This window comes from Streptomyces sp. BV286 (assembly GCF_019090165.1).
In the GTDB taxonomy this organism is placed as follows: Bacteria; Actinomycetota; Actinomycetes; order Streptomycetales; family Streptomycetaceae; genus Streptomyces.
Genome location: NZ_JAHRIB010000177.1, coordinates 115,344 through 173,014 on the forward strand (window position 1 = coordinate 115,344; position 57,671 = coordinate 173,014).

44 protein-coding genes, 1 tRNA gene and 1 pseudogene (1 of these 46 only partly in view) are annotated in these 57,671 nt (G+C 71.0%); 33 read left to right on the forward strand and 13 right to left on the reverse strand.

What is annotated here, in order from left to right:
* Positions 1–65: 65 nt before the first annotated feature.
* The 3 genes from KUF83_RS33395 to KUF83_RS33405 all read left to right on the forward strand — a co-directional run bounded on the left by KUF83_RS33395 (position 66) and on the right by KUF83_RS33405 (position 5,203).
* A complete protein-coding gene (locus KUF83_RS33395; protein ID WP_217458753.1) occupies positions 66–1,340 on the forward strand; it encodes an LLM class flavin-dependent oxidoreductase in 1,275 nt (424 codons plus the stop codon).
* A 19-nt stretch (positions 1,341–1,359) separates the two neighbouring features.
* On the forward strand, positions 1,360–2,736 hold the full coding sequence (locus tag KUF83_RS33400; RefSeq protein WP_217458754.1) for an NtaA/DmoA family FMN-dependent monooxygenase: 1,377 nt from the start codon (positions 1,360–1,362) through the stop codon (positions 2,734–2,736).
* 79 nt (positions 2,737–2,815) lie between these two features.
* Positions 2,816–5,203: a SpoIIE family protein phosphatase gene (locus tag KUF83_RS33405; RefSeq protein WP_217458755.1), complete on the forward strand. Its 2,388-nt coding sequence runs from the start codon at positions 2,816–2,818 to the stop codon at positions 5,201–5,203.
* A gap of 45 nt (positions 5,204–5,248) precedes the next feature.
* On the opposite strand, the pseudogene KUF83_RS33410 reads toward KUF83_RS33405, so the two are convergent.
* A pseudogene (locus KUF83_RS33410) lies at positions 5,249–6,283 on the reverse strand (RNA polymerase sigma factor); the annotation flags it as partial.
* A 446-nt stretch (positions 6,284–6,729) separates the two neighbouring features.
* On the opposite strand from KUF83_RS33410, the gene KUF83_RS33415 reads away from it, so the two are divergent.
* Together KUF83_RS33415 and KUF83_RS33420 are read left to right on the forward strand one after the other, a co-directional pair.
* A complete protein-coding gene (locus KUF83_RS33415) occupies positions 6,730–8,442 on the forward strand; it encodes a glycoside hydrolase family 43 protein (protein ID WP_217458757.1) in 1,713 nt (570 codons plus the stop codon).
* A gap of 441 nt (positions 8,443–8,883) precedes the next feature.
* Positions 8,884–10,131 carry an alginate lyase family protein gene (locus KUF83_RS33420; protein WP_217458758.1) on the forward strand — a complete coding sequence of 416 codons (1,248 nt, stop codon included), beginning with the start codon at positions 8,884–8,886 and terminating at the stop codon, positions 10,129–10,131.
* A gap of 82 nt (positions 10,132–10,213) precedes the next feature.
* On the opposite strand, the gene KUF83_RS33425 is transcribed toward KUF83_RS33420, so the two are convergent.
* Positions 10,214–11,269, reverse strand: a complete 1,056-nt coding sequence (locus KUF83_RS33425; RefSeq protein WP_217458759.1) for a LacI family DNA-binding transcriptional regulator — start codon at positions 11,267–11,269, stop codon at positions 10,214–10,216.
* A 241-nt stretch (positions 11,270–11,510) separates the two neighbouring features.
* Positions 11,511–13,280, reverse strand: coding sequence for a helix-turn-helix domain-containing protein (locus KUF83_RS33430; protein WP_308403245.1), 1,770 nt, complete (start codon positions 13,278–13,280; stop codon positions 11,511–11,513).
* A gap of 209 nt (positions 13,281–13,489) precedes the next feature.
* On the opposite strand from KUF83_RS33430, the gene KUF83_RS33435 reads away from it, so the two are divergent.
* The 7 genes from KUF83_RS33435 (at position 13,490) to KUF83_RS33465 (ending at position 21,894) form a co-directional block, all read left to right on the forward strand.
* Positions 13,490–15,253 (forward strand): FAD-dependent monooxygenase, encoded by a 1,764-nt coding sequence (locus tag KUF83_RS33435; protein WP_217458761.1) that lies wholly within the window; start codon positions 13,490–13,492, stop codon positions 15,251–15,253.
* A gap of 98 nt (positions 15,254–15,351) precedes the next feature.
* A complete protein-coding gene (locus KUF83_RS33440) occupies positions 15,352–16,227 on the forward strand; it encodes a dioxygenase (protein WP_217458762.1) in 876 nt (291 codons plus the stop codon).
* Positions 16,224–17,297, forward strand: a complete 1,074-nt coding sequence (locus KUF83_RS33445) for a maleylacetate reductase (RefSeq protein ID WP_217458763.1) — start codon at positions 16,224–16,226, stop codon at positions 17,295–17,297. The genes KUF83_RS33440 and KUF83_RS33445 overlap by 4 nt, the downstream gene beginning before the upstream one ends.
* A gap of 221 nt (positions 17,298–17,518) precedes the next feature.
* Complete coding sequence (locus tag KUF83_RS43105) at positions 17,519–17,830, forward strand: hypothetical protein (RefSeq protein ID WP_374106224.1); 312 nt, start codon at positions 17,519–17,521, stop codon at positions 17,828–17,830.
* Positions 17,827–19,083: a glucarate dehydratase family protein gene (locus KUF83_RS33455; RefSeq protein WP_217458764.1), complete on the forward strand. Its 1,257-nt coding sequence runs from the start codon at positions 17,827–17,829 to the stop codon at positions 19,081–19,083. The genes KUF83_RS43105 and KUF83_RS33455 overlap by 4 nt, the downstream gene beginning before the upstream one ends.
* A gap of 266 nt (positions 19,084–19,349) precedes the next feature.
* Entirely contained in the window at positions 19,350–20,822 is a 1,473-nt protein-coding gene (locus KUF83_RS33460; protein ID WP_217458765.1) for a glycoside hydrolase, read from the forward strand.
* Positions 20,823–20,976: 154 nt separating this feature from the next.
* Complete coding sequence (locus KUF83_RS33465; RefSeq protein ID WP_217458766.1) at positions 20,977–21,894, forward strand: YceI family protein; 918 nt, start codon at positions 20,977–20,979, stop codon at positions 21,892–21,894.
* 31 nt (positions 21,895–21,925) lie between these two features.
* On the opposite strand, the gene KUF83_RS33470 is transcribed toward KUF83_RS33465, so the two are convergent.
* From KUF83_RS33470 to KUF83_RS33480, 3 genes are read right to left on the reverse strand one after another with little or no spacing between them, the layout of a single operon-like run.
* Entirely contained in the window at positions 21,926–22,831 is a 906-nt protein-coding gene (locus KUF83_RS33470; RefSeq protein ID WP_217458767.1) for an amidohydrolase family protein, read from the reverse strand.
* Positions 22,828–24,378, reverse strand: coding sequence for a histidine ammonia-lyase (gene hutH / locus KUF83_RS33475; RefSeq protein WP_217458768.1), 1,551 nt, complete (start codon positions 24,376–24,378; stop codon positions 22,828–22,830). The genes KUF83_RS33470 and hutH overlap by 4 nt, the downstream gene beginning before the upstream one ends.
* Positions 24,375–24,560, reverse strand: a complete 186-nt coding sequence (locus tag KUF83_RS33480) for a hypothetical protein (RefSeq protein WP_217458769.1) — start codon at positions 24,558–24,560, stop codon at positions 24,375–24,377. Before KUF83_RS33480 ends, hutH begins: the two co-directional genes overlap by 4 nt.
* 119 nt (positions 24,561–24,679) lie before the next feature.
* Between KUF83_RS33480 and KUF83_RS33485 the strand changes: the two genes are divergently transcribed.
* The 4 genes from KUF83_RS33485 to KUF83_RS33500 all read left to right on the forward strand — a co-directional run bounded on the left by KUF83_RS33485 (position 24,680) and on the right by KUF83_RS33500 (position 28,293).
* Positions 24,680–25,933, forward strand: a complete 1,254-nt coding sequence (locus tag KUF83_RS33485; protein ID WP_217458770.1) for an ABC transporter ATP-binding protein — start codon at positions 24,680–24,682, stop codon at positions 25,931–25,933.
* Positions 25,930–26,595 (forward strand): ABC transporter permease, encoded by a 666-nt coding sequence (locus KUF83_RS33490; protein ID WP_217458771.1) that lies wholly within the window; start codon positions 25,930–25,932, stop codon positions 26,593–26,595. The genes KUF83_RS33485 and KUF83_RS33490 overlap by 4 nt, the downstream gene beginning before the upstream one ends.
* Positions 26,592–27,281: an ABC transporter permease gene (locus KUF83_RS33495; protein ID WP_217458772.1), complete on the forward strand. Its 690-nt coding sequence runs from the start codon at positions 26,592–26,594 to the stop codon at positions 27,279–27,281. The genes KUF83_RS33490 and KUF83_RS33495 overlap by 4 nt, the downstream gene beginning before the upstream one ends.
* Positions 27,282–27,360: 79 nt before the next feature.
* Entirely contained in the window at positions 27,361–28,293 is a 933-nt protein-coding gene (locus KUF83_RS33500) for an ABC transporter substrate-binding protein (protein ID WP_217458773.1), read from the forward strand.
* 82 nt (positions 28,294–28,375) lie between these two features.
* Here the strand turns inward: KUF83_RS33500 and KUF83_RS33505 are convergent, their stop codons facing one another.
* Complete coding sequence (locus tag KUF83_RS33505; RefSeq protein WP_217458774.1) at positions 28,376–28,810, reverse strand: excalibur calcium-binding domain-containing protein; 435 nt, start codon at positions 28,808–28,810, stop codon at positions 28,376–28,378.
* 262 nt (positions 28,811–29,072) lie between these two features.
* Here KUF83_RS33505 and KUF83_RS33510 point away from each other — a divergent pair.
* From KUF83_RS33510 to yjfF, 6 genes are all read left to right on the forward strand, one after another.
* Positions 29,073–29,146, forward strand: a tRNA-Pro gene (locus KUF83_RS33510).
* A 588-nt stretch (positions 29,147–29,734) separates the two neighbouring features.
* The gene (locus KUF83_RS33515) at positions 29,735–30,781 is read left to right on the forward strand and encodes a LacI family DNA-binding transcriptional regulator (protein ID WP_217458775.1); all 1,047 of its coding nucleotides are present in this window, start codon (positions 29,735–29,737) and stop codon (positions 30,779–30,781) included.
* Between the two features lie 148 nt (positions 30,782–30,929).
* Complete coding sequence (locus tag KUF83_RS33520; protein ID WP_217458776.1) at positions 30,930–31,940, forward strand: ABC transporter substrate-binding protein; 1,011 nt, start codon at positions 30,930–30,932, stop codon at positions 31,938–31,940.
* Between the two features lie 107 nt (positions 31,941–32,047).
* Entirely contained in the window at positions 32,048–33,586 is a 1,539-nt protein-coding gene (locus tag KUF83_RS33525) for a sugar ABC transporter ATP-binding protein (protein ID WP_217458777.1), read from the forward strand.
* Complete coding sequence (locus KUF83_RS33530; RefSeq protein WP_217458778.1) at positions 33,583–34,686, forward strand: ABC transporter permease; 1,104 nt, start codon at positions 33,583–33,585, stop codon at positions 34,684–34,686. Before KUF83_RS33525 ends, KUF83_RS33530 begins: the two co-directional genes overlap by 4 nt.
* The gene (gene yjfF / locus KUF83_RS33535; protein WP_217458779.1) at positions 34,686–35,723 is read left to right on the forward strand and encodes a galactofuranose ABC transporter, permease protein YjfF; all 1,038 of its coding nucleotides are present in this window, start codon (positions 34,686–34,688) and stop codon (positions 35,721–35,723) included. Before KUF83_RS33530 ends, yjfF begins: the two co-directional genes overlap by 1 nt.
* A 151-nt stretch (positions 35,724–35,874) precedes the next feature.
* On the opposite strand, the gene KUF83_RS33540 is transcribed toward yjfF, so the two are convergent.
* A complete protein-coding gene (locus KUF83_RS33540) occupies positions 35,875–36,459 on the reverse strand; it encodes a TetR/AcrR family transcriptional regulator (protein ID WP_217458780.1) in 585 nt (194 codons plus the stop codon).
* A 120-nt stretch (positions 36,460–36,579) separates the two neighbouring features.
* Between KUF83_RS33540 and KUF83_RS33545 the strand changes: the two genes are divergently transcribed.
* Positions 36,580–37,014, forward strand: a complete 435-nt coding sequence (locus KUF83_RS33545; protein ID WP_217458781.1) for a VOC family protein — start codon at positions 36,580–36,582, stop codon at positions 37,012–37,014.
* Positions 37,015–37,073: 59 nt separating this feature from the next.
* Here KUF83_RS33545 and KUF83_RS33550 read toward each other — a convergent pair whose 3' ends face one another.
* A complete protein-coding gene (locus KUF83_RS33550; RefSeq protein ID WP_217458782.1) occupies positions 37,074–42,269 on the reverse strand; it encodes a family 43 glycosylhydrolase in 5,196 nt (1,731 codons plus the stop codon).
* 377 nt (positions 42,270–42,646) lie between these two features.
* On the opposite strand from KUF83_RS33550, the gene KUF83_RS33555 reads away from it, so the two are divergent.
* Both KUF83_RS33555 and KUF83_RS33560 read left to right on the forward strand, forming a co-directional pair.
* Complete coding sequence (locus tag KUF83_RS33555; protein WP_217458783.1) at positions 42,647–44,131, forward strand: family 43 glycosylhydrolase; 1,485 nt, start codon at positions 42,647–42,649, stop codon at positions 44,129–44,131.
* 5 nt (positions 44,132–44,136) lie between these two features.
* A complete protein-coding gene (locus KUF83_RS33560) occupies positions 44,137–45,645 on the forward strand; it encodes a family 43 glycosylhydrolase (RefSeq protein WP_217458856.1) in 1,509 nt (502 codons plus the stop codon).
* Between the two features lie 85 nt (positions 45,646–45,730).
* On the opposite strand, the gene KUF83_RS33565 is transcribed toward KUF83_RS33560, so the two are convergent.
* Positions 45,731–47,167, reverse strand: coding sequence for a cell wall metabolism sensor histidine kinase WalK (locus tag KUF83_RS33565; RefSeq protein WP_217458784.1), 1,437 nt, complete (start codon positions 47,165–47,167; stop codon positions 45,731–45,733).
* On the reverse strand, positions 47,164–47,880 hold the full coding sequence (locus KUF83_RS33570; protein ID WP_217458785.1) for a response regulator transcription factor: 717 nt from the start codon (positions 47,878–47,880) through the stop codon (positions 47,164–47,166). Before KUF83_RS33570 ends, KUF83_RS33565 begins: the two co-directional genes overlap by 4 nt.
* Before the next feature lie 151 nt (positions 47,881–48,031).
* Here KUF83_RS33570 and KUF83_RS33575 point away from each other — a divergent pair, with 151 nt between their 5' ends.
* From KUF83_RS33575 to KUF83_RS33610, 8 genes are all read left to right on the forward strand, one after another.
* Positions 48,032–49,372 (forward strand): ferredoxin reductase family protein, encoded by a 1,341-nt coding sequence (locus KUF83_RS33575; protein ID WP_269251302.1) that lies wholly within the window; start codon positions 48,032–48,034, stop codon positions 49,370–49,372.
* A 10-nt stretch (positions 49,373–49,382) separates the two neighbouring features.
* On the forward strand, positions 49,383–50,090 hold the full coding sequence (locus KUF83_RS33580) for an FMN-binding protein (RefSeq protein ID WP_217458787.1): 708 nt from the start codon (positions 49,383–49,385) through the stop codon (positions 50,088–50,090).
* 53 nt (positions 50,091–50,143) lie between these two features.
* Positions 50,144–50,875 (forward strand): FAD:protein FMN transferase, encoded by a 732-nt coding sequence (locus KUF83_RS33585; protein ID WP_217458857.1) that lies wholly within the window; start codon positions 50,144–50,146, stop codon positions 50,873–50,875.
* A gap of 243 nt (positions 50,876–51,118) precedes the next feature.
* The gene (locus tag KUF83_RS33590) at positions 51,119–51,769 is read left to right on the forward strand and encodes a GntR family transcriptional regulator (RefSeq protein WP_217458788.1); all 651 of its coding nucleotides are present in this window, start codon (positions 51,119–51,121) and stop codon (positions 51,767–51,769) included.
* 63 nt (positions 51,770–51,832) lie between these two features.
* Positions 51,833–52,582, forward strand: a complete 750-nt coding sequence (locus KUF83_RS33595) for a PIG-L deacetylase family protein (protein ID WP_217458789.1) — start codon at positions 51,833–51,835, stop codon at positions 52,580–52,582.
* Positions 52,579–53,298 carry a 4-carboxy-4-hydroxy-2-oxoadipate aldolase/oxaloacetate decarboxylase gene (locus KUF83_RS33600; protein WP_217458790.1) on the forward strand — a complete coding sequence of 240 codons (720 nt, stop codon included), beginning with the start codon at positions 52,579–52,581 and terminating at the stop codon, positions 53,296–53,298. Before KUF83_RS33595 ends, KUF83_RS33600 begins: the two co-directional genes overlap by 4 nt.
* 23 nt (positions 53,299–53,321) lie before the next feature.
* Positions 53,322–54,404 carry a 4-oxalomesaconate tautomerase gene (locus tag KUF83_RS33605; protein ID WP_254644731.1) on the forward strand — a complete coding sequence of 361 codons (1,083 nt, stop codon included), beginning with the start codon at positions 53,322–53,324 and terminating at the stop codon, positions 54,402–54,404.
* A gap of 9 nt (positions 54,405–54,413) precedes the next feature.
* The gene (locus tag KUF83_RS33610) at positions 54,414–55,433 is read left to right on the forward strand and encodes a catechol 2,3-dioxygenase (protein WP_217458792.1); all 1,020 of its coding nucleotides are present in this window, start codon (positions 54,414–54,416) and stop codon (positions 55,431–55,433) included.
* A gap of 173 nt (positions 55,434–55,606) precedes the next feature.
* On the opposite strand, the gene KUF83_RS33615 is transcribed toward KUF83_RS33610, so the two are convergent.
* Positions 55,607–57,091 (reverse strand): FGGY-family carbohydrate kinase, encoded by a 1,485-nt coding sequence (locus tag KUF83_RS33615; RefSeq protein ID WP_217458793.1) that lies wholly within the window; start codon positions 57,089–57,091, stop codon positions 55,607–55,609.
* Positions 57,092–57,173: 82 nt separating this feature from the next.
* Positions 57,174–57,671, reverse strand: the end of a protein-coding gene (locus tag KUF83_RS33620; protein WP_217458794.1) for a mechanosensitive ion channel family protein. The gene runs 576 nt beyond the window's last position; the window shows 498 of its 1,074 coding nt (coding positions 577–1,074); its start codon lies beyond the right edge, outside the window; its stop codon occupies positions 57,174–57,176.

The following is a 57,671-nucleotide window of genomic DNA, read 5'->3' on the forward strand; positions in this document are numbered from 1 at the left end:
GCGCAGCCGCCCCCTCCCACGAGGGCCGGCTTTCTCGTACGGTCGATCAGGAAGGCACACCTCCCGTGTCCCCAGCACCTTCTGCCCCGCCCTCACCCCTGCCCGCGTCCACGCCCTCCTCGCTGCACCTCGCCGTGGCGCTCGACGGCGCCGGCTGGCATCCGGCCGCCTGGCGCGAACCGGTGGCCCGCCCCCGCGACCTGCTCACCGCCGGATACTGGGCGGACCTCGTCACCGAGGCCGAACGCGGCCTGCTCGACTTCGTGACCATCGAGGACGCCCTCGGCCTCCAGTCCTCGCACCCCACCGAACCCGACGAGCGGACCGACCAGGTCCGCGGCCGCCTCGACGCCGTCCTCATCGCGGCCCGCGTCGCCCCGCTGACCAGCCACATAGGTCTGCTGCCGACCGTGGTGGCCACCCACACGGAGCCCTTCCACATATCGAAGGCCATCGCCACCCTCGACCACGTGAGCACCGGCCGTGCGGGCGTACGCGTCCAGGTGTCGGCCCGCCGGAACGAGGCCGCGCACTTCGGGCGCCGCACGTTCCCCCGGTTCCGCGTCGAGGATCAGGACAGCCCCGCGCTGCGGGAACTGACCGCCGACCTGTTCGACGAGGCCGCCGACCACATCGAAGCGGTACGGCGGCTGTGGGACAGCTGGGAGGACGACGCGGAGATCCGGGACGCCGCCACGGGCCGGTTCATCGACCGGGACAAACTGCACTACATCGACTTCGAAGGCAGGCACTTCAGCGTCAAGGGGCCCTCGATCACACCCAGGCCGCCGCAGGGGCAGCCGCTCGTCGGCGCGCTCGCCCACGAGAGCGTCACCGGGGCGCCGTTCCGCCTGCTGGGCCGCTCCGCCGACCTCGGGTTCGTCACCCCGCACGACGCCGCACAGGCCCGGACGACCGTCGCCTCGGTGCGCGCCGAGCAGGACGCGGCAGGCCGGGCGGCGCAGCCCCTGCACCTCTTCGGTGACCTGGTCGTCTTCGTGGACGACGAGCCCGGCGAGGCGGCGGCCCGCAGGGAGCGGCTCGACAGCACCGCCGGACACCCGTACACGAGCGACGCCAGGATCTTCACCGGCACGCCCGCCCAACTGGCCGATCTGCTGCAGGAGTTGCATCAGGCGGGGCTCACCGGCTTCCGCCTGCGCCCCGCCGTCGCCGGCCACGACCTGCCGGCGATCACCCGGAGCCTGGTTCCCGAACTCCAGCGCCGGGGCGCCTTCCGGCACGCGTACGAGGCCGACACCCTGCGGGGACTGCTCGGGCTCGCCCGCCCGGCCAACCGCTACGCCGCGGCTGCCGCGGACGCCGTCACCACCGCCTGAGCCGGAAGGACCCACGACCATGAGCAGGCCCCGCAAGCAGATCCACCTCGCGGCCCACTTCCCCGGCGTCAACAACACCACCGTGTGGAGCGACCCCGCGGCCGGCAGCCACATCGAGTTCAGCTCCTTCACGCACTTCGCGCGCACCGCCGAACGCGCCAAATTCGACTTCCTGTTCCTCGCCGAAGGCCTGCGCCTGCGCGAACAGGGCGGCAGGATCTACGACCTGGACGTCGTCGGACGCCCCGACACCTTCACCGTCCTCGCCGCGCTCGCCGCCGTCACCGAACGCCTCGGACTGACCGGCACCATCAACTCCACCTTCAACGAGCCCTACGAGGTGGCACGTCAGTTCGCGAGCCTCGACCACCTCTCGGACGGACGCGCCGCCTGGAACGTCGTCACCTCCTGGGACGCCTTCACCGGTGAGAACTTCCGCCGCGGCGGCTTCCTCCCGCAGGAGGAGCGCTACTCCAGGGCCGAGGAGTTCCTGGCCACCGCGAACGAACTCTTCGACTCCTGGCCGGCGGACGAGATCGTCGCCGACCGGGCCACCGGCAGGTTCCTGCGCGACGCCGAGGCCGGAGCCTTCGTCCACCGGGGGCGGCACTTCGACATCGAGGGACGGTTCAACGTCCCGGGCTCCCCGCAGGGCCGCCCGGTGATCTTCCAGGCCGGCGACTCGGAAGAGGGCCGGGAGTTCGCCGCCGCGAGCGCCGACGCGATTTTCAGCCGCTACGCCACCCTGGAGGAGGGCCGGGCGTTCTACGCGGACGTCAAGGGCCGCCTGGCCCGCCACGGCCGCAGGCGCGACCAGCTGCTGATCCTGCCTGCCGCGACCTTCGTCCTGGGCGACACGGACGCCGAGGCGGCGGAACTGGCCCGCGAGGTGCGCCGCCGGCAGGTCAGCGGGGCGACCGCGCTCAAGCACCTGGAGTTCGTCTGGAACCGCGACCTGTCCGCGTACGACCCGGACGGCCCGCTGCCCGACATCGACCCCGACCCCGGCGAGCACACCCTCGCACGCGGCCGGGCCCAGGTCCGCATGTACCGCGACCCGGTGGCCACCGCCCGCGAATGGCGTGAGCGCGCGGCGGCCAACAACTGGTCCATCCGCGACCTGGTCATCGAGACGGGCAGCCGGCAGAACTTCGTCGGTTCCCCGGACACGGTCGCGACGGCCATCGACGACCTCGTCCAGGCCGACGCCGCCGACGGGTTCATCCTCGTCCCGCACCTCACCCCCGGCGGCCTCGACGTCTTCGCCGACACCGTGGTCCCGCTCCTCCAGGAACGCGGGGTGTTCCGCACCGAGTACGAGGGCACGACCCTGCGCGACCACCTCGGCCTGGCGCTGCCCGACGCCGGGGCCCGGGACGAGCGAGCTGCGTCGTAGGGCTCCCGGGGCGTCCGCCCACAGCGGCGCCCCGGCACCCGGCTTGATGTGCATGCCGAATGGGACCATTCTTGTACACATGGTGACATTGCCGCGCGACGGAAAGCGGGCGGCCACGGCCGGTGACGCCATGGCGGTGGTCGACGTGCGCGGCACGGTCACGGGCTGGAGCGACGGGGCGCGGCTGCTCACGGGCTACGCCGCCGCGGAGGTCACCGGACGGCCGGCGGCCGAGCTGGTGGACGGCGAGCCCCGGCCGGTCTGGCTGGCCCTGCGCAGGAGCGGCAGCGCCGTCGTGCCCGTACGGCGCTGGGACGGACGACGGGCGGAGCTGGCCCTGCGGATGTGCCCGCTGCGGGGCGCCAAGGGAGAACCGCGGGGGTACGTGATCACCGCGGCGCCCGACGAGCGGGGCCGCGACCTGGGGGAGCAGGCTTTCCGGCAGGCGTCGATGTCCATGTCCGTCTTCGACACCGAGCAGCGCTATCTGCGGATGAACGACACGGCGTGCCGGGTCATGGGCGCCCAGGAGGCGGAGTTCCTGCACCGGTTCTTCCCCGACACGGTGGAGGACGCCGAACACAGCCGTGGCTTCCTGCGGCATCTGCGCAAGGTCGTCGAGACGGGCGGACCGGTCCACTACGAGAGCTGGACCCGCGCGCCCTCGGGGCTGCGCATGCACGCGTGGAACATCGAGATGTGGCCGGTCAACGACCCCTCCGGGGAACTCGTCGCCGTCGCGCTGGCCGCGTTCGACAGCAGTGAGCAGCACTGGGCACGGCAGCGGCTCGCCATCCTGAACGACGCCGCCGCCCGCATCGGTACGAAACTCGACGTCATCCACACCGCACGGGAGCTGGCCGAGCTGGCGGTCCCCCGGATGGCCGACTTCGTCAGCGTCGACCTCCTCGACTCCGTGCTCCAGGGCGAGGAACCCGCGATCGGCCCCGTGGGCGACGAGGTGGAGCTGCGCCGCGTCGCCCACCACTCCCACAGCGCGGGGGCCCCGGAGGCCTCGATCGACCTGGGCGCGGCGGACGTCTACCCGGCCTTCTCCCCGACGGCCCGCGCGCTCGCCACCGGCGGTGCCGTGGTCACCCGGACCGGCGAGAAGGACGTCGACGAGTGGCTCGCGCTCGACACCGCCCGGACCGTGAAACTGCGGGAGGTGGCCGCCAACGAGTTCTCCCTGATGGCCGTCCCGCTGGTGGCACGCGGTACGACGCTCGGGGTGGCGGTCTTCGTACGGCTGCTCACCGCCCAGAGCCCCGATCCCTTCGACAGCGACGACGTGACACTCGCGCAGGAGCTGACCAGCCGCGCGGCCGTCTGCGTCGACAACGCGCGCCGGTACACCCGGGAGCGCACCACGGCTCTCGCGCTCCAGCGCAGTCTGCTGCCCCAGGCGATGGCGGGGCAGGCGGCGGTCGAGTTCGCCTCCCGCTATCTGCCGGCGCTGTCGCAGGCCGGAGTGGGCGGCGACTGGTTCGACGTGATCCCGCTGTCCGGGACCCGGGTGGCCCTGGTCGTCGGGGACGTCGTCGGACACGGCATCCACGCCTCCGTCACCATGGGCCGGCTCCGCACGGCCGTCTGGACCCTCGCCGACGTCGATCTGCCCCCGGACGAGCTGCTCACGCACCTGGACGACCTGGTCGGGCACCTGGCGGCCGACGAGAGCTCGATGGACGGGGAGATCGGCGCCACCTGCCTGTACGCGGTGTACGACCCGGTGTCCCGCCACTGCACGATCGCCGCGGCCGGGCATCCGCCGCCCGTCGTGCTGCTCCCGGACGGAACGGTGGAGGTCGTCGAGGTCGCGGCGGGACCGATGCTCGGGGTCGGAGGGCTGCCGTTCGAGGCGACCGAACTGGACCTGCCCGAGGGCGCGGTGCTCGCCCTCTACACGGACGGCCTGGTCGAGGCCCGCGACCTCGACGTGGACGCGGGCACCGCGGCGCTGTGCACGGCCCTGGCCGCCCCGGCCCGCGATCTCGAGGACGCGTGCGACAACGTCCTCAAGGCCCTGCTCCCGGAGCGCCCCGCAGACGACGTGGCCCTGCTCCTGGCCCGCACCCGCGCGCTGGACGCCGGGCAGGTGGCCGTCTGGGACCTGGAGGCCGATCCCGCTGTGGTCGCGACCGCCCGGCAGTACGCCACGGAGCAGCTGACCCGCTGGGGTCTCGACGAGGCCGCGTTCGTCACGGAACTCGTGGTGAGCGAGCTGGTCACGAACGCCATCCGGTACGGCGGTTCGCCCATCCAGCTGAGGCTCATCCGTGACCGCGCCCTGATCTGCGAGGTCTCCGACGCCAGCAGCACCTCGCCGCACCTGCGCCGGGCCCGCACGTTCGACGAGGGCGGCCGGGGCCTGCTGCTCGTCGCCCAGCTCACCGACCGCTGGGGTACGCGCCCCAGCGGCGCCGGGAAGACCATCTGGGCCGAGCAGGCGCTACCGGTGCAGTGAGCCGGCGGGCCGCGCGCACCGGGGCTTCGCCGCTCCGGCCACGGCTCAGCCGAGGCCCACGTAGTCCTGCAGCGCCTGGGAGCGGGAGGGGTGGCGCAGCTTCGACATCGTCTTGGACTCGATCTGGCGGATGCGCTCACGGGTGACCCCGTACACCTGGCCGATCTCCTCCAGGGTCTTGGCCTGGCCGTCCCGGAGCCCGTAGCGCAGGGTGATGATGCCCGCCTCGCGCGGGGTCATGTGGGACAGGACGGCCTGGATGGTGTCCCTGAGGAGATGGAACGTGACCGTGTCGAAGGGGGAGACGCTCTCGCTGTCCTCGATCACGTCACCCAGTTCGGTACCGCCGTCCTCACCCAGAGGCAAATGCAGCGAGACCGGTTCCTTGATGTATCCGTCGAGTTCGACGATCTTCGAGACGGGGAGATCAAGTTTCTCGGCGATGAGCTCCACCGTGGGTTCGACACCCAGTTCCTGGAGCAATTCCCGGCGAAGTCTGGCCACTTTGTTGATCGCTTCCACGGCGTGGACCGGAATGCGGATCGTGCGGCTCTGGTCGGCCAGGGCGCGGGTTATCGCCTGCCGGATCCACCAGGTGGCGTAGGTCGAGAACTTGAATCCCTTGACATAGTCGAACTTCTCGACGGCGCGGATGAGGCCCGTGTTGCCCTCCTGGACCAGGTCCAGGAAAGTGAGTCCGCGCCGTGCGTAGCGCTTGGCTATGGACACGACCAGCCGGAGGTTCGCCTCTATGAGGTGGGACTTCGCGCGGCGGCCGTCCTCGGCGAGGGCTGCCAGCTCCTGCCGGAACAGCGCGTCCAGGTGCGGTTCCTCCTCGAGGCGCCGCTCGGCGAACAGGCCGGCCTCGATCCGTTTGGCGAGGTCCACCTCCTGTTCGGCGCTGAGCAGGCGGACCCGGCCGATGACCTTCAGATAGTCCCGCACCTGGTCGACCGAGGCGCCGTCGGACCTGAGGACCGGTTCCGGGCCGTCGGACTCGTCGTCCGTGGGCAGCGGAAGCACCTGCTCCTGGGGCTCTGTCTCCATCGCGCTCAGCATCTCTTCCCGGGCCTCTGTCCCCGCGCACACGCAAGCAATGTCAACCAGGACCAGTCGGCCCTCGGAAACCCCGAATTCTCGTATTCCTCTTTCCGTCTCATAAAGGTACACCCGCCCGGGCCGCCGGTGGCGGGGCTGAATTGCCGCAAAATACGGGTGAGATGTATCACGTGTTCTGCGTGGTTGATTTTCTCGACCACTCGTGAACCCACCTTTCGGTGGTCGAGCGGTACCGGCCCCGCGACGGGGAGGCGTGCTCCACGACCGGGCATGATCACAGCGGCCTCCCGAGGGCGTTCCGGAGGCCTCCGCCCCACCCGGACAGAGCGAAAGTTTCGAGTAGCGGTGACCGTGCGACAGAAGCGTTGACCCCATGACAACCGGTTCCTACATTGAGCGCGCCTCGACACACGGGCCACGGAACACGCAGTCCGACGCGCCGCATGCGGGAACAGAGGGGTGAAGGCATGGAACACCACGTCGGCCGAGGGGTCCGGGTGGCGGCAGGCCTCGCGGCCCCCGCCCGCACGGCATCCGCCCGCACGGCATCCGTCCGCGGCGGATCCCGCACGACCGCGGGCCGCATCCGCAATCCCGTGCTGCCGGGATTCCACCCGGATCCGAGCATCGTGCGCGTCGGCGCGGAGTACTTCCTCGCCACCTCGACCTTCGAATGGTTCCCGGGCGTACCCGTGCACCGCTCGACCGACCTCGTCCACTGGGAGCCGGCCGGTCACATCCTGGACCGGCCCGAACTGCTCGACCTGCGCGGAGTCGCCGACTCGGCGGGCGTGTGGGCGCCCTCCCTCTCGTACCACGACGGGCTGTTCTGGCTCGTCCACAGCATCGTGCGGACCGTCGGGCACCCGTACAAGGACGTCGACAACTTCCTGGTCACGGCCCCGTCGATCGAGGGTCCGTGGTCGGAGCCGGTGTTCCTGAACTCCTCGGGCTTCGACCCGTCGTTCTTCCACGACGAGGACGGCCGCAGCTGGCTGCTGAACATGCAGTGGGACCCCCGCGAGGGGCATCCGTCCTTCGCCGGGATCCTGCTCCAGGAGTACGACGCCCGCGAACAGGCCCTGATCGGGCAGCCGCGCACCATCCTCACGCACGAGGAACTGATCGAGGGACCCAACGTCTACCGGCGCGACGGCTGGTACTACCTGATGCTCGCCGAGGGCGGCACCGGCTGGAACCACGGCATCCTCATGGCCCGCTCCCGGGACCTGGCGGGCCCCTACGAACTCGACCCGCGGGGCTCGCTGCTGACCACCCGCGACGACCCCGACTGGCCGTTGCAGAAGGCGGGCCACGGTGAGCTGGTCGAGACACCGGAGGGGGAGTGGTACCTCGCCCATCTGGCCTCCAGGCCCGTGCGGACGCCCGACGGGCCGCGCTGTGTCCTCGGCCGGGAGACCTGCCTGCAGCAGGTGACCTGGACCGGCGACGGCTGGCTGCGGCTGACGGACGGGGGACGGCTGCCGGGCCTGGAGGTCCCGGCGCCCAGGGGATCAGCGCCGGGGGAGGTGGCCGCCCCCGTCGTCCGCGACGACTTCGACTCGCCCTCCCTGCACGGGTACTGGAGCACGCTCCGGACGCCCCCGGCCTCCGACTGGCTGTCCCTCGGGGAGCGGCCGGGGCATCTGCGGCTGCGCGGCCGGCAGAGTCCGCACTCACGGTTCGACCAGAGCCTGGTCGCGAGACGGCTCACCTCCGTGCGGTGCGAGGTGACGACGCTCGTCGACTTCCACCCGGCGCACTACACCCAACTCGCGGGCCTCATCTGCTGGTACGACACCTCGACGCACTACTACCTCCGCCTCACGCACGCGGAAGGCAGGGGGCGCGTGCTGGGGGTCGTCCTCACCGACGACGGCGTCTACGGGGAACTGCCGGACAGCGAACTCGCCACGGACGGCTGGGAGTCGGTCCACCTGCGGGCCCGCTTCGACGGTGCGCTACTGCGCTTCTCCGCGTCGCCCGACGGCACGCACTGGCATCCCGTCGGCCCGGTCCTGGACGCGACCAGACTCTCCGACGACTACGGGGACCGGCTGCGGTTCACCGGCGCGTTCGTCGGAGTCTGCGCGCAGGACCTCGGCGGGACCCGGACCCCGGCCGACTTCGACTGGTTCGAGATGCGGGAGCTGGACGACCCGGAGCGGTCGGGCCCGTAGCGGTCCTCTGCCGTCCCATGGCGTGTCATCCGGTCCCGGACCGTGCGTGTCACCGCCGCGACCGGGGCACTTGCCGGCGGATCGCCTCCGGCACCGAAACCGTGACCTCCCCGAACCGAGCAGTACGGGCGGGCCGCACGTACTACTACTCGGTCTCCGCCACCCATCCGCAGGAGGCAAGCGGCAGCAGCTCGGGGCGGGTGGCGGAGACCGTCGGCCCCCGGCCGCGGCCAGGCGCTCCCGCTCTTCGACCGGCCGCCCCAGGGCGCCGGAACCCCCTCGCACGTGGGCCTGTCGGTCTGCTTCCGCAGCCGTCCGGTCCGCCGCACCTCCGCGTTCGACGAGGTGAGCATCACCCCCACATGAGTGGTCCCGGGTGATCGGGTGCGTTCCCGCACCGCCCGGCACCGCTGATCCTTCACAGGATTGGAGATGCACGCAATGAGCCGCACATTCCCCCACCAGCACTCTCCTGGCGCACAGGTGAGCCGCCGCGGTCTCCTCCGGACCGCCGGTGGACTCACGGCCGCCCTCGCCACCGGCGCCGGCGCCACGGCACTCGGCGGCAGCACGGCCGTGGCCGCCCCCGCGCCCTTCACCCACCCGGGCATGCTGCACGCCTACGGCGAACTCAACCGCGCCAAGGTGCGGGTCGCCGCGGGCGACGAGCCGTGGCTGTCCGGCTGGAACCGGCTGACCGCCAACTCCCACGCCGCCAGTACCTGGACACCGCGTCCGCAGGCCACGGTCGTCCGCGGCGGCAGCGGCGAGAACTACGGCATCCTCTACAACGACATCCACGCCGCCTACCAGAACGCCCTCCGCTGGAAGATCGCCGGCACCACCGCCCACGGCGACACGGCACGCGACATCCTCAACGCCTGGTCGGCCACGCTCACCACGGTCACCGGGAACGCCGACCGCTTCCTGGCCGCCGGGATCTACGGCTACCAGTTCGCGAACGCCGCCGAACTCATGCGCGGCTACACCGGGTTCGACCTCGGCCGGTTCAAGGCGATGATGCTCGACGTCTTCTACCCGCTCAACCACCAGTTCCTGACCCGGCACAACGACGCCTGCATCACCAACTACTGGGCCAACTGGGACCTCTGCACCATGAACTCGGTCCTGGCCATCGCCATCCTGTGCGACGACGCCGCCAAGTACGACCAGGCGGTGAACTACTTCAAGAACGGTGCGGGCAACGGCTCCCTCGCCCACGCCGTGCCCTTCCTGTACGACGCGCAGGGCCTCGCCCAGTGGCAGGAGAGCGGGCGCGACCAGGGGCACACCATGATGGGCATGGGCCAGATGGGCGCCTTCTGCGAGATGGCGTGGTCACAGGGCGAGGACCTGTACGGCTACGACAACAACCGGTTCCTGAAGGCCGCCCAGTACGTCGCCAGGTACAACCTCGGGCAGGACGTGCCCTTCACGACGTACACGTGGGGCACGGGCCAGAACTGCGCCCAGCAGTCGCAGACGGTGATCTCCTCGTCGGGCCGCGGGCAGGTCAGGCCGGTCTGGGACATCCTGCACCACCACTACGCCCGCAGACGAGGACTGTCCGTCCCGTACATCACCGCCATGGCCGAGAGCGTGCGGCCCGAGGGCGGCGGGGGCGACTACGGCACGAACAGCGGCGGATTCGACCAACTCGGCTTCGGGACGCTGATGTACGCCAAGTAGGGGCACGGCCGATACGCCGTGCGCCGCGGGCCGCCGCCCCGGACCGCTCCCCGAGCTTCGTCCGGCGGTCGGCGGCCGTCCGTCACCGGGGCGCCACCGAGGCCCGTACCACCACGTGGGTGCCCAGGAGCAGATGCTCGTCGGGGGCGTCCGGGGCCCGGGTGAGAGCCGTACGCACCGCCAGGCGCCCCAGTTCCTCGTACGGGACGTGGACCGTCGTGAGCGGGGGATCGAGGTCCCGGGCGAAGGGGATGTCGTCGTAGCCCACCAGGGAGACGTCCCCGGGGACGGAGAGGCCCGCCTCGTGGAGGGCCGTCAGGGCGCCCGCCGCCACCATGTCGGTGGAGGCCATGACCGCCGTGAAGGCGAGGTCGTGGGCGAGTGCCTCGCGCATGCGGCGGTGACCCGAATCGCGGGTGAAGTCGCCGGACAGGCGCAGGGCCGGGTCCGGGGTGACCCCTCGGGCCCGGTGCGCGGCCAGGTAGCCGTGTTCGCGGCCCTGGGCCGTCGTGTTGGACGGGTCGCCGCCGAGGAGGAGGACGCGGCGGTGGCCCTGCGCGAGGAGGTGGGCGCAGAGCGCGTACGCCCCGCTCTCGTTGTCGTACTCGATGACGGTGACCGGGGCGCCCGGGGCCAGCGGCGGACGTCCGCACAGGACGAGGCGTGAACCGGCGGAGGCCAGGGAGTCGGCGGTCCGGGCCATGCGCTCGCGGTATCCGGCGGTGTCCGCCGTACCGCCGACGAGGATGACGGCGGCGGCACGCTGGGCGCGCATCATCTCGATGAACTCCAGCTGCCGTCCGGCGTCTCCGTCGGTGGTGCAGACGAGGCACAGATGGCCGAGGCGGGCCGCCTCGCGCTCCACGCCCTGAGCCATGTGCGCGAAGGAGGGGCCCGTGATGTCGTCCAGGACGAACGCGAGCGTGGGAGTGCCCGCTCCCGCGACGGCCTTGGCGCGGGCGTCGGCCACGTAGTCGAGCTCCCGGACCGCCCGCATCACGCGGGTGCGGGTCGACGTGCTCACCGGGTAGTCGCCACCCAGCACCCGCGACACCGTGGACGCCGATACGCCTGCCCGTGCCGCCACGTCCCGGATGGTGCGCCGGCCCCCGATGCCGTCCATGGACTTCCGTGTCATGGCTCGCCTCCTCTGCTCCGCCCCGGGAGACGACAGGTCCGTCGTCAGGGGGCGCCCACCCCTGTCACATGCGGCAACGCTTGCGGCAACCGGTTCCCGCGGCGGAGGCTAGCAGGGCGGGCGACGGGTGGGGAGAGGCCGTGATCCGAGACTTCCGTCCGGTGGTGAGCGGCGGTCGCGGAGGAAGCGTGGTGCCCGGCCCGGACGGGGTGCGGCAACCGGTTGTCGTGGGCCGGCCGGCTCAGCTCCGGTACTCGCGCAGCTTGCGGTACAGGGTCGCGCGGGCGATGCCCAACGCGGCGGCCGCACGGGCCTTGTTGCCGCCGTGCCGGCGCAGCGCCTCCAGGACGGCCGTGCGCTCGGCGTGCTCCATGGGGCTCAGCCGGCGTGCCGCGGGCCCCTCACGGACCGGATCCGGCAGCTCGGCCCGCCGTACGGGGCCGGCGTTCCGCCGTCGTTCGGCCAACGCCCGTACGAGGTGGGCGAGTTCCGTGACGTTCCCCGGCCAGGGGTGCCGCTCGAGTGCGCCGAGCGCGTCCAGGGTCCAGGTGAGCGGGGGGTGTCCCGGGGCGGGCTTCGGTGCCAGCGCCGTCAGCAACTCCCTTACGTCGTCGGGCCGTTCGCGCAGCGCCGGAAGAGTGGCGGAGCGGGCGGCCAGCGTGTCGAGCAGACGCTGGAGGCACGGGCCCGGGGGAGTGTCGGGCGTGTACGTGAGGAGCAGGGGTGCGTCCGGGTGCTCGTCGAGCAGCGAGTTGAGCGTGGCGATGTCGGGCTGGGCGAGGCGCTCGGCGTGACGGAGGAGCAGCGCACGGCCGTCGGACAGGGCCCGCGCCCAGCCGTCGAGTTGCTCGGCCTGTCCCTCCGCCGCGTCCATGACCAGCGGATCCAGGTCGCCTCGCGCGGCCATCAACTCCCTTGCCAGGGAGGTCTTTCCGGTGCCGCGTTCACCGGTGAGCAGCAGTGGCTCCCGGGAACGGGCCAGTTCCGTGGCGCGGGCCGTGGCGTGGCGCCAGGGCACCGACCGTCCGGCGAGCGCGACGCGGCTCCGGTCCGTCGGCGGCGCCGGTGCGTCCGCGGGGGCTTCGAGCACGGCCACCGTGCCGATCACCGCACCCCGGTGACGTACGGGCGTGACGCGTGCCGTGCCGGTGCCGTCGGGGAGTTCGAGATCGTAGGCCCCGGCGACGGACGTCGGGGGAGCCGGGCCGTCCTGCGGGTCGGGCGCCACCCCGCCCGTGCCGCCGTCGGCTGCACAACGCTCCAGCGCCTCCACGGCTCCCGGCGACAGTGTCCTCGCGGCCGTCTCGTTCAGCAGCCGGGTCCGGCCGTCGGACGCCATGACCGCGGCCCCCTTGCGGGCGGCCGCCCGCTGCCAGGCGTCGAGCAGGACGCGCTCCGCCGTCCGCGAGCGGGTCAGGAGCTCCGCCTCCACGGCCGCCGCCGTGGCCTCGGCGAGGGCGGCGCCGGGATGCGGCGGGCATCCGGCGCACAGGCCGGACGCGACGGTCACCGTGCCCAACACCCGGCCGTTCTCGGGCGCCAGCACCAAAACACTGACGGCGGACACGTCCTGCCACAGGTCGAGGAAGTGCTCGGGGCCGTGCACCTCCGCGCGGCGCCGGTTGCGCACGGCGGACGCCGCGCTGTTGTGCCCCACCTCCCGCTCGGAGAGGTCACGGCACCTGCCGTCACCGGGCATGCCGCCGCCGGACCACAGCACCCGCAGCCGTTCGTCGGTGAGGACCAGGGACGACTGCCCGGAGGCAAGCGCGGGGGCGAGCCGTTCGAGCACCGGCCGCGCGGCCGTCAGCAGGGCCGACTCCACCGGACGTACGGGCCCGCCACATTCCCGCAGGTCGTGCGGTACGCCGAAGAAGCGGGCGCGCCGCCAGGCGGCGGCGACCTCGTCCGGTACGCCGTCGGGCAGCGGGAGCCCCGTCAGGAACCGCTCGCGCGCTTGGCGCAACGGCGTGAGAGCGGGGCGGGCGGTGGAGTCCTTCGCGGTGGTCACGGCACCTCCCACGGTACCGGGCGTTGTTGAAGGAGCAACAAGGGGTCGCGTCGGCCGTGTCCCGACCGCGCCCGAGGACGTCCGGTGCCCCACAGGTGCCGCGGGCGTCCCGCGCTCGCGGGTGTCTCGTAATGAGACACCCGCGCCCCGGCCCGTCGATCCATGATCGCGAGTGACCGGTGCCGTTCTCATCCTCTGGAGCGTCTGTCGTGCACACCGTCGAGCCCGTGGCCGAGACCGACGTACTGATCGTGGGCAGCGGCCCGGCGGGCGCCTCGGCCGCCCTGGCCCTGAGCACCTACGGCGTGCCCAACATCGTGGTCACCCGCCACACGAGCCTTGCCGACACACCGCGCGCCCACATCACCAACCAGCGCACCATGGAGGTCCTGCGCGACCTCGGCGTCGAACAGGACGTCGTCGCGCGGGCCACGCCCCAGCACCTGATGGGCAACACGACCTTCTGCACCAGCCTGGCCGGCGAGGAGCTGGGCCGCGTCCGCTCCTGGGGCAACGACCCCCTTGTCCAGGCCGCGCACGAACTCGCCAGCCCCACCCGCATGTGCGACCTGCCCCAGCACCTGATGGAACCGGTCCTCGTCGACGCCGCCGTCGCCCGCGGCACCCATCTGCGCTTCGGTACCGTCTACAAGTCCTTCGTCCAGGACGCCGACGGGGTCACCGTCACGGTCGAGGACCGGCTGCGGGGCGACGAGTACACGATCCGCGCCAAGTACCTGATCGGCGCCGACGGAGGCCGCTCGAAGGTCGCCGAGGACGCCGGTCTGCCGATGGGCGGCCAGATGGGCGTGGCCGGCAGCATCAACATCGTCTTCGACGCGGACCTGAGCCGGTACACCGCGCACCGGCCGTCCACGCTCTACTGGGTGCTCGCCCCCGGCGCCACCGTCGGCGGTATCGGCGCAGGTCTCGTCCGCAACGTCCGCCCCTGGGACGAGTGGATGGTCGTCTGGGGCTACGACGTCACCGCGGGCCCCCCGGACCTCACCACCGAGTACGCGGAGGCGGTCGTCCGCCGGCTGATCGGCGACGACGAGATCCCGGTGACCGTCAGGTCCTCCTCGGCGTGGACGGTCAACGAGATGTACGCCGAGAGGTACTCCGAGGGCCGGGTCCTGTGCGCGGGCGACGCCACGCACCGGCACCCGCCGTCCAACGGTCTCGGCTCCAACACCTCCGTCCAGGACGCGTACAACCTCGCCTGGAAGCTCGCCCTGGTCCTCGACGGCACGGCCTCGCCGAAGCTCCTCGACACGTACACCGCCGAGCGCGCCCCCGTCGGCAAGCAGATCGTCACCCGCGCCAACAAGTCGATCGGTGAGACCGCCCCGGTCTTCGAGGCGCTCGACGGACTCTCCCCGCAGAGTCCCGAACAGTTGTGGGCCAACATCGCCGCCCGCAAGGAGCCCACCGAGGCCGCGGAGAAGCAGCGCGCCAGGCTCCGCGAGGCGATCGCCTTCAAGGTGTACGAGTTCAACGCGCACGGCGTCGATCTCAACCAGAGGTACGTGTCGGATGCGGTCGTCCCCGACGGCACCCCCGATCCCGGTTTCGACCGCGACCCCGAGCTGTACCACCAGCCCTCGTCGCGGCCCGGCGCGAAACTGCCGCATGCCTGGATCACGGCCGGAACCCGAATCCTGTCCACGCTCGACGTGGCGGGGCACGGACGCTTCACCCTGTTCACCGGTATCGGCGGGGAGGGCTGGCTGCGGGCCGCGGCAGCCGTCGGCGCCGCCGACGGTTTCGGGCTGGACATCGCCACGGCCGTCGTCGGGCCGGGGCGGCAGTACGAGGACCCGTACGGTGACTGGGCGCGGCTCAGCGGGATCTCCGACGCCGGAGCTCTGCTCGTACGGCCCGACGGGTATGTGGCCTTCCGGCACGCGGCCGCCGCCGAGGACGCGGAGGAGTTGCTGAGCGGTGCGGTGCGGCGGATCCTCGGACGGTGACTCCGCCCGTCGCACCCGGGCCGGCAAGACGGTGGCCCGGGGTCCGGAGTCGCCAGGACAGTGATCGTCGAGCGGGACACGGTAGATCAGGAGTCGTCATGACCGTCGATGTCAGCGGGGCCGCCGTCACCGAGGAGGCCGTCGGCAGCCCCGGTGCGGACACCGACCCGCGCCTGCGGGAGTTGCTCACCGGCCTGATCCGGCACCTCCACGACTTCGCGCGGGAGACGCGGCTGAGCCGGCAGGAGTGGGAGCGCGCCGTCGAGTTCCTGACGGCGACCGGGCAGAAGTGCACGGACACCCGGCAGGAGTTCATCCTGCTCTCGGACGTGCTCGGGCTGTCGATGCTGCTGGAGACGCTGCACTCGGACGGCGGTTCCGGAGCCACCGAGTCGACCGTCCTCGGGCCCTTCCACATGACCGAGTCACCGGTCCGTGAGCTGGGCGCCGACATCGACCTGGTGGGCGGCGGCGAACCGTGCGTGGTGAGCGGCCGGGTGGTGTCGCAGGACGGCACCCCGCTGCCCGGCGCGGTCCTCGACGTCTGGCAGGCCGACGCGGACGGGTTCTACGACGTGCAGCGGCCCGACGCCCAGCCGCCGGGCAACGGCCGCGGGCTCTTCACCGCCGACGCCGCGGGCCGGTTCTGGTTCCGCACCTGCGTGCCGAGCCCGTACCCCATCCCGACCGACGGCCCGGTCGGCGACCTGCTCCGCGCCACCGGCCGGCACCCCTACCGCCCGGCGCACATCCACTTCATCGCCACCGCCGAGGGACACGCCCCGGTCACCACGCACATCTTCGTGGCGGGCAGCGACTACCTCGACTCGGACGCGGTCTTCGCGGTGAAGCGCAGCCTGGTCCAGGACTTCACGCAGACCGATGACCCTTCCCTGGCACGGGAGTTCGGCATCCCGAACCCCTTCCGGCACGCGCGCTTCGACCTCGTCCTGACGCCGGGGCCGGCCGCGTGAACTTCACGTACGAGGCCCGGCCGACGCGGGTCGTCTTCCGGCCCGGCGCCTCGGTGACCGCGACGGCGGGCGAGGTCGAACGCCTCGGCCTGCGGCGGGTGCTGGTGGTGTCCGGGGCGAGGGGCGCGGACACCGCGCGGACGGTCGCGGACTCGCTCGGCCCGCTGTGCGCGGGACTGCACGCCGAAGCCCGCATGCACGTCCCGGTCGAGGTCGCCGACCGCGCCGTCGAGGCGGCGCGCGCGGCCGGCGCCGACGGGGTGGTCGCCGTCGGCGGCGGCTCCGCGATCGGCCTCGGCAAGGCGATGGCCCTGCGCACGGGTCTGCCGCTGATCGCCGTGCCCTCCACGTACTCCGGCTCCGAGATGACCCCCGTCTGGGGTCTCACCGAGCAGGGCGCCAAGCGCACCGGCCGCGACCCCTCGGTGCTCCCGCGCAGCGTGGTGTACGACCCCGGGCTCACCCTCTCCATGCCCGTGCCCCTCTCGGTCACCAGCGGAGTCAACGCCGTCGCGCACGCCGTCGAGGCCCTGTACGCCCCCGACACCTCGCCCCTCGTCTCCCTGATGGCCGAGGAAGGCGTACGGGCCATGACCTCGGCGCTCGTGCAGGTCGCCGCCTCGCCCATGGATCCGGAGGCCCGCAGCCGAGCCCTCTACGGGGCATGGCTCTGCGGTTCCTGCCTGGGCGCGACCACCATGGGCCTGCACCACAAGCTGTGCCACGTGCTGGGCGGGACGTTCGGCCTGCCGCACGCCGAGACCCACACGGTGGTCCTCCCGTACGCCCTCGCGTACAACGCGCCCGCCGCCCCCGAAGCCGTCCGTGTCCTTGACCGCGCCCTCGGCACCGACGACGCCCCGCACGCCCTGTGGGCGCTGGCCGGGCGCCTCGGCGCGCCCCGCTCGCTCGCGTCTCTCGGCCTGGCCGAGGCCGACCTGGCGCTCGCGGCCGAGCGGGTCGCGGGACAGGCGTACGCCAATCCGCGCGAGGTCACGCACGAGGGTGCGCTCACCGTGCTGAAGGCGGCCCATGCGGGGGAGGACCCCCGGGCCGCGCTCCCGGAATAGGCGCGAGCAGCGCGGGGTGCTCGCACCCGTCACAGCGGGCGCGCACCTGTCCGGCGGGGGAAACCCGCACTCCACCGCGCCGGAACCGTCACCTGCGCCGATACGGAGGCACTGCCTCCGGCCCGGGTGTGGCCCTGGTGAAAACTCCAATCCATGTCTTGACATGCGCCTGAATCGCTTCTTAGCTGGCTGCGCGCCATCTAGATGCGTGAAGCAAGTTCATGGACATGAATGGAGTGTGCGTGCCCGCCTTCGCCACCCGCGACCCGGACGGTGGCGGCCACCGCCCCGCCATGGACTCGGCCGCCGCCGTACGCACCGTCACCCGGATGAAGGACAACCTCTTCCACGGACCGCTCGTCCGACTCCGCGACGAGGTACCCGGACACGCGGTCCCGCCGGTCAAGGCCGGTGTCACGCTCCGGGGCCCGGACGCCGGCGGCGTCCGGACACCCCTGCTCGACCCCACGCCGGAGCACCCCGCCCGGCTGGCGAAACTCATCGACCACGGCCTGGAGGCAGCCCGCGCATGACCACGACCGACAGCCGGATCCGAGAACTGATCGTCACGCCGATCGCCTTCCGCGACCCGCCGCTCCTCAACTCCAGCGGTGTGCACGAGCCCCTCGCCCTGCGCGTGGTCCTGCAACTCGTCCTGGAGGACGGCACGGTGGGCCTCGGCGAGTCCACCGGCGGCGACATCCGCCTCGAACGACTGGAGGCCGCCGCGCGGGCGGTCGTCGGCATGGACGTCTTCGACACCACGGCCGTCGCCGCCGCGATCGACATCGCGCTGTCGCCCACCGTGCCGAGCTCCCACGAGCGCGGCTGGACCACCTCCGCCGTGGAGGTCGCCTGCCTCGACGCACAGGGCAAACTCCTCGGACGCCCGGTCAGTGACCTGCTGGGCGGCAGGGTCCGCGACGCGGTGCCCTTCGCCGCCTACCTCTTCTACAAGTGGGCCGAACACCCGGCGCTCGACGGCGAATCGGCCGTCGGCGACGACTGGGGCGAGGCCCTCGACCCGGCCGGCATCGTCGAGCAGGCCCGGCTGATGCGGGACCGGTACGGCTTCGAGTCGTTCAAGCTCAAGGGAGGCGTGTTCCCGCCCGACGAGGAGATCGCCGCGATGCGGGCGCTCGCCGACGCCTTCCCCGGCCGGCCGCTGCGTCTCGACCCCAACACGGCCTGGACCGTGGAGACCTCGCAGTACGTGGCCCGTGAACTGGAGGGCGTGCTCGAGTACCTGGAGGACCCCACCCCCACCATCGCCGGCATGGCCGAGGTCGCGAAGACCTCACCCATGCCGCTGGCCACCAACATGTGCGTGGTCGCGTGGGAGCACCTGCGGCCCGCCGTCGAGCAGAACGCGATCCAGGTCCTGCTCACGGACCACCACTACTGGGGCGGACTGCGCCGCACCCGTGAACTCGCCGCCGTCTGCGAGGCGTTCGGAATCGGCCTGTCCATGCACTCCAACTCGCACCTCGGCATCAGCCTCGCCGCCATGACCCATGTGGCCGCCTCGATCCCCAACCTCGACACGTCCTGCGACACCCACTACCCGTGGAACTTCGCGGACGACGTGGTCGTACCGGGCGTCCTGGAGCTGCGGGACGGCGCGGTCGAGGTCCCCACCGGCCCCGGGCTGGGCGTCGAACTCGACCACGACGCCCTGGAGCGGCTCCACCGGGTCCACCTCGACGCGGGCATGAAGGGCCGGGACGACACCGGCTACATGCGGCGGGTCCACCCCGAGTACGAGCGCAGGCTCCCTCGGTGGTGAGACGGCCGTTCCCCTGAGGGCACGCCGAGCGAGGAACGGGCGCTCGTGCCGCTGCGGCGGCGCGGGCGCCCGTCCCGCTGTCCGCCTGCCGGGGGCCGCGAACGCCGGCCGCCCGGATGCCGTGACGGCTGGGGCGTCCGTGGAGCCGTGGGACGGGAGCGTTCGCAACTCTTCGAAAGGAGAAAGCGCTGTCATGCGTATCGACAACCGTTTGTCCCCGCCTCATTCTTCAAGCAGGTTGTGGCATGGGCGCGACAGGAGATTCCATGATCAAGCGTAGATCACTGCTGGCCGCGGCGGGCGGCACGCTGCTCGGCAGCGCACTGGCGACGGGCACCGCCCGCGCCGACGCGACCATCGCGGTCAACCCCGGTACCAGCTACGGGCGCTGGGAGGGCTGGGGCACCTCCCTCGCGTGGTGGGCCAACGTGTTCGGCGCCCGTGACGACTTCGCCGACATCTTCTTCACCACCAAGTCCGTGGCGTACGGGGGCAGGAACCTGCCCGGTCTCGGCATGAACATCGCCCGCTACAACCTGGGCGCGTGCAGCCCGAACAGCGTGGGCGGCCAGTCCATGGTCGCCTCGCCCAACATCCCGGCCTTCAAGCAGATCGAGGGCTTCTGGCAGGACTGGAACAACGAGGACCCCGCCTCCTCCGCCTGGGACTGGACGGCGGACGCCAACCAGCGCGCCGCCCTGACGAAGGCGACCCAACGGGGCGCGGTCTCCGAGCTGTTCGCCAACTCGCCCATGTGGTGGATGTGCAGCAACCACAACCCGTCCGGCGCGTCCGGCGGCGGCAACAACCTCCAGACCTGGAACTACCGCCAGCACGCCTCCCACCTGGCCGCCGTCGCCCTGCGCGCGAAGAACAACTGGGGCGTGAACTTCGCGACGGTCGACCCGTTCAACGAGCCCTCGTCCAGCTGGTGGACCGCCACCGGCACGCAGGAGGGCTGCCACATGGACGCGTCCGTCCAGGCGGCCGTCCTCCCCCACATGCGCAGCGAACTCGACAAACGGGGCCTGTCAGGCATCAGGATCTCGGCGTCCGACGAGACGAGCTACGACCTGGCCCGCACCACCTGGAACTCCTTCGGAGCCTCGACCAAGGCCCTGGTGAACCAGTTCAACGTGCACGGCTACCAGGGCTCGGGCGGCCGCCGCGACCTCCTCCACACGGACGTGGTGACGACGTCCGGCAAGAAGCTCTGGAACTCCGAGACAGGCGACAAGGACGGCACGGGCCTCACCATGGCGAGCAACCTGTGCCTGGACTTCCGCTGGCTGCACCCGACCGCCTGGGTCTACTGGCAGGTGATGGACCCCTCCTCCGGCTGGGCGATGATCGCGTACGACCAGAACACGCTGCAGCCGACCGCCGTCCAGACCAAGTACTACGTGATGGCCCAGTTCAGCCGTCACATCCGGCCCGGGATGACCATCCTCGACACCGGCGTCGGCTACGCGGTCGCCGCCCACGACGCGACGCAGAAGCGCCTCGTCGTCGTGGCCGTCAACTCCGGTGCCGCGCAGACGCTCACCTTCGACCTGTCCCGCTTCGGCCAGGTCACCGGTGGCAGCGGCGGACTCGTACGACGCTGGAACACGCTCACCTCCGGCGGCGGGGACCTCTACACCGCGCGCTCGGACACCTATCTCAACGGCAAGAGCCTGAGCGTGCCGTTCGCCGCCACCTCGGTGCAGACCTTCGAGATCGACGGGGTCACCGTGTGACCGCCGGGCCGTGACGACCAGGGCGGTGATGCCGTCGCCCCGGGGGCGGGTGTCTCGTATTGAGACACCCGCCTTCGCACGTCCTGGTTCAAGATCGTCATGAGCTCCGTGCGCTTTCGCCGGGGCTCTGACGCAGTGATGAAAGGTGAACACCATGGCCCTCGCACTTCTTCGGTTCCGGCGGCCGGGGCGAGCCTCCGCAGCCGGCGCGACGGGCGTCTCCCTTCCTCTCCCGCCGGGCGCGGGCGCCGTCAGCCGTGAGGTCGTCGACCCGATGGGCCAGCCGATGGGCGCGGCCGACGTCACGGTCACCGCGCTGGACACGCACCGCGTCGCGGCCCGCGGCACCACGGATCCGTACGGCCTGTTCCTCGCCGCGCTGCCGCCCGGCCGGTACAGCCTGATGATCGCCGCCGAAGGCCTGCATCCCCACCACGAGACGGTCGACGTGGTGGCCGGGCCCGCCGCTCCCGCGGAGCGGATCTGGCTGCAGACCGCCCGCCGGCTGGAACTGCCCGCACCGGGCACCTGGCTCTTCGACCCGCCCCACACGGCGATCCGGTTCATCGCCAAGCACGTCGGCATGGCCCATGTGCACGGCCGCTTCGAGCGCTTCGACGGCGGCATCCAGGTCGCCCAGGACATGTCCGACTCCCGCGTCCACGTCCGGATCGACGCGTCGAGCATCACCACCGGCAACCGGACGCGCGACGACCACCTCCGCTCGGGAGACTTCCTCGACGTCGAGCGGTTCCCGTACATCGACTTCCACAGCACCCGGTTCGCGTACCGCGGCGGCAACAGGTGGACCCTGCAGGGCTCGCTGACGATGCACGGGGTCAGCCGCTCGGTGGCCCTGGACACCAGCTATCTCGGCACGGTGAACGGCGGCTACGGCGAGGAACTGCGCTGCGCGGCCCTCGCCAAGGCGGAGCTGCACCGGGAGGACTACACGTTGAACTGGCGTTCCATGCTGGCGCGCGGAATCGCGGTGGTCGGCCCGACGGTCCAGCTCGAACTGGACGTACAGGCCATGTACCGCACGCACGACACACCCACCCCGCCGAAGTAGGCGCGGGCAGCCGGCCTCCGCCCGGGCCCGGTCAGGCCTCGCCGGTGAGCAGGCGACGCGGATTGGCGATGCGGAAGGCGTACGCCGCGGCGCCGCCCAGTCCGAAACCGGGGCTCTGCGGAGGTTCGGCGTAGGGCCGGTCCGAACCCTGGACGAGCACGTCGGTGCCGAGGACGCGGACGACCGCCTCGACGGCGCGCGGACCGTACGAGGAGGTCTCGACGAACACGTCCGGGTCGACCTCCGCGCGGCCCTCCGCCCCGCCACGGGCGGCGAAGCGCTCCCCGTGCAGGGGTGCCAGGCCCGCCAGCAGCGCGAAGCACACCCGCAGGCGCGGATGCCGGGGCCTGCCGAACGCCCGGAACGCGAACCAGGCGGCGTGCATCTGCTGCACGTACGGCACCATCGCGGGCCACCAGCCGGGCCCCGGGGACGCCCCGGCCGCGGGGCCGGGGTGCACGAACAGCGGAAGGCCGCGTACCTCGAGCAGGTCCAGCAGTGGGGCGCACCGCGCGTAACCGGCCGCGTCCGCCAGGGCGTTCGCCGGCAGCTGGAGGCCGGCGAAGCCCCGGTCGAGGACGCCGGCCGTCACATCGGCGTCGATGTCCCGGACACAGGCCGCGGCCCAGGCACCGAAGGGCGCGGGCAGCGCGGCCGCGTCCTCGTGATAGGCGTCGAGCAGCGGCCGCGCCTGCCCGGACGGCAGCCACTCCACACCGAGCGGGGCGGACAGCGAGACCAGTGCCCGGCCGAGGCCGTCGGCCGCCGCCAGTTCGCAGCGCCGGGCGACGTCGTGGTCGGCGCGCGGCACCTCGTAGGGCGGCTCACCGGCGGTGTGCAGGGTCCAGCCGTCGAGGAACGGCGGCTCGGCGCGCGCCCGCAGGGCCGCGACGAACGAGTCGGTCCACAGATGCTGGTGTACGTCGACGTTGGTCACGCGGCTCCTTCCGTCAGGGCGCGCAGGGCGCCTCGTACCTCGTCGGACCCCAGGACGTCACGGCTCACCCGGTCCACGTCCGGTCCGCAGGGCCGGTCGTCGTCCAGGCGCGGGACGAGCTCGCGGATCGCGTGGCGCAGGACGCCGGGCCCCCGCCCGAGGGCGGCGGGCGCGGCCAGGTCCACCGCCTGGGTGGCGGCCAGGGCCTCCACGGCGAGCAGCTGCCGCAGCCGGACGAGCATCGTCGACAACCGCCGCGCGCCGAGCGCCGCGTTGGTCGAGTCGTCCTCGACCCCGTCCGCGCCGTGCCGGGGATCGGTGCACACCGGCGCGGACAGCATGCGGATCTCGGCGACCAGTGCCTGCGCCGTCTTGGCCAGTGGTGCGAAACCGGAACGCTCCGGGCCGTACGGGGAGAGGTTGGCCGGCAGCCCGCTGAGGGCCGGGTCCAGCAGGCGCCGCATGCGCTCGGCGGAGAGCGCCGCGGTCTGTGTCAGGGCCAGCGCGAGGGTGTCGAAGGCCAGGGCGAGCGCCGGGGTGTGGAAGTTGCCCGAGGAGAGGATCTCACCGGTGCCGGCCAGGACCACCGGGTTGTCGCCGCTGCCGTTGAGCTCGGGTTCCAGGGCGGCGTGGGCGAAGTCGAGCGCGGCATGCAGCGCACCGTGCACCTGCGCCGCACAGCGCAGGCTCACCGGATCCTGGACCCGCCGCGCCCGGCGGGGGTCCGTGAGTTCACCGCCGTCGAGGAAGGCGAGCAGTTCCGCGGCCGCCCGGGACTGTCCGGGCGCGGGGCGCAGGCCCAGCACCCGGGCGTCCAGCGGACCGGTGTTGGCCCGGAAGCCCTCGAAGGTGAGCGCCGTGACGGCCTGGGTGAGGGTGAGGACGGCGGCCGCCTCATGGAGGGCGAGGCCGCCCTGGCCGACGGCCAGCGGGCTCGCGCTGCACAGCACGTGTCCGTCCTTCGGGCCCGGCTCGGCGGGTGCCAGCCCGGCCCGCCGCAGCGCCGCCGCGCCGTCGAGCACCTCGCCGTGGAGTTCGGCGCAGCCCTCACCGATGACGACGAGGCCGACATGGGCCATCTGGCACAGGTCCGACGCGCCGATCGACCCCACCTCGGGGACCAGCGGATGGACGCGGGCGTTGAGCATGCCGACGAGCAGTGACAGGATCTCCGGCCGGACTCCGCTGCCGCCGCCCGCCAGGCCGTTGACGCGGGCGGCCAGGGCGGCGCGTACGACGGGGGCAGGCAGCGGGTCCCCGACCGCGTTCGCCCGCCCGCGCACCGTACGCACGCTGAACCGCGCGAGTTCGGCACGCGGAAGCGCGTAGGACGAGCGGCTGCCGAGCCCTGTCGTGAGGCCGTACGTCGGCACCTGGCGGTCGACCACGTCGTCGACGACCGCGCGGTCGCGCGCCAGCCGGGGGAGCACCTCGTCCGCGAGGGCGACCCGGGCCCCGTGCAGGGCGACGGCGGCGACGTCCTCGCAGGACAGGGTGCGCCCGTCGACGATCACTGCTCCGGGACCGGCGGGGTAGGGGCGTGTCATGAGAAACGCAGCTTCTGCCCGAGACCGTGCTCCTGGGCCTTATTGGTCGGGCCGAGCGGGCCGACGGGTCCGTGCAGGACGTCGAAGTGGCCGGTGAAGGCGGTGTGGGGCGTGGGACGTACCCGTGGTTCGATGTCCGAACCGTTCAGGAGCGTGAACCAGACCGGGTCATTCGAGCTCATTCCGGGCGCCTTTTCACTTTCTTCGGATGAACGTAACGCCCCGTTTACAAAAGGGGATTGACTGCAATTCAGCCACGGACAACTCTGCATGAAGATATTCAGTTGGGTAAGGGGCAGCTTTGATCAGATTCGACGCGGTGAGCAAAAACTATCCCAACGGCACCACGGCCGTGGACGAACTGTCCCTGGAGCTGGCCGAGGGAGGCATCACGGTCCTGGTCGGCCCCTCCGGCTGTGGCAAGACCACGACCCTGCGCATGGTCAACCGCATGGTGGACCCGACGGCCGGCACGGTCAGCCTGCGCGGCCGGGACATACGGGAGGTCGCCGCCCCCGAACTGCGCAGGGGGATCGGCTACGTGATCCAGCACGCCGGCCTGTTCCCGCACCGCACGGTCCTGGACAACATAGCGACCGTGCCGCTGCTGCTGGGCTGGGGCAAGAAGAAGGCCCGGGCGCGGGCGGCCGAGCTGCTCGAGCTGGTGGGGCTGCCGGCCGAGATGGCCAAGCGCTATCCCTACCAGCTCTCCGGAGGGCAGCAGCAGCGCGTCGGGGTGGCCCGGGCGCTGGGCGCGGACCCGCCGGTGCTGCTCATGGACGAGCCGTTCAGCGCGGTCGACCCCATCGTCCGGGCTGAGCTCCAGGCGGAGTTCCTCCGGCTGCAGAAGGAGCTGCACAAGACGATCGTGTTCGTCACCCACGACATCGACGAGGCGATCAAACTGGGCGACAACATCGCGGTGTTCCGGACCGGCGGCAGGCTCGCGCAGTTCGACACCCCGGAGCGGCTGCTCGCCCGGCCCGCCGACGACTTCGTGGCCGACTTCGTCGGGCAGGACCGGGGCATCCGACGGCTCTCCTTCGTCGAGGCCGCCGGACTGCCGCTGCGTGAGGGCCCGGTGCTGCCGGTGACCGACCCCGTGGCCGCGGCCCGGGCCCTGGACGAGCCCTGGGTGCTCGTCGTCGACGCCGGCCGGCGCCCGCTCGGCTGGATTCTCGCCGCCGGACTCCCGGACGGCGGAACCCTCGCGGACGCGGCCCTTGCACCGCTCGGCCACACGTTCAGCCTGGTCGGCGACTCGGCGCGGGCCGCTCTCGACGCGGCGCTCCTGTCGCCCTCCCGGCTGGCGGTGGGAGTGGACGCCCAGGGCGCGGTCGCCGGCGTCGCGGACGCGTACGAGCTGTCCGCCGCGATGACGGGAGACGGCGGCGCGGGGACGGGCGCCGCGACCGGAGCGGCCGAGCCGGCCGAAGCTCCGGAGGCGGCCGAGGCGGACAGGACGGCCAAGGTGTCCGGGGCCCGGTCCGCCGAGGACGGCCCGGCCGCGCAGGGCGCCGAGCGCGCCGACACCGCGGGCGGTGGGGACCGATGAGAGACGGAGAACCGCTCATACGGTGGGTGTGGATCGGCGACCACCTCGGTGAACTGGCCCACTACACCGGGGTCCACCTCCGGCTGGGCCTGCTGCCCGTGCTGTTCGGACTGGTCATCTCGATACCCCTGGGCATGCTCTGTCACCGCTGGCGGTGGGTCTACCCGCCGACCCTGACCGCGGCCAACGTCCTGTACTCCATCCCGTCGCTGGCCCTGTTCATGATCTTCGTCCGCTACACGGGCCTGACCGAACGCACCGTCATGATCCCGCTGACCCTCTACACGCTGTCGGTCCTCATACCCAACGTCGTGGACGGACTGGCATCCGTCCCCGAGCCGGTGCGGCAGGCGGCCACCGCGATGGGATTCGGTACGGTCCGGCGGGTCGTCCAGGTCGAACTGCCGATCGCCGTGCCCGTCGTCGTCGCAGGTGTACGGGTCGCCGCGGTCTCCTCCATCAGTCTCGTCGCGGTGGGGCAGCTGATCGGACAGGGCGGCCTCGGCTACTACATCACCCGGGGCCTCCAGCTCGACTTCCCGACCCCGATCATCACCGCGACCGTACTGATCATGCTGCTGGCCCTCGTCACCGACGCGCTGCTGGTCCTGGCGCAGCGGCTGCTCACACCCTGGGCGCGCGGCAAGGGGGCGAAGGCGTGAACGACCTCCTGAACCAGATCCGGCTCGTGGGTGACTGGCTGACGTCGTCCCAGCAGTGGCGCGGGGACGACGGCATCCCGCACCGGCTCACGGAGCACCTCACCTACAGCGGCGTGTCACTGCTGTTCGCGGCCCTGATCGGCCTGACGTTCGGGCTGCTGGTGGGACACACCGGCCGCGGCGCGTTCGCCGTCGCCACTGTCGCGAACCTCGCGCGGGCGATCCCCACCTTCGGCCTGGTCGTCCTCGTCGTGACCCTCGCCGGGCTCAGCACCACTCCCGTGCTGGTCGCCCTGGTGGCGCTCGCGGTCCCGCCGATCCTCATCAACACCTTCGAAGGAGTCCGCGGCGTGGATCCCGACGCCCGGGACGCCGCGAAGGGGATGGGCATGACCGGCTGGGAGGTCCTGCTGAAGGTCGAGGTGCCGATGGCGCTGCCGCTGATCCTGCTCGGCCTGAGGGTCGCCGCGATCCAGGTCGTGGCCACGGCCACCGTCGCCGCGTACCCCGGTCTGGGCGGTCTGGGCCGCTTCATCGTCGACGGGCTCGCCCGCAACGACTACGAACTCGTCATCGGCGGTTCCGCCGTCGTCGTCGCGCTGGCGCTCGTCGTCCAGGCCCTCTTCACCGGGCTGCGGCACGTCGTCGTCTCGCCGGGTCTGCGGCCGTCGGTGAGACGATCCTGAGTCTTCCGGGCCCCATGCCTTCGAAATGCCTTCGAACGTTCCCGAGAGCTCCCGAGGGCTCCCACGAAAGGAAACACCCATGAAAGCCACGTTCCGCGCCACCGCCTTCGGCATGATCGCCGCTCTCTCCCTGACCGCCTGCGGCGGAAGCAACGGCGACGACAACCCGCTGACGGGCGACAGCGGCGACAGCGGAGGCGGCAAGTCCATCGTCGTCGGCTCGGCGAACTTCCCCGAGAACCAGCTCCTCGCCGAGATATACGCCCAGGCCCTGGAGGACAAGGGCCTGAAGGTGACCCGCAAGTTCGACATCGGTGCCCGCGAGGTCTATTACGACCAGGTGGTCAAGGGCGGTCTCGGCGTCTTCCCCGAGTACAACGGCGCGCTGCTGTCCACGGCGGTCGACAAGAAGAGCACCGCCGCCACCACGGAGGACATCAACGCCGAGCTGAAGCAGAAGCTCCCGAAGTCGGTGGAGATACTCGACTCCGCCGCGGCCGAGGACAAGGACTCGGTGACCATCACCGCCGAGACCGCCGCCGAGCACAACCTCAAGACCCTCGCCGACCTGAAGCCGGTCGCGAAGGACATGACCATCGGCGCCGGCTCGGAGTTCAAGACGCGTACGCAGGGCGGGGTGGGCCTCAAGTCGGTCTACGGCGTCGAGTTCGGGAAGTTCCAGCCGCTGGACGCGGGCGCCCAGAGCACCCTGGTGAAGCTGCTGAAGGACGACAAGGTCCAGGCGGCCAACCTCTACACGACCGACCCGGCCATCGTCGAGGACAAGCTGGTCGTCCTGGAGGACCCGAAGAACCTCTTCTCCTCGCAGAACGTCACCCCCCTCGTCTACAAGTCCGCGGTGAACGCGAAGGCCAAGGCGGCTCTCAACGCCATCTCGGCCAAGCTCACGACCGAGGACCTCCTGCAGATGATGAAGAAGCTCGCCAACGACAAGGAGGACTCCGCCGACGTCGCCAAGGAGTGGCTCACGAAGGCCGGCCTGACCGGCTGACGCGACCTGGTCCCGGCACCGGCGGGCGTTCCCTGCTCCCGCGTCAGGTCCCTCAGGGTGAGCCGTTCGTGGACCGGACGGCTCAGCTGTCGCAGCCGATCCCGTCCCCGTCGCGGTCCAGATGTGAGGCATAGCCGGGCTCACCGCGACGCACCGGGGCAGCACCGGCGGCGCGTGCCTCGTCGCAGTTGGCGTAGTACACGGCGCCACCACCACCCGTGACCGAGCCGCTGTCGTCGTCGGATCCGCCACCGGCCGCGGGTCGTGCGGTGACGGTCGCCCGGACGGTCTTCGTCGCCCGTACGGTCACGGTGGCGGCCGGTTCGGGCTCGGCGGCCGCCGTCGCCGTCACGGTCGCAGTGGCCGTGGCCGTGGCGGTCTCCGTGGGCTTCGCCCCGGCGGCCGCCGGTTCGGTCTCACCCTCCCCGCCGGCGCCCGCACCCAGGCCGATGAGGAAGGCGAGAGCGAGGGCCGGCAGTACAAAGCGCTTGCGTGCCCACTTCGGATGCTCCGACACGAATCCCCCAAGGTTGTGCGAGAGGGAACGACCGTAGAGGTGCTGCTGAGGCGCGGCCCAGCACCTGGACAACAGGTGGCCACATTGTGATGGAAGCGTGAAGAGGCGGTCGGTCGGGGGCGGTCCTCGTGCGGGTGCCGTGAGGTGGCCGGCGCGCCGGGGCGGGTGGCGGTGGCGCCGCCCGGCGGCCCGGACGGCGCCGGGCCCGCGTGCGGTAGGGTCTTGACTGCGTCTTCACGTGGTTCGCCACGGCGGGACGCATCGGGACGTGGCGCAGCTTGGTAGCGCACTTGACTGGGGGTCAAGGGGTCGCAGGTTCAAATCCTGTCGTCCCGACAGAGCGAAGGGTCTTCGCAGGCGAGAGCCTGTGGGGGCCCTTTTCGCGTGCGGGGGGCACGGCTCCGCTCAGCATGGCCGGGGGAGGTGTGCGTACCGCTGGCTGGAACTGGTCATCAGCAACGTCCGATATTTCGTTCGTGGTTCGAAGTTTCGGTGCTGAAAATAGAGCCGTGTCCGAAGCCCGTCAATACCTTTGCCGCGAACCCGTGCCGCCGGCCGTCACCGCCAGGGTCCGCATGCTTCCGGCGCGTTACGCAACCGTGACGTCCTCCATGTTGTTGTACCCCTTGACCGGCATGAATTGTTAGCGCTCACAATGACGTCCGCAATCACGAGCCGACTTCCAGGGAGGTACGACCATGGCGTCCACAGCGCCTCAACTCGCCTCCCCGGCAGGCGGCGCAGGGTTCGGAGCGCTTCGTACGGGCCGGATCCGCGACCGGGCCGGACGAAGATCCGCACCCGGTGAACCGGCCGGCCGGCCCGCGGCGAGGCTGCCGTCGGGGCGGGTTGGACCCCGCCCCGCGGGGGCGCCCGGCACGGCCCAGGAATCTTCCGGTACACGACCGCCAAGGAGGTGCGGCCATGGCACAATCTCAGCTTCGGCCGCCCACCATGGCCGATGTCGCGCGACTGGCGGGCGTGTCCCACCAGACCGTCTCCCGCGTGATGGGGGACCACCCCAACGTGCGGGACGAGACACGGGCCAAGGTGCTGCACGCGATCGAGGAGATGGGCTACCGCCGCAACTCCTCCGCCCGGGCCCTGGCCACCCGGCGCACCCGGACCCTGGGTGTGGTCGCCTCGGACACCACCCTCCACGGTCCGGCCAGTACGCTCTTCGCGCTGGAGGAGGCGGCACGCGCAGAGGGTTATCTCGTCTCCACGGTCAGCCTGCGGAAGCTGACCGTCGACAAGCTGTCCGAGGCGCTGGACCACCTCAGTGAGGGCGGGGTGGAGGGAGTCGTCGCCATCGCACCGCAGCGGTCGGCGGTCGAGGCCCTCGCCGAACTGCGCCACCCCTTCCCGGTGGTGACCGTGGGCAGCGGGTCCAAGGTGGTGATCCCCAGCGTCAACGTGGATCAGCATCTGGGGGCCCGTCTGGCGACCGGTCACCTGCTGGCCGCAGGCCACCGCACGGTCTGGCACCTCGCCGGACCCGAGGACTGGCAGGAGGCCGCCGACCGGGCCGAGGGCTGGCGCGCCACCCTCGAAACGGCGGGTGTCGAGCCGCCGTTGATCCTGCGGGGGGACTGGAGTCCGCTGTCGGGCTACCGGGCGGGCCAGGAACTGGCCGGCTGGGTGGGCCGAGGACTGACCGCGGTCTTCGTGGCCAACGACCAGATGGCGCTGGGGGTGTTGAGGGCCCTGCGTGAAGCGGGTGTGCGAACTCCCCAGGACGTCGCGGTGGTCGGCTTCGACGACATCCCGGAGTCGGAGTTCTTCGCGCCTCCGCTCACCACCGTCCGGCAGGACTTCGCGGAGGTCGGGAAACGGAGCATCGCCCTGCTCCTGGACCTGATCGAGGGCCGGGAGCCGTCCGGATCGCTCCGGATCGCCATCGAGCCCCAACTCGTCGTCCGCGCCAGCACCTTCCCGTACACCTCCGACCAGGGCGCCCCTCCCGTCTGACCCAGCACCCCACGGCTGTTCTCCGCGCCCGGGAATGGCCGATATCTCGAACAATGATCGACAGGCTGGACGCTGTGCAGCCTGTCCCGGCGAGTGTCAAGCGCGTACCAGCAGGCCCTTGTGGGCCCGCTCTTCAAAGGAGAAGAACATGCTCAACAGAAGGAACTTCCTCACGGCGGCGGTCGGCGTGGCGGCGGCGGGCGGCCTGGCGGCCTGCGCCAAGGAGGACGACGGTGCGTCGACGTCCGACTCCGGCAGCGGCGGTGGCAAGAAGATCACCCTCGGCTTCTCCCAGGTCGGTTCGGAGAGCGGCTGGCGCAGCGCCAACACCGACTCCGTGAAGGAGGCGGCCAAGGAGGCGGGCTACAACCTCAAGTTCTCCGACGCGCAGCAGAAGCAGGAGAACCAGATCTCCGCGATCCGCAGCTACATCACCCAGGGCGTGGACGTCATAGCCTTCTCGCCGGTGGTCGTCACCGGCTGGGACGCGGTGCTGAAGGAAGCCAAGGCCAAGAAGATCCCCGTGGTCCTCACCGACCGCTCCGTCGAGACCTCCGACGAGTCCCTGTTCGTGACCCTGGTCGGCTCGGACTTCACGGACGAGGGCCGCCGCGCGGCCAAGATCCTGGAGAAGGTCCTCGAGAAGGCCGGCCACAAGGGCGACGTCAAGATCGCGCAGCTGGAGGGCACCACCGGTGCCGCTCCCGCGATCGAGCGTGCCAAGGGCTTCAAGGAGGTCATGGACGCGGACCACAAGGACGACTGGAAGATCGTCGTCAGCCAGACCGGCGACTTCACCCGCGCCGGCGGCAAGCAGGTCATGGCGGCCTTCCTGCAGTCCAACCCGGACATCGACGTGCTGTTCGCGCACAACGACGACATGGGCATCGGCGCCATCCAGGCCATCGAGGCGGCCGGCAAGAAGCCCGGCAAGGACATCCTGATCGTCACGGTCGACGGCGTGAAGGACGGCTTCGTCGCGATGTCCGAGGGCAAGATCAACGCCATCGTCGAGTGCAACCCGCTGCTCGGCCCCCAGCTGATGGAGGTCGTGCAGAAGGTCAAGGACGGCGAGAAGGTCGAGCGCTGGATCAAGACCGAGGAGAGCGACTTCATGCAGGACCAGGCCAAGGACGCGCTCCCCACCCGCAAGTACTGACCGACCGCACCCACCGGCAGGGAGCCTCCGCCCGGCCAGTTCCTCCGCCCGAGGACTGTCCGCGGGGCTCCCTGCGGGCCTGAACGAAATCCATGAGGAGCGCTGCCATGGCAGAGCCGCTGCCCGTCCTGGAGATGACGGGCATAGTCAAAGAATTTCCGGGGGTACGGGCTCTGTCGGGTGTCGACTTCCGTCTCTTCCCCGGCGAGATCCACGCCCTGATGGGCGAGAACGGCGCGGGAAAATCCACCCTCATCAAGGTGCTGACCGGCGTCTACCCGCTCGACGGCGGCACGGTCACCCTCGACGGGGAGTCCGTGCGGATCGACAGCCCGCTGCAGGCGCAGCAGGCCGGCATCAGCACGGTCTACCAGGAGGTGAACCTCTGCCCCAACCTGTCGGTGGCGGAGAACATCTTCATCGGACGTGAACCCACCCGTGCCGGCCGCATCCTGTGGAAGAAGATGCGCAAGGACGCGGCGGAGCTGGTCGACCGGCTCGGCCTCGACATCGACGTGACCGCGCCCCTGTCCTCGTACCCGCTGGCCGTGCAGCAACTGGTCGCGATCGTACGGTCGGTGGGCACCGGCGACAGCGACGGCTCCGGAGCCGGCACCAAGGTGCTGGTCCTGGACGAGCCGACGTCCAGCCTCGACCGCGACGAGGTCCTCGAACTGTTCCGCCTGATGCGGCAGCTCAGGGACGAGGGTGTCGCGATCCTGTTCGTCTCGCACTTCCTCGACCAGATCTACGAGATCTGCGACCGGATGACCGTCCTGCGCAACGGCACCCTGGTCGGCGAGCACATGGTCGGCGACCTCGACCAGGTCGGGCTCGTCCAGCTGATGATCGGCAAGGCCCTGGACCAGCTGGAGGAGCTCCACGACCACCAGTTGCGAGCCGACGTCGGCGAACCGCTGGTCCAGGCCGACGGCCTCGGCAGGACCGGCGCCATCGCCCCCTTCGACCTGGAGATCAAGAAGGGCGAGGTCGTCGGCCTCGCCGGCCTGCTCGGCTCCGGCCGCACCGAACTGGCCCGGCTGCTCTTCGGCGCCGACCAGCCGGACAGCGGCAAGGTCAGCATCGGCGGGAAGCACATCTCGATGAGCGCCCCGAACGACGCGATCGGCGCGGGCGTCGCGTTCTGCTCGGAGAACCGCAAGGCCGAGGGCCTGGTCCCCGATCTGACGGTCCGGGAGAACATCATCCTGGCCCTCCAGGCGTCCCGCGGCTGGACCCGGCCCATCCCGGCCGCCCAGCGCGACGAACTCGTCGCCAAGTACATCAAGGCCCTGGACATCCGCCCCGCCAACCCCGAGGCACGCGTCGGTCAGCTCAGCGGCGGCAACCAGCAGAAGGTGCTGCTCGCCCGCTGGCTCATCACCCAGCCGAAGCTGCTGATCCTCGACGAGCCGACACGCGGTATCGACGTCGGCGCCAAGGCGGAGATCCAGAAACTCGTGGTCTCGCTCTCCGAGGAGGGCATGGCCGTGCTGTACATCGCGGCCGAGCTGGAGGAGGTGCTCCGGCTGAGTCACACCATCGGCGTGCTGCGCGACCGCAAGCTGGTGGCGCAGATCGCCAACGGGCCCGAGATCACCCCCACCCGGATCCTGGAGACCATCGCGAGCGGAGAGCACCAGTGACCACCACTCCCCGATGGCGAGCACTGACCCAGCATCACCTGTTCTGGCCGGTCGCCGTGCTGGTCGTCCTGCTGCTCGTCAACGTTCCCTTCACTCCTGACTTCTTCTCGATCAAGATGACGGACGGCCACCTCTACGGCAGCCTCGTCTCGATCGTGCTGTTCGGCTCGCCGCTCATCCTGGTGGCCGTCGGTATGACCCTGGTCATCGCCACCGGCGGCATCGACCTCTCGGTCGGCGCGGTGGTCGCGATCACCGGCGCACTGACCTGTTCGTACATCAGCGACCAGAACGACCAGGGCGCCCTCTCCGGGGTTCTGCTCGCAATGGCGCTGGGCCTGGTGGCCGCGGTCGTCTGCGGCCTCTGGAACGGCTTCCTGGTGGCCAGGATGGGCATCCAGCCGATCATCGCCACGCTGATCATCATGGTGGCCGGGCGCGGTGTCGCCCAGCTGATCACCGACGGCCAGATCATCACCATCAACAGCGAGCCGTACAAGCTGATCGGTGGCGGCTACTGGCTGACGCTGCCCTTCTCCATCTTCGTGGTGGCCGCCGTGGTCGCCGTCACCGTCGCCCTGACCCGTCGTACGGCCCTCGGCCTGCTCGTCGAGTCGGTCGGCGGCAACGCCGAGGCCAGCCGCCTGGTCGGCATCCGGTCCCGGCGCATCAAGATCATGGTGTACGTGTTCTGCGCGCTGTGCGCCGGCATCGCGGGCCTCATGATCAGCTCCAACACCTCGGCCGCCGACGGCAACAACGCGGGTCTGTGGATCGAGCTCGACGCCATCCTCGCCGTGGTCATCGGCGGCACGTCGCTGCTCGGCGGGCGGTTCTCCATCGGCGGCACGGTCGTCGGCGCCCTGGTCATCCAGACCCTCACCACCACGATCTACACCATCGGCGTGCCGACCCAGACCAACCTGGTCTTCAAGGCCGCCGTCGTCATCGTCGTCTGTCTGCTCCAGTCCCCGAAGTTCCGCGCCAAGGTGTTCGGCGCCGGCGGCTTCGGCGGGAAGCGAGGCGCCAAGCAGGCCACCGCGGCTCCGGCGGAGACCGCCCCGGCGCCCGAGGCCGTTCGCAAGATGGAGGTGTCGTGATGACCACGACCACCCAGAAGCCCCCGGCGCCGGACAGCCGTACGACGAGCAGGATCGCCGGGCTGCTCGGCGACCGCCGCCTGCCCGTCCTGGTGACGGCCACGCTCTTCCTGGCGATGTACGTCATCGGTCTGAGCCGGTACCAGAACTACGGGTTCGGCGAACCGCAGGTCTTCATGAACCTGTTCATCGACAACGGCTATCTGCTGGTCGCCGCCGTCGGTGCCACCTTCGTCATCCTGTCCGGCGGCATCGACCTCTCCGTCGGTTCCGTGATCGGCTTCACGACCATGTTCACGGCATGGCTGGTGGAGCGTCAGGGCCTGCCGATCCTGGTGGTCATACCCATGGCGCTCGCCGTGGGCGCCTTCGGCGGCTTCCTGATGGGCTATGTGATCCACAACTTCGAGATCCAGCCCTTCATCGTGACCCTCGCGGGCCTCTTCCTCTTCAGGGGCCTGTGCCTGGTCATCAGCAAGGAGTCCATCTCCATCAGCGACTCCTCGGTGAGCAGCATGGCGCAGACCCAGGTGTCACTGGGCGGGGCCTTCCTGTCGATCGGGGCCATCATCGCGCTGGTCGTGCTGGCCGCGGCCTTCTACGTCCTGCACTACACGCGCTTCGGCCGCCGGGTGTACGCGATCGGCGGCAACGAGCAGTCGGCCCTGCTGATGGGTCTTCCGCAGGGCGGCACGAAGATCGCCGTGTACACGATGAGCGGCTTCTGTTCGGCGCTCGCCGGGCTGCTGTTCACCCTGTACATCCAGTCCGGTGACCCGCTGCACGCCACCGGCATGGAGCTCGACGCGATCGCCGCCGTCGTCATCGGCGGCACGCTCCTCACCGGCGGGTCCGGCTATGTGATCGGCACCCTGTTCGGTGTCCTCGTCCTCGGTCTCATCAAGAGCCTCATCCAGTTCGAGGGCACGCTGAGCTCGTGGTGGACGAAGATCGCGACGGGCGTGCTGCTCTGCGCGTTCATCCTGATCCAGCGGGCCATGACCAGCCGCAAGAAGGCCGGAGCGGGCGGGACCTGACGGTCCGTCCGTCCGCGGCAGCTCCCACGGCGAGGGGCCATCTCTTCGGAGGTAGCCCCTCGCCGTTTCCGTTGCCGCAGTCGTGGGCGCTGCGAGTGGCGTGGGCGATGCGAAGGGCGTGGGTGAGGTGGATGACGCGGGTGACGCGGCCTCAGGCACGCAGTCCGTTCAGCAGCCGGTCCAGGGCCATCTCCGTCTGTGACCGGGCCTGTGGGTCCCCGGACCGGGCCAGCCACAGCACGGCCTCGTTCATCGCTCCCGACAGCAGACGTGCCAGGGGCTCCACCGGCTGGTCGTCGATGATCCCGGCCTCCACGAGGGCCTGGAGCGCCTCGGTCAGGTGCCGGGCGGAGGACTCCTCGTCCATGGCCCGCCACTCGTCCCAGCCGAGCGTGGTCGGGGCGTCCACGAGCAGGATCCGGCGCACCGCGGGGTCGGACCCGGCGGCCAGGAAGGCCCGGCAGCCGGCCCGCAGTTGCTCCCACGGGTCCTCGTACCGCCCGGCGGCCTCCGCGACGCGCTCGCCCAGTTCGTGCTGCACCTGCGCGACCACGGCCCGGAAGAGTCCCGCCTTGCTCTCGAAGTGGTGGTAGGCGGCGCCCTTGGTGACCCCGGCGGCCCGAGCCACCTCCGCGAGCACCACGTCGTGATAGCCGTCGGCGGCGAACCGCCGCCTCCCCTCGGCCAGCAGCGCCCGTCGTGTCGCCGCCCGCTGCTCGGCCCTGCTGACAGCCATCCGTGCTCCGCCCCTCGAGTTCGCATACCCAGGGTATGTTAACGTCCACTTTCACATACCCCGGGTATGCGAAATGGACCGTGCGTGCGGAGCAGGCACGCCAAGCGGAGGAGAGATGTCATGAAGAGCCGGCTCGGCGGTTTCTACCCGGTGATCGCCACCCGTGACGTGGCGGCGTCGCGCGACTTCTACACCCGTCACTTCGGGTTCGGGACGACCTTCGAGGCGGACTGGTACGTGAGCCTGCGGCACACCGCCGTCCCGCGGTACGAACTCGCCCTGCTCGACCACACCCACCCGAGCATCCCCGAGGGGTACCGCGTCCCCGTCCGGGGCGGCCTTCTGCTCAACTTCGAGGTCGACGACGTGGACGCCGAGCACCACCGGCTGGTCGAGGGGGCGGGCCTGCCCGTACTGCTCTCCCTGCGCACGGAGGAGTTCGGGCAGCGCCACTTCATCGTCTCCGCGCCGGACGGGGTGATGGTCGACGTGATCACCCCGGTCCCGGCCACCGGCGAGTACGCCGGGCAGTACGTCGAGGGCCGGGGCGAATGAAGGCGGCGCCCGGGGCTCAGAGCCCCGGGCGCCGCCTTCTGCGGGTGGTGCGCCGACTGTCAGCCGAACACGATGCCGTAGGCCTTCGTGCCGGTGCGGTTGTCGTAGACGACGTCGCCGGTGGACTTCTTCCAGATCCTCATGCGGTAGGTGTCGGGTGAGTCGGTGATGGTGATGCGGAAGGCGTATCCGTCCTTGCCGTCGACCTTGCCCGAGCCCTGGTACTGGGCCTCGTCACGGGTGACGACCAGCCAGTCGGAGCCGGTGGAGCGGAACGACAGCTTGCCGGCCGCGTAGTCGAAGGTCGCGTTGCCGCTGGGGACGGTGTCCTTCGCCTTCTTGTACGCGGCGCCGAAGGAGAAGCCCGCCAGGCTCGTCAGCTTCGGATTGGCCGGGTAGGAGCCGGCCGGCGAGGAGATGACACCGACGCCGGCGATCGGACCGGCCGAGCGGTCGTAGACGACGAGTTCGGGCAGCCGGGTGCTGTCCTTGCCGCCGTCGTCGTCCGTGACGGTGACCACCGGACGGTGGATGCCCGCCTTCCGGTAGGTGTGCGTGGCCTCGCAACCGGTGGCGGTGACCTTGCCCGCGGCCGGTTCGGTGCCGTCCTTCCAGTCGACCGTGCAGGTCTGGGTGTCCTTGGAACCCAGGTCGGTGAACAGGGCCTTGACGGTCGCGGCCCTGTCGACGGACACCGCGGAGGCGGGACCCGTCGCCGAGGTGATCACCGGGGCCGAGTTGTCCACGGTGACGGTGAGCGTGTCACTGCCGCGGCCACCGGTCAGCGTGACCTCGTACGTGCCGTTGTCGGTGCAGGTGATCGACGTGAGGACGGCGTCGGGGTCGGCGAAGGTGCAGGGCGCTCCGGCCTCCACCGTCCACTTCGGCCTGCCCGCCCCGGAGATCGTGCCGGTGACGGGGATCGCGCCGCCCTCGGTGCCCATGGCGTCCGGGCCGGCCCGGACCACGGTGACCGGGTCGATGCTCGACAGCGTCGGGACGACCTTCTTGATCAGCCCGTCGGCGTCGAACTCCAGCTTGTCGATGGTCGTTTCGCGGTTCGTGCCGTCTCCGCCCGGGATGGCGAAGCGGTGGTAGGCGACGTACCAGTCGTCGGTGTTCGGCACCTTGACCACCGAGTGGTGGCCGGGTCCCTTGATGCCCAGCGACAGGTCCTTCTCCAGGATCACGCCCCGCTTGGTCCACGGGCCCGTGGGCGAGGAGCCGGTCGCGTAGGCGACGCGGTAGTTCTCGTCCCGGGTGTCGTTCTCCGACCACATGAAGTAGTAGGTGCCCTTGCGCTTGATGACGAAGGTGCCCTCGTTGTAGCCGCTGGGGGTCATGTCGGTGACCTTCGAGGCGTCGAAGGAGACCATGTCGTCGTTCAGCGGGACGGCGTACGCCCTGCCGTTGCCCCAGTAGAGGTACGGCGTGCCGTCGTCGTCGGTGAAGGCCGCCGGGTCGATCATCTGGCCCGGGTACTGGCCCGCCTTCAGCAGCGGCTTGCCCAGCGCGTCCTTGAACGGGCCCGTGGGCGAGTCGGACACGGCGACACCGATGTTCGCGTCGGCGCAGAAGTAGAAGTAGTACTTGCCGTTCCGCTCCTCGATCGCCGGTGCCCAGGCCCTGCTGTCGGCCCAGCTCACGTCGGGACCGAGGTCGAGGATGACGCCGTGGTCCTTCCAGTGCACCAGGTCCTTGGAGGAGTACGCCTTGAACTGCGTGCCGCTCCAGCCGGGGAAGCCGTCGGTGGTCGGGTAGATGTAGAAGGTGTCGCCGAACCGCGCGATGTTCGGGTCGGCGTTGAGACCCGGCAGCACCGGGCTCTTCATCTCCAGGGCCCGGACCGTCCAGGTGCGCTTCTCGCCGTCGGAGCCGGTCACCTCGTACTTCACCGGTTCGGTGAAGTCGTGCAGGGTGCCGGAGGCGGGGCTGATGGTCGCGCCGTGGGCGAGGCCGAACTCCGGTGCCAGGGCGGTGACATCACTGCCCTCGGCCAGCGGGAGGGTGATCCTGCTGTCCGCGTCGTCGATGATCGCGTCGACCTTGAGCGCGGGGTGGGTCGCCGAGGCGATGCCCGTGGTGTTCCCGCTCAGCTCCAGGACCTCGGTGGGCGACAGGGCCCGGTTGTAGATCCGGAAGTCGTCGACCTCGCCGCCGAAGTACGGGTCGGGGCCGTACATGGACCTGCCGATGTAGCCGGAGTAGCCCTTCGACGCGTCGTACAGCTCGGACGGCTTGATGGTGACGCCGGTCGCCCGGGCCGCCTCGACGCCGTCCACGTAGAGGATCGCCGTCCCGGTCGCGCTGTTCACGGTCACGGTGACGTGCTGCCACGTGCCGGGGGTGAGCCGCGAGCCGCCGGTCATCTGCTTCTCGCCCGACCAGGTGGCCTTGGTGATCGCGGAGAACAGCTTGCCGCCGCCGTTGGACGGAGTGGCGAAGAGGTACTTGTCGCTGTCGGGGCCCAGGCCGAAGAGCCACTGGAAGTTGTCCCCGCCCTTCCACTTGGCGTACGTGGAGACGGTGACGCTGTCGGCGCCCTTCAGCACGCCGTTCGGGATCCTGACGTACGGCGAGTCGGAGCTGCTGGAGCCGCCCGACATCCTGAACGAGCCGCCGTCCACGCCGGTCCCGAAGTCGGGCGTACGGACGTAGGTGCCGTGGTAGCCGTGACCGCTGGAGTCACGGGCGATGCTGCCGCCGCTCTCGTCGAAGTCGTAGCGCAGGAGCAGGTCGGCCGGGACCTCGGGGCCCTCCGCCGAGACCGTGACCTCGGCCTCGGCCCTGAGGGAGGCGCCGTCCGGCAGGCTGCCCTTCACCGTGAAGGTCCCGGCCTGCGCGTACGCCGACGCGGGGACGTCGTCCCAGGTGACGGAGACCGGCCGCTTGACGCCGTCGGCGTACTCGGCGATGACCGTGGCGGGCAGGACCGGTGCGTCACCGATGCCCGTCGTCACCTCGACGTCCTCGACGGACTCGACGAGCTGGTCCGACTGGTAGGCCTTCAGCAGCCGGTCGTACTCGGCCTGGGTGACCGGAAGCACCGTGCCGTGGCGGGGCTTGGAGGGAAGGTCGTAGCCCGTGGACGGTGTCCACTGGCCCGAGGCGAGATCCGTCGTCTCGAAGGGGATGTAGCCGCGGCCGCCGAACTCGTCGAGGAACGCGTACCACTTCTCCTCGGTGTTCGACTTGAAGACCAGCGGGCCCTCCGCCGCGTTCATCGCGCCCTTGCCGATGCCCTCGGCGACGAAGTCCCAGGAGGGGGAGAGGATCGAGTCGCTCTTCTCCTGGAAGATGAACTTGCTGTTGGGCGTCGAGGACGAGTTGTTCCGCTCGTCCTTCGAGAGGCGGAAGTACGTGTCGTCGTGCTTGATCACCGTGGAGTCGATGACCGAGTAGCCGCGGTCGATCCAGACCTTGGGCTCGCTGAAGGTGTAGAAGTCGCGGGTCGTGGCGTACATCATCCGGTTGTACGTGTCGCCGGTGTGCCCGGCGTTGTCGTACAGCTTGGACGCCCAGAAGACGACGTACTCGCCGAGCTTCTCGTCGTAGTACGCCTCCGGCGCCCAGGTGTTGCCTGCGCTGTCGGGCGAGACCTTGACCAGCCGCTGGTCGGTCCAGTTCACGAGGTCGGTGGATTCCCACACCATGATGGACTTGCTGCCGGTGCGCTGGGACGCGTCCCAGTCGCCGTTGCCGTAGATCCGCAGGTCGGTGGCTATCTGGTAGAACTTGTCGCCCTCGGGGGAGCGGATGATGAACGGGTCGCGCAGGCCCTTCTCGCCCAGCGTGGACGTGAGGACGGGCTTGCCCTCGTTCAGCTCCCGCCACTTCAGGGGGTCGTTGCCCTTGCTGAGGGCGGCGTAGAGCTGTTCGCCGTCCGAGGTGCCCTCGCCGGTGAAGTAGCTGAACATGTAGCCCTTGAGGGGCGCGGCGGCGGGGAGTTCGGGCACCTTGGCGGTGACGACGCGGGTCGCCTTCGCGGCGCCCTTGGTGACGGTCGCGGTCAGCTCGACGGTGGTGTCGCCCTCGCCGTGCGCGGGGCGGCGGACCACACCGGCCGCGGAGACGACGTCGGGATCCGCCGAGGCCCAGGTGACCTCGGTGCCGTACGTGCCGGTCTTCGGCAGGGTGAGGTTGCCGCGCGCGTCGTCCAGGTTGTGGACGCTCAGCGCCTCGGCGGCCCGCTCGGTGGCCGTGGAGTCGTCGAAGGCGGCGGGGACGGTGATGTCGAAGGTCTTGGTGCCGGTCACCGATCCCTTCTTCAGCGTCGCGGTCAGTGTCGCGTGGCCGTCCGGTTCACCGGCGGCGGGGCGGGTGACGGCGCCGGAGTCCGACACCACGGAGGGGGTGTCGCTGTCCCAGCTGATCGAGGAGCCGCCGGCCGGGCCGGTGGCGGGCAGGGTCAGGTCGGAGACGACGGCGCTGGTGTCGCCGAGGGTGAGCGCGGCCTTGTCGTCGGCGACGCCCCGGGTGGCGACGGGGAGGGAGAGCTGCTCGACCTCCGAGCCGGCCAACGCCCGGTCGTAGACCCGGAAGTCACGGAGGCTGCCCTTGAAGAGCTTGTCCCCGGGGTACACCGACTTGCCGAGGTAGTTGGCGGTGGTGGTGCCGGACCCGATGGAGCCGGGCGTGATGGTCACCGCCGTGTTGCGGGCCACCTCCACGCCGTCCTCGTAGAGCACGCCGGTGCTGCCGGTCTGCGTGTACGTGAGCTGCTTCCAGACCGCGCGCGTCAGGGTGCGGGCGGGGGAGGGCTGGGTGGTCTGTTCCGTCGACCAGTTGCCCGACGCGATGGACGTCCGCAGCGTGTTGCCGGTGGTGAACAGGTAGCCGTTGCCGGCGGAGCCGCTCGTGTTGCCGAAGCCGTAGATGAAGTAGGGGGTGGACTGGGTGGAGTCGACCTTCACGTCCATCGAGACGGTGACCGAGTTCATGCCGCTCAGGACGTTGTCCGGCACCTTGACGAAGGTGTCGGAGCCGTTGAAGGCGAGTCCCTCACCCGAGCCCGACCAGGTGGGGCTGCCGTTGACCGTGCCGGTCCGGTTGTTGCCGGAGGCGTCGGCCACGGTCGTGCCGGATGCGGCGTCGAGCTTGTACCAGAGGGCCAGGCCGTCGGTGACGTCCGCGCTCTGGGCCGCGTGTGCGGGAGCGACGGGGCCGATGACACCCAGGAACAGTGACGCGGCGCTGAGGCCTGCGAGCTGCCCCGCCCAACGTCTCGCGCGGCTGCGCGGTGTCGCGAATTGCATCGTTCGGAACCCCTTGCTGAGACATGGCGGAAGGAAAGGGGGAAGTGCGAGGTCTCAGCAGTGGGCACTCTGCCGTTTCTTCTGTGTGACGTCGCGTTGCGAGAGTGTCAATCGGTGCGTACGGGGGCGTCAAGAGGTATCGAACAATGTCCGACAGGTCGAACGAGATCTTTCGCCGTGCGCCCATCGCCGCAGGTGGGCCGGTAGTTGACGGCACGTTCGACGGGCCGACCGGTCGTGGGTTCACGGGACGGAAAGCCAACCGGAACCAAATGTGTCAGAACCGTTGACGCGTACAGGTCGCGTCCCTATCTTCTGGTCGAAGTTACGCACGCTGTACGGGATTTCGAACAGCGTGTCCAGGAGAAGGGGAACCCGTGTTCCGAATCCGCCATTGGGCCACTCTCGTGGCAGCGCTGCTCCTGATACTGGCCTCCGCCGCCACGCAGCCCGCCACGGCCGCGGAGGGACGGCCGTACACGAACCCGGTCAAGGCGCAGAAGGGCGCCGACCCCTGGGTGGAGTACTACAACGGCAACTACTACCTGGTCACCACCTCGTTCACCGGTGTGCTGACCATGCGGAAGTCGCCGACCCTGGCCGGGCTGTCCGTGGCGCCCAGTGTGCAGGTCTGGAGCGACACCACCGCCACGCGCAACACCAATGTCTGGGCGCCGGAGCTGCACTTCCTCGACGGCAGGTGGTACCTGTACTACTCCGCGGGGCAGAGCGGTGTCGCCTGCTGCGATTCCCAGCGCACCCATGTCCTGGAGAGCGCGGGCTCCGACCCGATGGGCCCGTACACCTACAAGAACCAGCTCAGCGGCTCCAACCTCACGCCCGGGGGCTGGCTGATCGACGCCAGCGTCCTGAAGCACGACAACAAGCTGTACCTGCTCGGCAGCGGCTTCATCAACGGCAGTACGCAGAGCATGGTCATCGCGCCGATGAGCAACCCGTACACGCTGAGCAGCTCCACCTTCAGCATCATCTCCAGCCCCACGCTGAGCTGGGAGACCTCCGGCGGCGCCGTCAACGAGGGGCCCGAGCCGCTGTACCGGGGCGGCCGCACCTTCCTCACCTTCTCCGCCAGCCACTGCCAGACCGCGGACTACAAGCTCGGCCAACTCGAACTGACCGGCACCAACCCGCTGCTCGCGTCCGCCTGGACCAAGAAGCAGACCCCCGTCTTCCAGCGCAACGACGCGGCCGGCGTATACGGCCCGGGCCACAACGGGTTCTTCAAGTCCCCGGACGGCACCGAGGACTGGATCGTCTACCACGCCAACAACTCCGCGAACGGCGGCTGCGGCAACGGCCGGACCACCCGCGCCCAGAAGGTCACCTGGAACGCGGACGGCACACCGGACTTCGGTACCCCGGTCGCCCTCGGAACCACGCTCCCCGGCCCGTCCGGCGAGACGGCGGCGACCCCGACCGCGTACACGCTGGTGAACCGCAACAGTGGCAAGTGCCTGGACGTCGAGGGCGGCAGCACGGCGGACGGCACCAACATCTTCCAGTGGACCTGCACCGGCGGCGCCAACCAGAAGTGGCGGATCGAGGACCTCGGCGACGACACCAGCCGGCTCGTCAACGTCGCGACCGGCAAGGTCATGGACACCGCGGAATGCTCCACCGCCGACGGCGCCGACCTGCGGCAGTGGTCCTGGCTGAACAACAAGTGCCAGAAGTTCCGCCTCGTGTACACCGCGACCGGTGACCACGTGCGGATCGTCAACGAGAGCACCGGGAAGGTCGCGGACGTCGCCGACTGCGGTACGGCGAACGGCACCGACGTGCGCCAGTGGAGATGGCTCGACAACAACTGCCAGCAGTGGCAGTTCAGGCCCACGACGTGAGCGACATGCATGACGCGACCGGCTCGCCCGACGTGGCCGACGCATTCGACGTGATCGAGAGGAAAACAGTGAGACGCACGATCGCAAGGGTGTTCACGGCGCTGCTCGTCACCCTGGCCGCGCTGACCTCCGGCATCGCCGAGGCCGCGGCCCCCGCCTCGCCCGCCGTGACCTACACCAACCCCGTCGCCGAACAGCGCGCCGATCCGCACATCTTCAAACACACGGACGGCTACTACTACTTCACCGCGACGGTGCCCGCGTACGACAGGATCGTGATGCGCCGGGCCACCACCCTCCAGGGGCTGTCCACGGCCGCCGAGACCACCATCTGGACGAAGCACGCCAGCGGTGAGATGGGCGCCCACATCTGGGCACCGGAGATCCACCTCATCGGCGGCAAGTGGTACATCTACTTCACCGCCGGCTCGTCCAACGACATCTGGAAGATTCGCCCGTACGTCCTGGAGTCCAGCTCCGCCAACCCGATCACCGGCACCTGGACCGAGAAGGGCCGCATCGCGCTGCCGCTGGACACCTTCTCCCTCGACGCGACGACCTTCACGGTCGGCAGCACCCGCTATCTGAGCTGGGCGCAGAACGACCCGGCGGTCGGCGACGGCACCAACATCTACCTGGCGAAGATGTCCAACCCCTGGACCATCAGCGGCAGCCCGGTCATGATCTCCCGGCCCACCAACGCCTGGGAGAAGATCGGCCACACCGTCAACGAGGGCCCGGCGGTCATCCAGCGGGGCGGCAAGGTCTTCATGACCTTCTCGGCCAGCGCCACCGACGCCAACTACTGCCTCGGCCTGCTCACCGCGTCCGCCTCCGCCGACCTGATGAGCGCGGCCTCCTGGGTCAAGACCCCCAACCCGGTCTTCACCAGCAACGCCGCGACCGGCCAGTACGGTCCCGGCCACAACACCTTCACCACGTCCGAGGACGGAAAGTCCGACATCCTCGTCTACCACGACCGCAACTACAAGGACATCAGCGGCGACCCGCTCAACGACCCCAACCGCCGCACCCGCTACCAGAAGCTGTACTGGAACACCGACGGCACTCCCAACTTCGGCATCCCGGTGGCCGACGGGATCACCCCGGTCCGCTTCTCCTCGTACAACTTCCCCGACCGGTACATCCGGCACTGGGAGTACCGCGCGAAGATCGAGCCGAACGTCACCAACCTCGCCGACTCCCAGTTCCGTGTCGTGACCGGTCTCGCCGGCACCGGGACCGTCTCCCTCGAATCGGCGAACTTCCCCGGCTACTACCTCCGCCACCGGAGCAACGGCGAGGTCTGGGTGGACAAGAGCGACGGGAGCACGGCCTTCAAGAGCGACGCCACCTTCTACCGGCGGGCGGGTCTGGCCGACACGTCCGCGGGCGTCTCCTTCGAGTCGTACAACGTCACGGGAAGCTACCTCCGGCACTACAACTACCTGCTCGTCACACAGCCCGCCGACACGGCGACGGCCAGGGCGGACGCGACGTTCTACGCCGAGTGACACCGGCGGCCCCGTCCCCAGGGCGCCCGGGCGCGAGTTCAGCTCGCGCCCGGGCGCCCGCCCCGTTCATCGGCGCCGGCGGGACTCAGGACCCGCGGACCAGGGGGATCGTCATGGTGAACGCCGTGGCGCCCGGCCGGCTGGTCAGCGTGATGCTCCCGCCGTGGGCCCGCACCAGTGACAGGGCGACCGCCAGGCCCAGGCCGCTGCCGCCGCGGTCACGGGTGCGGGCCTTGTCGATGCGGAAGAAGCGGTCGAAGACGTGCTCCTGGTCGGCGGCCGGAATGCCCGGGCCGGAGTCGGTGACCCGCACGACGGCGGCGCCGGACGCGACGGACACCTCGACCGCCACCTCGGTGCCGGCCGGGGTGTGCACGGCGGCGTTGGTGAGGAGGTTGTCCAGGACCTGCCGGATGCGCAGGGCGTCGAGCCGCAGCCGCACCGGGCCCGGACCCGCCGTCACGGACAGCGGATGGTCCGGGCGGCTCGCGCGGAACGCGTCCGCCGCCTGCCGCACCAGCTCCGCCAGGTCCGCCTCCTCCAGCCGCAGCGGGGCCTCCACCTCGGCGGCGTCCAGCCGGGCGAGCAGCAGCAGATCGTCCAGCAGGACGCCCATCCGGGCGGCCTCGGCGCGCAGCCGGGCCAGGTGCTTCTCCCGCTCCTCGGGCTCGTTGGCCGCCGCGTACTGGAAGAGGTCCGCGTAACCGCGTACCGACATCAGGGGTGTGCGCAGTTCGTGCGAGGCGTCCGCGACGAACCGGCGCAGCCGCTGCTCGGCCTCCGTACGGACGGCCAGCGAGTCGTCGATGTGCTCCAGCATGGTGTTGAACGCGGTACGCAGCTCCTCGACCTCAGGGCCACCGTTCCCGCGGTCCGCGCGCACCGGCAGCCGGGCCGAGTCCGTGAAGTCGTGCGAGGTGATGCCGCGGGCCGTGTGCGCCATGTCGCTGAGCGGCCGCAGACCCCGCCGCAGCACCGCCCGGCCGAACACCACGAGCCCGACCAGCGCGAGCGTGAACCCGATGACCTGGACCGTGACCAGCTGGTCCATGGTGTCCTGGATGTCCTCCAGCGGGGCCGCGGTGACCAGGACCACGCCGGGCTCGAACTCGCAGGCCCGCAGCCGGTACGCGCCCTCGTCCTTGATGCGGGTGGTGTGGAAGATCTCCTTCGCTCCCGCGCGGGCCAGCGACTCGGCGACGGCGGTGAGCTGGCCCACGTCCTTCGGCACGTCGCTGGGTCTGCGCAGGACGGCGGAGTCGCCCGACACGTCGTACACGGCGGTGTACCAGCCGTAGTACGGCCGCCGCTCCACCGTTCCGTGGGCCTCGGCGTCCTTGGACTGGGTGATCTGGACCAGCTTCATCTGGTCGTTGAGCTGGCGCTCCAGGTAGTCCCGCATGTACGTCGACAGCGCGGCGCCGACCGCGGCGAAGACGACCAGCGAGAGCACCCCCATGCCCAGCGCGAGCCGGGTGCCGAGCCGGAGCCTGCGGTACGTGTCGCGCAGACGGCGGATCACTCCGTGACCTGCCGCACCACGTACCCGACGCCCCGCACGGTGTGGATCAGTGTCGGCCCGTCCGCGCCGTTGCCGTCGACGCCGTCGACACCGTCGAGCTTGCGGCGCAGCCGGCTGATCACCAGCTCCACCACGTTCGAGCGGCCACCGAAGCCGTACTCCCACACGTGGTCGAGGATCTGGGCCTTGGTCAGGACCGTCGGCGACTTCCGCATCAGGTAGCGCAGGACCTCGTACTCGGTCGGGGTGAGGGTCAGCAGCCGCTCACCGCGGCGCACCTCGCGGGTGTCCTCGTCCATCGTCAGGTCCGCGACCGTGAGCACGGACCGCTGGAAGGCGGGACCGGCGCTGCGGCGCAGCACGGTCCGCAGACGGGCCATGAGCTCCTCCACCGCGAACGGCTTGACCAGATAGTCGTCGCCGCCCCTGGTGAGGCCCGCGACCCGGTCCGCCACGCCGTCCCGCGCGGTCAGGAACACCACGGGCACCATCGTCCCGGACAGCCGCAGCCGGTCGAGGACGGCGAAGCCGTCGAGGCCGGGCAGCATCAGGTCGAGCACCACGATGTCCGGACGGAACTCCGCGGCCCGGTGCAGGGCCTCCTCGCCGGAGTTGGCGGTGACCGCCTCCCAGCCCTCGTAGCGGGCGACCGTCGCGACCAGGTCGGCGATGGGCGGATCGTCGTCCACGACGAGAAGTCGTACTTTTTCCACGTGCCCATAGTGCGTCACGTGGCCTGCGATGCCATGGCCGAGGGCCCGTCGAGTCCACATCGATAACCACTTGAAAGTTCAGCGACAGGAAAACGACAGCTCCCACCAGGCAGGCTCGGAGTCCCAGGACCCGATCAAGGAGCTGCCGTCCGTGACTACAGTCCAGAGGACCGCCGCGCCGCCACCCGCGGCGGTACGTCCCAAGGTCGTGGCCCGCACCGGCCTGTACGGCGTGCTGGCCCTGAACGTGGTCGTGGTGACCGTGTTCTTCGTCCAGGCCGGCTTCGCCTCCAACACCCTCATCGTGCTGGGCCGGCTGGCCGGGCTGTACGGCGCGCTCCTGATGGCCTTCCAGCTGCTGCTCGTCGCCCGGCTGCCGTGGCTCGACCGCCGTATCGGCATGGACCGGCTGACGTCCTGGCACCGCTGGGTCGGCTTCGGCCTGCTGTTCACACTGCTCGGGCACGCCGTGTTCATCACCTTCGGCTACGCCCAGTCGTCCTCGATGGACCCGGTGAACCAGCTGGTGGACCTCGCCGAGACCGTCGAGGGAGTGCTGCGCGCGATCGTCGCGCTGGGACTGATCCTCGTGATCGGCGCGGTCTCGGCCCGCTTCGCCCGCCGCCGGCTGGCGTACGAGACCTGGCACTTCATCCACCTGTACACATACGTCGCGGTGGTTCTGGCCTTCACTCACCAGGTCGCCGCGGGCACGACGTTCACCGCGTCGTCCGCGGCCACGACGTACTGGTACGTGCTGTGGGGCGTGGCGCTCGGCTCGGTGCTGCTGGGCCGGCTGGTGCTTCCGCTGTGGCGGAACCTGCGGCACCAGCTGCGGGTCTCCGCCGTGGTGCCCGAGTCGGACAACGTCGTCTCGGTCTACATCACGGGACGCGACCTGGACCGGCTGCCGGCCCGCGCGGGCCAGTTCTTCCTGTGGCGGTTCCTGACCAGGGACCGCTGGTGGCAGGCCAACCCGTTCTCCCTGTCCGCTGCCCCGGACGGCCGGACGCTGCGGCTCACCGCCAAGGCGGCCGGTGACGGCACCGCCGCACTGCGGCACCTCAAGGTGGGCACCCGGGTCTTCGCGGAGGGGCCGTACGGAGCCTTCACCGCGATGCACCGCACCCGGCCGGAGGCCGTGCTCATCGCCGGCGGTGTCGGCGTCACCCCCATCCGGGCCCTGCTGGAGGAGCTCCACGGCCACGCCGTGGTCATCTACCGGGTGGCCACCGACCAGGACGCCGTCCTCTACGAGGAGCTGCGGGACCTCGCCCTGGTCAAGGGCGCCGAGCTGCACCTGGTGTCCGGGCCGGCCACCCCCGACAGACTGGCGCCCCACGAGCTGGCGCGGCTCGTGCCGGACATCGGCGACCGGGACGTCTTCCTGTGCGGGCCGCCGCCGATGATGAACGCGGTCCTGGGCAGCCTGCGCGAGCTGGGCGTACCCAAGCAGCAGATCCACTTCGAACGCTTCAGCCTGGCGGGATGAGAGAGACATCGTGAAGCGAGTAATACCTGTCCTGGTCCTGACCGTCGCGGGCCTGGTCCCGGTGTGGCGCTACGCGCCGTCGGACGGCTCGACCACGACCACCGAGGCCGCCTCACCCGCCTCGACACCCTCCGCGTCGTCCTCCGGCGGCTCGGCCCGGGTGTTCACGGGTACGACCGTGGACACCGAGAAGGGCCCCGTACAGGTAGAGGTGACGTACGACGGTGACAAGATCACCGCCGTGAAGCTGCTCCAGCAGCCGAACCATCCGCAGACCGAGGCCGCCGTGCCGAAGCTCGTCGCGGAGACGCTGCAGGCGCAGAGCGCCGACGTCGACACGGTGTCCGGGGCCACGATCACCAGCGACGGCTACCGGGAGTCGCTCCAGGCCGCCATCGACGCGCAGGCCGAGTCCGCCGCGGCCGCCTCCTCGGCCTCACCGTCGGCGTCCGCCGCGGCCTCGCAGGTCGTGGCCGGCTCCACGGTCGACACCGAGAAGGGCGCCGTGCAGGTCGAGGTGACCTTCGAGGGCGACACGATCGCTTCGGTACGGATGCTGCAGCAGCCGAACCATCCGCAGACGAAGGCCGCCGTGCCGAAGCTCGTCGCGGAGACGCTGCAGGCGCAGAGCGCCGACATCGACTCGGTGTCCGGGGCCACGATCACCAGCGAGGGCTACGTCGAGTCCCTGCAGGCCGCCCTCGACGCGAAGAGCTGACGGCGATGCCGAGGACCGAAGAGAGGACCGAAGAGGCGTCGCCGGCCGGCGTGGTGCACCGGGTCGAGCACATCATGGGGCTGCCCATCTCCCTGCGCGTCGAAGACGGCGGCCCCGGCCGGGACACCGCCCGGGCGGCGGATCCGGTGTTCGCGTGGCTGCGCGAGGCCGACGCACGGTTCAGCCCCTTCCTGCCCGACAGCGAGGTGTCCCGGCTGGACCGGGGCGAGCTGGAGCCGCACGAGCTGAGCCGGGACCTGACCGAGGTCCTCGGCCTGTGCGAGCGGTACCGCGTCGAGAGCGGCGGCGCCTTCCAGGTGCGGTTGCCCGGACGCGGCCTCGACCCCTGCGCCATGGTCAAGGGCTGGGCGGTCCAGCGGGCCGCGGAACTGCTGCGGGCGGAGGGCGTGACGACGTTCTGCCTCAACGCGGGCGGCGACGTGGTCGCGGCCGGCCGTCCCTGGCGGGTCGGCGTCCGGCACCCCGAGCGGGCCGACCAGCTGTGCACGGTCCTGGAGATCACCGACGGGGCGGTGGCGACCTCCGGACGGTACGAGCGCGGCGACCACATCCTCGACGGGCGCACCGGCCGTCCGGCGACCGGGCTGCTCAGCCTGACGGTCGTGGCCTCCTCGCTCACCGAGGCGGACGCCACGGCGACCGCGGCGTTCGCGATGGGCACGGACGGGATCGACTGGGCCGCCGCCCGCGCGGGATGCGAGGTCTTCGCCGTGGACGCCGAGCGGCGGGTCTTCCGCACCCCGGGATTCCCCGGCGCGGGCTGACGGCCGGGCGCGGCCCGCAGGGCCGCGCCCCTCTCCATGACAGCCAGGACCTCAAGGGCTCCGGCACCCGCAACCGCGGGTGCCGGAGCCCTTTTCCGGCGTACGGACGAGCCAGTGCCCGGGGCGGCCTCCTGGCCGGTGAGGCTGCCGTGGGATTCGGGCGACGATATGGCCAACCAAATTGTTGACAATCCTGGCGGTCTGGATTTACGTTCGCCAGGCACTCACTCAGGAAGGGCACACATGCCGGAAGAAGTCCGTCCGAGCACCGGAGAGCAGGCCAGACAGCATGCGCTCGCGCAGCTGCGGCAGGCGATCCTGCGCGGCGAGATGGCACCGGCCCAGCGGCTGGTGGAGAACGAACTCGCCGAGCAGTTCGGTGTGACGCGGGCCAGCGTCCGGGCGGCTCTGATCGAGCTGGAGTCGGAGGGGCTGGTCGAACGGATCCGCAACCGCGGCTCGCGGGTGCGGGTGGTGACCGTGGAGGAAGCGGTCGCCATCACCGAGTGCCGCATGGTCCTCGAAGGGCTGTGCGCGGCCAAGGCGGCCGTCGAGGCCAGTGACGAGCAGCTGACCGAGCTGTCGGACCTGGGCGTGGCGATGTCCAAGGCCGTGGCCGACGGCGAACCCATGACCTACTCCGAGCTCAATCACGAACTGCACGCCCGGATCAGGCAGTTCTCCGGCCAGCAGGTGGCCGACGGACTGCTGGACCGGCTCAACGGTCAGCTGGTCCGCCACCGTTTCCAGCTCGCGTTGCGGCCGGGCCGGCCCCAGAAGTCCCTGAGCGAGCATCTGGCCATGATCGAGTCGATCAGGGCCCGGGACCCGCAGGCGGCCGAGTCGGCCGCCCGTCTCCACCTCGCGGGTGTGATCGACGCACTGCGTGAGTGACGCGTCGAGCGCATGACGCCGCGGGGTGGGCCAACCGGCCTGTCCAGCAAGGAGATCGCAGCAATGACGTACGCCAACGCGCCCGGCATCCCACGATCGACCCTCGTCGTCACCGCGCACGCCGGGGACTTCGTGTGGCGGGCAGGGGGAGCCATCGCTCTCGCCGCCTCCCGGGGTGAGAAGGTCACCATCGTCTGCCTGACCTACGGTGAGCGCGGCGAGTCCGCGAAGGCCTGGCGCGAGGGCCGGTCGCTGGAGGAGATCAAGGGGATACGCCGGGGTGAGGCCGAGGCCGCCGCCGCCACCCTCGGTGCCGAGGTCGTCTTCTTCGACGCCGGCGACTACCCCCTGACCGTCACGCCCGAGCTGACGGACCGGTTGGTGGGCGTCTACCGCAACACCCGGCCGGACGTCGTGCTGACCCACCCGCTCGACGACCCGTACAACGGCGACCACCCCGCCGCCGCGCGGACGGCCCTGGACGCGCGTGTCCTCGCGCAGGCCGCCGGCCACCCGGCAGCGGGCGAGGTCATCGGCGCCCCGCCGGTGTTCTTCTTCGAGCCGCACCAGCCCGAGATGTGCGGCTTCAGGCCGGAGGTCCTCCTCGACATCACCGAGGTCTGGACGGCCAAGCGCAGGGCGATGGAGTGCCTGGCGGCCCAGCGGCACCTGTGGGACTACTACACCGACCTCGGGACCCGGCGCGGCGTGCAGCTCAAGCGGAACGCCGGGCCCAACCTCGGTCTGCCGCACATCACGTACGCCGAGGCGTACATGCGCCCGTACCCGCAGGTGACGGGGGAGCTGGCATGAGCGGCCTGATCGTCACCAACCCGCCGAAGGCGCCCGGGAAGGACGTCGAGGCCCTCGCCGGGTACGGCGTCGCCACCGTGCACGAGGCGCTCGGCCGCACCGGTCTGCTCGGCGCGGCCCTGCGGCCGATCCAGCAGGGCGTACGGGTCGCGGGCACCGCGGTCACGGTGCTCGGCTGGCCCGGCGACAACCTCATGATCCACGCGGCGGTCGAGCAGTGCGGCGAGGGCGACATCCTCGTCGTCACCACCACCTCGCCCTCCACGGACGGCATGTTCGGCGAGCTGTTCGCCACCGCGCTGCGACACCGGGGCGTCCGCGGCCTGGTCACCGGCGCCGGAGTGCGCGACACCGAGGAGCTCCGCGCGATGGGCTTCCCCGTCTGGGCGGCGGCCGTGTCCGCGCAGGGCACCGTGAAGGCCACCGGCGGCTCGGTCAACGTGCCCGTGGTCCTCGGCGGGCAGAGCGTCCGGCCGGGTGACGTGGTCCTCGCCGACGACGACGGTGTCATGGTCGTGCCCCGCGAGCGGTCCGCCGAGGCCGTCGAGGCGTCCGCCGCGCGCACCGTAAAGGAGGAGGCGTCCCGCGCCGCGTTCGCCGCGGGCCAACTCGGCCTGGACCGCTACGGACTGCGCGAGACGCTCGTCCGTCTCGGGGTGCGCTACCAGTCCTACGAGGAGTACCGGCGCGAGCTCGACGGCGGAGCGGAGCCGTGACCGGGCCCGGGGGAGTGCGCTGCATGCTCATGCGCGGCGGCACGTCCAAGGGCGCGTACTTCCTGGCGGGGGACCTGCCCGCCGAACCCGCCCCGCGCGAGGGCCTGTTGCTGCGGATCATGGGCAGCCCCGACCCGCGGCAGATCGACGGTCTCGGCGGTGCGCACCCCCTGACCAGCAAGGTGGCCGTGGTCTCCGTCTCCGCCGACCCCGGGGCGGACGTGGACTACCTGTTCCTCCAAGTCGGCGTCGACAAGGCCGAGGTGAGTGACCGTCAGAACTGCGGGAACCTCCTCGCGGGAGTCGGGCCGTTCGCCGTCGAGCGCGGGCTGGTCGTCCCGGACGGCGACCGTACCTCCGTGCGGATCCGCATGCTCAACACCGGGGACCTCGCGGTCGCGGACTTCGCCACGCCCGGCGGGCGCGTCGACTACTCCGGCTCCGCCGAGATCTCCGGTGTGCCGGGGGCCGCCGCACCGGTGGTGATCGGGTTCCCGCAGGGCGGCAGCCCGCTGCTGCCGACCGGCCGGGTGCGCGACCTCGCCGCGGGCACGCCGGTGACCTGCGTCAACAACGGCATGCCGACGGTACTCATCGCCGCGTCCTCCCTCGGTGTCACCGGGTACGAGACGCCCGCCGCCCTGGAGGCCGACCAGGTGCTCGCCGCTCGGCTCCGGGCGATCCGGCTGGAGGCCGGAAGGCTGATGGGCCTGGGCGACACCGAGCACGCCACCGTGCCCAAACTCAGCCTGCTGGCACTGCCGTTGGACGGTGGGGCGGTCATGACCCGCACCTTCATCCCGGTCCGCTGTCACACCTCGATCGGCGTCCTGGGCGCCGCGAGCGTCGCCGCCGGCCTGCGGATCGAGGGCGGTGTCGGCCGGTCCGTGGCCCGCCCGCCGGACCACGGGGACCGGGTGCGCATCGAGCACCCCACCGGATTCCTCGACATCGAGACGACCCTCGCGCACGACACCCCGGGCGCCCTCCCGGTGGTCCGGCGCACCGCGGTCGTCCGTACCGCTCGCAAGATCTTCGACGGCACGGTCTTCCCCCGGCCGGCCGGAGCCGCACACCACCCCTCCGGAGCCGCACACCACCCCTGAGGAGGCCTCATGGCCCCGCCGCTCGGCGACATCGCCCACCTCGGGCACGTCGAACTGCTCACCCCCGACCTGGACGCCAGTGTCGGGTTCTTCACCGACTACCTCGGCCTCACCGAGAACGGCCGTTCCGGAGCCTCCGTGTACCTGCGGACCTGGGACGACTACGAGCACCACAGCCTGACCCTGACCGCCCACACGACGTCCGGGATCGGCCGCACCGCCCTGCGCGCCTCCAGCGAGGAGGCCCTTCGGCGCCGGGTGGAACAGGCCGAAAGGGCGGGCCGACCGGGCCGCTGGACCGAGGACGAGCCGGGGCTCGGCCCGCTGTACGTCACCACCGACCCCGACGGTCACGAGATCGCCCTCTACTGGGAGAGCGAGTGGTACCGGGCGCCCGAAGGACTGAAGCCCGGCCTGAAGAACCAGCCGCAGGCCAAGCCCGGTCACGGAGTGGGCGTACGCCGCCTGGACCACGTCAACTTCCTCGCCGCCGACGTGGCTTCGAACGCCGGCTTCGTCCACGAGGTCCTCGGTGCCCGCCCGACCGAACAGATCCGGCTCGACAGCGGCAGGATCGCCGCTCAGTGGCTGACGTTCAGCAGCAAGTCATACGACATCGTCCACACCGAGGACCGGACCGGCTCCCAAGGGCGCCTGCACCACATCGCGTTCGCCACCGACACCCGCGAGGACATCCTGCGCGCCGCCGACCTCGCCCTGGACACCGGTGTGTTCATCGAGACCGGCCCGCACAAGCACGCCATCCAGCAGACGTTCTTCCTCTACGTCTACGAGCCGGGCGGCAACCGGATCGAGCTGTGCAACCCGCTCACCCGCCTGGTACTGGCCCCCGACTGGCCACTGGTCACCTGGACCGAGGCCGAGCGGAGGAAGGGCCAGGCCTGGGGCCTGAAGACCATCGAGTCCTTCCACACCCACGGCACACCACCGGTTCCTGTGACTGTCGACGAGAACGACGAGAACGACGAGAACGACGAGAACGGTGACAACCCTCGGGCGGATTCCTGACCGGCATGTTCCTCGGCAGCGCCCAGACCGTGATCTACGCGCCGGTCCCGATCCGCTCGGCTCCCGACAGCCGGGCCACCGCCGTCGGCCGGGCGTCGGGCTGCCCCCGCACCCGGCTTTCCGCAACCGAGGCCCGAGGCGAGCGGTCACGGGAGGACGGGAGGACGGGACGCTCAGTCGTGGGCGTGCCGCTGGTGTCCCGCCAGCGCGTGGGAGATGTCCCGCGTCGCCGGGTACAGCCGGAGGTACAGGTCGTACAGCTCGTCGTAGCGGACGCGCAGACGCGGGTCCGGGGCGACCCGCTCACGCACCGGGTTCCACACGTCGATGCGGGGGGCGCCGACCGCGCCGGCGGCCAGGAACGCCGCGCCGTAGCTCGCGCCGAGCGAGACGGCCCTGACCTCCTGCTCCAGACCGGTCACCGAGGAGACGATCCCGGTCCACAGGCCGCCCCGGGTGCCGCCGCCCACGGCGACGACACGGCGGATGTCCGCACCGGCGGCACGCATCGCCTCGACGTTGTGCCGGACACCGAAGGCCGTCGCCTCCAGGGCCGCGCGGTAGAGGTCGCCGCGGGTGTGCTCCACCGTCAGCCCGGCGATCACCCCGCGCGCGTGCGGATCGGCCACGGGTGTCCGCTCGCCGGCGAAGTACGGCAGCATCAGCAGCCCTCGCGCGCCGGGCCCGGAGGCCTCGGCCCCGGCGAGCAGCGCGGTGTGGTCGGGCGTGCCGAACAGCTCACGCAGCCAGTCCGTGATCACACCGGACGTGGCCATGCCGCCCGCGAGACTGCGCGTACCTGGCAGGGCGCCGACGGTGCTCCACAGTTGGGGCACCAGCAGGCGGTCGGAAAGGGTGTTGATCAGGAACATGGTGCTGCCGTACATGAGCATGAGGTCGCCGGTGTGCTGGGCCGCCACGCTCAGTGCCTCGGACCAGGCGTCGACGGTGCCGGCGATCACCGGGACCCCGACGGGCAGTCCGGTGGCGGCAGCGGCCTCGGCCGTCACCTGCCCCGCGATGTCTCCGGGCCACAGCAGGCGCGGCAGCTCCAGCCACGGCGCGATGTGCCGGACCCATGGTTCGTACCACTTCTGGGCGACGGAGTCGTACAGCGGGACGGCCTGGCTCGCCGAGTGGTGGTCGAGCACGTAGGCCCCGGTGAGCCGGCGCACCAGATACGAGCTGGGCATGTACAGGCGCCGCGCCCGGGCGACCACGTCCGGTTCGTGCTCCGCCAGCCAGGCGATCTTGGGGCCCACGGCCTGGGTGGACAGCAGGGAGCCGCAGCGCCGCAGTACGGCGTCCCGGCCCAGCTCGGCCTCCAGCCGGGTGATCTGCTCGGTGGCCCGGGTGTCCACGCCGTACAGGACCGCCGGCCGTAGCGGGGTGTCCGCCCCGTCGGTGAGCGCGACACAGGGGCCCATGCCGCTGACGCCGACCGCCGTGACGGAGGTGCCGTCCGGCGCCGACGCGAGCAACTCCCGGGTGAGGGAGGCGAACTCCTCCCACCACACCGGCGCGTCCATCTCGACGTGCCCGGGGCGCGGGCGGTCGACGGTGTGCGGCCGGACAGCCGTCGCGAGCACCGTCCCGTCGTCGTCGACCAGCACGCCCTTGCTGCTGGAGGTGCCGATGTCGACCCCGAGCACCGTCATGTCCCCGTGTCCCCCGATCCGTTCACCCGTGACGGCCGTGCGGCCCCGGGGCGGCCTCCGGTGGACCGCCCCACCCGATGTTCTACGGGATCGACAGGGACCCGTCGCGCTGCGGCGGGATCGCCACGCCGTTCTGCTGGAGGGCGACGGTGCGCGCGGGGGACGGGATGCGGATGCCCTCCACGCGGTACCGCTTGTGCAGTCGCTTGATGAACTCGTGCTTGATCCGGTACTGGTCGCTGAACTCGCCGACGCCCAGGATCACGGTGAAGCTGATCCGCGAGTCCCCGAACGTGTGGAAGCGGACGGCGGGTTCGTGCTCGGGCATCGCGCCCTCGATCTCCGTCATGATCTCGGTCACGACCTCGGAGGTGACGCGCTCCACGTGTTCCAGGTCGCTGTCGTAGCCGACGCCGACCTGCAGCGTGATGGTCATCTCCTGTTCCGGACGGCTGTAGTTGGTCATGTTGGTGCTGGAGAGCTGGGCGTTCGGGATGATGACGAGGTTGTTGGAGAGGTTGCGGACCACGGTGTTGCGCCAGTTGATGTCGACGACGTACCCCTCCTCCCCGCTGGTGAG

Bases quoted from the DNA above. Each gene is read 5' to 3' on its own strand.
- KUF83_RS33490 (WP_217458771.1), top strand. From the start codon at position 25,930: ATGAGAGACGGAGAACCGCTCATACGGTGGGTGTGGATCGGCGACCAC.
- KUF83_RS33400 (WP_217458754.1), top strand. From the start codon at position 1,360: ATGAGCAGGCCCCGCAAGCAGATCCACCTCGCGGCCCACTTCCCCGGC.
- KUF83_RS33600 (WP_217458790.1), top strand. From the start codon at position 52,579: ATGAGCGGCCTGATCGTCACCAACCCGCCGAAGGCGCCCGGGAAGGAC.
- KUF83_RS33615 (WP_217458793.1), bottom strand. From the start codon at position 57,091: ATGACGGTGCTCGGGGTCGACATCGGCACCTCCAGCAGCAAGGGCGTG.
- KUF83_RS33590 (WP_217458788.1), top strand. From the start codon at position 51,119: ATGCCGGAAGAAGTCCGTCCGAGCACCGGAGAGCAGGCCAGACAGCAT.
- KUF83_RS33595 (WP_217458789.1), top strand. From the start codon at position 51,833: ATGACGTACGCCAACGCGCCCGGCATCCCACGATCGACCCTCGTCGTC.
- hutH (WP_217458768.1), bottom strand. From the start codon at position 24,378: ATGACACGCCCCTACCCCGCCGGTCCCGGAGCAGTGATCGTCGACGGG.
- KUF83_RS33560 (WP_217458856.1), top strand. From the start codon at position 44,137: ATGCATGACGCGACCGGCTCGCCCGACGTGGCCGACGCATTCGACGTG.
- KUF83_RS33460 (WP_217458765.1), top strand. From the start codon at position 19,350: ATGATCAAGCGTAGATCACTGCTGGCCGCGGCGGGCGGCACGCTGCTC.
- KUF83_RS33440 (WP_217458762.1), top strand. From the start codon at position 15,352: ATGACCGTCGATGTCAGCGGGGCCGCCGTCACCGAGGAGGCCGTCGGC.
- KUF83_RS33540 (WP_217458780.1), bottom strand. From the start codon at position 36,459: ATGGCTGTCAGCAGGGCCGAGCAGCGGGCGGCGACACGACGGGCGCTG.
- KUF83_RS33405 (WP_217458755.1), top strand. From the start codon at position 2,816: ATGGTGACATTGCCGCGCGACGGAAAGCGGGCGGCCACGGCCGGTGAC.
- KUF83_RS43105 (WP_374106224.1), top strand. From the start codon at position 17,519: ATGGACATGAATGGAGTGTGCGTGCCCGCCTTCGCCACCCGCGACCCG.
- KUF83_RS33465 (WP_217458766.1), top strand. From the start codon at position 20,977: ATGGCCCTCGCACTTCTTCGGTTCCGGCGGCCGGGGCGAGCCTCCGCA.
- KUF83_RS33520 (WP_217458776.1), top strand. From the start codon at position 30,930: ATGCTCAACAGAAGGAACTTCCTCACGGCGGCGGTCGGCGTGGCGGCG.
- KUF83_RS33550 (WP_217458782.1), bottom strand. From the start codon at position 42,269: ATGCAATTCGCGACACCGCGCAGCCGCGCGAGACGTTGGGCGGGGCAG.
- KUF83_RS33480 (WP_217458769.1), bottom strand. From the start codon at position 24,560: ATGAGCTCGAATGACCCGGTCTGGTTCACGCTCCTGAACGGTTCGGAC.
- KUF83_RS33420 (WP_217458758.1), top strand. From the start codon at position 8,884: ATGAGCCGCACATTCCCCCACCAGCACTCTCCTGGCGCACAGGTGAGC.
- KUF83_RS33525 (WP_217458777.1), top strand. From the start codon at position 32,048: ATGGCAGAGCCGCTGCCCGTCCTGGAGATGACGGGCATAGTCAAAGAA.
- KUF83_RS33610 (WP_217458792.1), top strand. From the start codon at position 54,414: ATGGCCCCGCCGCTCGGCGACATCGCCCACCTCGGGCACGTCGAACTG.
- KUF83_RS33605 (WP_254644731.1), top strand. From the start codon at position 53,322: ATGCTCATGCGCGGCGGCACGTCCAAGGGCGCGTACTTCCTGGCGGGG.
- KUF83_RS33425 (WP_217458759.1), bottom strand. From the start codon at position 11,269: ATGACACGGAAGTCCATGGACGGCATCGGGGGCCGGCGCACCATCCGG.
- KUF83_RS33545 (WP_217458781.1), top strand. From the start codon at position 36,580: ATGAAGAGCCGGCTCGGCGGTTTCTACCCGGTGATCGCCACCCGTGAC.
- KUF83_RS33455 (WP_217458764.1), top strand. From the start codon at position 17,827: ATGACCACGACCGACAGCCGGATCCGAGAACTGATCGTCACGCCGATC.
- KUF83_RS33415 (WP_217458757.1), top strand. From the start codon at position 6,730: ATGGAACACCACGTCGGCCGAGGGGTCCGGGTGGCGGCAGGCCTCGCG.
- KUF83_RS33515 (WP_217458775.1), top strand. From the start codon at position 29,735: ATGGCACAATCTCAGCTTCGGCCGCCCACCATGGCCGATGTCGCGCGA.
- KUF83_RS33500 (WP_217458773.1), top strand. From the start codon at position 27,361: ATGAAAGCCACGTTCCGCGCCACCGCCTTCGGCATGATCGCCGCTCTC.
- yjfF (WP_217458779.1), top strand. From the start codon at position 34,686: ATGACCACGACCACCCAGAAGCCCCCGGCGCCGGACAGCCGTACGACG.